This is a genomic window from Mycobacterium appelbergii, from assembly GCF_032883035.1.
Lineage (GTDB): Bacteria > Actinomycetota > Actinomycetes > Mycobacteriales > Mycobacteriaceae > Mycobacterium > Mycobacterium appelbergii.
The window spans coordinates 400,735-449,757 of record NZ_JAMQTH010000005.1 but is presented as its reverse complement, the minus strand read 5'-3'; the positions used below and the strand labels follow the sequence as shown (position 1 = coordinate 449,757).

Annotated in this window: 19 protein-coding genes and 2 pseudogenes (1 of these 21 only partly in view); 13 read left to right on the top strand and 8 right to left on the bottom strand. The window is 65.7% G+C overall.

The window, feature by feature from the left end; genetic code table 11:
• Positions 1–82 (top strand): annotated as a pseudogene (locus tag M1247_RS14420) (class I SAM-dependent methyltransferase); the annotation flags it as partial.
• Here the strand turns inward: M1247_RS14420 and M1247_RS14415 are convergent.
• Positions 83–1,306: a methyltransferase domain-containing protein gene (locus M1247_RS14415; RefSeq protein ID WP_317157025.1), complete on the bottom strand. Its 1,224-nt coding sequence runs from the start codon at positions 1,304–1,306 to the stop codon at positions 83–85.
• 277 nt (positions 1,307–1,583) lie between these two features.
• Positions 1,584–2,831, bottom strand: coding sequence for a glycosyltransferase (locus M1247_RS14410; RefSeq protein ID WP_317157024.1), 1,248 nt, complete (start codon positions 2,829–2,831; stop codon positions 1,584–1,586).
• Positions 2,832–2,970: 139 nt separating this feature from the next.
• On the opposite strand from M1247_RS14410, the gene mtf2 reads away from it, so the two are divergent.
• The 6 genes from mtf2 (at position 2,971) to M1247_RS14380 (ending at position 24,166) form a co-directional block, all read left to right on the top strand.
• Positions 2,971–3,792, top strand: a complete 822-nt coding sequence (mtf2, locus tag M1247_RS14405; RefSeq protein WP_317157038.1) for a fatty-acid O-methyltransferase Mtf2 — start codon at positions 2,971–2,973, stop codon at positions 3,790–3,792.
• 81 nt (positions 3,793–3,873) lie between these two features.
• Positions 3,874–4,116 carry a hypothetical protein gene (locus M1247_RS14400; RefSeq protein WP_317157023.1) on the top strand — a complete coding sequence of 81 codons (243 nt, stop codon included), beginning with the start codon at positions 3,874–3,876 and terminating at the stop codon, positions 4,114–4,116.
• A gap of 921 nt (positions 4,117–5,037) precedes the next feature.
• On the top strand, positions 5,038–5,268 hold the full coding sequence (locus M1247_RS14395; RefSeq protein WP_317157022.1) for an MbtH family protein: 231 nt from the start codon (positions 5,038–5,040) through the stop codon (positions 5,266–5,268).
• 26 nt (positions 5,269–5,294) lie between these two features.
• Complete coding sequence (locus M1247_RS14390) at positions 5,295–15,599, top strand: non-ribosomal peptide synthetase (RefSeq protein ID WP_317157021.1); 10,305 nt, start codon at positions 5,295–5,297, stop codon at positions 15,597–15,599.
• On the top strand, positions 15,596–23,314 hold the full coding sequence (locus M1247_RS14385) for a non-ribosomal peptide synthetase (protein WP_317157020.1): 7,719 nt from the start codon (positions 15,596–15,598) through the stop codon (positions 23,312–23,314). Before M1247_RS14390 ends, M1247_RS14385 begins: the two co-directional genes overlap by 4 nt.
• Positions 23,315–23,365: 51 nt before the next feature.
• Positions 23,366–24,166 carry a GAP family protein gene (locus M1247_RS14380; protein ID WP_317157019.1) on the top strand — a complete coding sequence of 267 codons (801 nt, stop codon included), beginning with the start codon at positions 23,366–23,368 and terminating at the stop codon, positions 24,164–24,166.
• On the opposite strand, the pseudogene M1247_RS14375 reads toward M1247_RS14380, so the two are convergent.
• Together M1247_RS14375 and M1247_RS14370 are read right to left on the bottom strand one after the other, a co-directional pair.
• Positions 24,159–24,918, bottom strand: a pseudogene (locus tag M1247_RS14375) (APC family permease). The gene M1247_RS14380 and the pseudogene M1247_RS14375 overlap by 8 nt on opposite strands.
• 77 nt (positions 24,919–24,995) lie before the next feature.
• Positions 24,996–26,861, bottom strand: a complete 1,866-nt coding sequence (locus M1247_RS14370; RefSeq protein WP_317157018.1) for an acyl-CoA dehydrogenase — start codon at positions 26,859–26,861, stop codon at positions 24,996–24,998.
• A gap of 237 nt (positions 26,862–27,098) precedes the next feature.
• On the opposite strand from M1247_RS14370, the gene M1247_RS14365 reads away from it, so the two are divergent.
• A complete protein-coding gene (locus M1247_RS14365; protein WP_317157017.1) occupies positions 27,099–28,178 on the top strand; it encodes an NAD(P)H-dependent amine dehydrogenase family protein in 1,080 nt (359 codons plus the stop codon).
• Between the two features lie 18 nt (positions 28,179–28,196).
• On the opposite strand, the gene M1247_RS14360 is transcribed toward M1247_RS14365, so the two are convergent.
• Positions 28,197–39,209: a type I polyketide synthase gene (locus M1247_RS14360; protein ID WP_317157016.1), complete on the bottom strand. Its 11,013-nt coding sequence runs from the start codon at positions 39,207–39,209 to the stop codon at positions 28,197–28,199.
• A 226-nt stretch (positions 39,210–39,435) separates the two neighbouring features.
• Here M1247_RS14360 and M1247_RS14355 point away from each other — a divergent pair, with 226 nt between their 5' ends.
• The 4 genes from M1247_RS14355 to M1247_RS14340 are packed head-to-tail and all read left to right on the top strand — an operon-like array spanning position 39,436 to position 46,889.
• Positions 39,436–40,857 carry a condensation domain-containing protein gene (locus M1247_RS14355; RefSeq protein ID WP_317157015.1) on the top strand — a complete coding sequence of 474 codons (1,422 nt, stop codon included), beginning with the start codon at positions 39,436–39,438 and terminating at the stop codon, positions 40,855–40,857.
• A 46-nt stretch (positions 40,858–40,903) separates the two neighbouring features.
• Positions 40,904–43,909 carry an MMPL/RND family transporter gene (locus M1247_RS14350; protein WP_317157014.1) on the top strand — a complete coding sequence of 1,002 codons (3,006 nt, stop codon included), beginning with the start codon at positions 40,904–40,906 and terminating at the stop codon, positions 43,907–43,909.
• 57 nt (positions 43,910–43,966) lie between these two features.
• On the top strand, positions 43,967–45,103 hold the full coding sequence (gene pe, locus M1247_RS14345; protein WP_317157013.1) for an acyltransferase PE: 1,137 nt from the start codon (positions 43,967–43,969) through the stop codon (positions 45,101–45,103).
• A 34-nt stretch (positions 45,104–45,137) separates the two neighbouring features.
• Complete coding sequence (locus M1247_RS14340) at positions 45,138–46,889, top strand: AMP-binding protein (RefSeq protein ID WP_317157012.1); 1,752 nt, start codon at positions 45,138–45,140, stop codon at positions 46,887–46,889.
• Position 46,890: 1 nt separating this feature from the next.
• On the opposite strand, the gene M1247_RS14335 is transcribed toward M1247_RS14340, so the two are convergent.
• Positions 46,891–47,562, bottom strand: coding sequence for a GAP family protein (locus M1247_RS14335; RefSeq protein ID WP_317157011.1), 672 nt, complete (start codon positions 47,560–47,562; stop codon positions 46,891–46,893).
• 133 nt (positions 47,563–47,695) lie between these two features.
• On the opposite strand from M1247_RS14335, the gene M1247_RS14330 reads away from it, so the two are divergent.
• On the top strand, positions 47,696–48,181 hold the full coding sequence (locus tag M1247_RS14330; protein WP_317157010.1) for a flavin reductase family protein: 486 nt from the start codon (positions 47,696–47,698) through the stop codon (positions 48,179–48,181).
• Positions 48,182–48,189: 8 nt separating this feature from the next.
• Here M1247_RS14330 and M1247_RS14325 read toward each other — a convergent pair whose 3' ends face one another.
• Together M1247_RS14325 and M1247_RS14320 are read right to left on the bottom strand one after the other, a co-directional pair.
• Positions 48,190–48,351 carry a hypothetical protein gene (locus M1247_RS14325; protein ID WP_317157009.1) on the bottom strand — a complete coding sequence of 54 codons (162 nt, stop codon included), beginning with the start codon at positions 48,349–48,351 and terminating at the stop codon, positions 48,190–48,192.
• 116 nt (positions 48,352–48,467) lie between these two features.
• Positions 48,468–49,023, bottom strand: the 3' portion of a protein-coding gene (locus tag M1247_RS14320; protein WP_317157008.1) for a succinate dehydrogenase/fumarate reductase iron-sulfur subunit. Its footprint extends 194 nt past the window's final position; the window shows 556 of its 750 coding nt (coding positions 195–750); the start codon falls outside the window, past its right edge — the gene reads right to left on this strand; it ends in the stop codon at positions 48,468–48,470.

Here is a 49,023-nt window from a genome sequence, read left to right as displayed (position 1 = left end):
GGATGAGTTGGCTCGGGAATTGGGTGTGCCGATCTGTACGTTGCCCACCGGCCAGGGACTGCTCATCAAACCGGCACTGTGATCAGACGGTATGTACCTCTGGCACGTACACGATCCATCGTCCGCCCTTTTCCTGGTACAGATGCTCCTTGGCCATGATCTCTTCGGCGTGGTTCCACGCGAACAACAGCGCATAGTCGGGGTAGGGATGCGAGAACGCTTCAGACGGGCACACCGGGATCTTGGTGCCCGGTGTGACGCGGCCCTGCTTCTCCGGTGTCGAATCACATACCATCGGAAGGAGATCCGGGCCGATACCGAAATAGTTGAGCACGGTCGCGCTCCTCGATGTGGCGCCATACCCGACAACGCATCGCCCCTCGGACCGTAGTTCCTGGAGTAGCGAGACAAGGTCGATCTTGATCCGGTTGATCTCCCCGGTGAAACGTGTGTACGTATCGTCCTCGGCGAGCCCGTCGTCCTTCTCCTGGGCGAGAAATTCGTCGACGGCGGGGGTTGGCACCCGGGTGCCCAGGCGGGCGACGGTGTAGCGGATGGAGCCTCCGTGCAGCGGCAGGTGTTCGGCATCAACCAGCTCAAAGCCGAAGTGGGCTGCCATGGCTTTTACCGAACTCACCGAGAACAGATAGATGTGCTCGTCATAAATCTGGTCAAAGTAGTTGTGCCTGAGGATGTCGGCGAGGGAGCGGTCCTCGAACACGAACAGTCCGTCGGGCGTGAGCAGCGAGTCGACCCCGCGGAAGATGGACTCGAGATCCGAGATGTGACTGAATGTGTTGGCCGAGAAGATCAGGTTCGCAGGCCCGTACTCGGCGTGGATGTCCGCCGCGGTCGAAGCGTTGAAGAAGTCCGTGCGGACGTTGACGCCGTGTGAGCGGGCGACCTCACCCGCCCCGGCAGCCGGGTCGACCCCGAGATGCCGCATCCCCGCCGCGCTGAGTGTCTTCAGCATGACGCCGTCGTTACTGCCGATCTCGACGACGAACCCGTCGCGGCCGCCAGGGCACGTCTCCATGATGTGTCGCGCCACCTCCTCGAAATGCTTGCGGATCATCAAGGAGCCGGAGGCACGGTAGGGATAATCTGCCCGGTACATGTCGCTCGGAGGCACGGTGTCGAGTTGCTGGACCATTGAGCACCCCGAGCAGACACCTACGGCAAGCCGAAAAACCGGAACGGTATCCGCCACCTCACGTCTGACGAATGCGTTCGAGACGGGCTGCCGACCGAGGTCGAGGACTTCGCGGAGGACACCGCCGCAAATACGACATGTATGGTCGGTCATGGTGGCCCCCTGTTTTGCAAGGTGCGCCCACAAGTTGGTCGCTTTGCTGAGCGTAGACCTTCATTCGTGCTGAAAATTGGTTTCGCTGACGGCATTTGATAACTGTGCCGGCCGATGATGAGGAAATGTGCGGGATCGTTCGATTACCGCAAATCAGTACTGCGCAGGGGAAGTGGTGAATTCCTGGCAAAACTTCTGCAGTAAGCGGACAGAGCAATCACGCCAAGCTTGCAATGTCCAGTTATCAACGCAGAGGTCAATTTTCGCCGATATCGGCCTATGCGCGGCGGGCGGCAGCCTCGAAGAGGTCTGCGGCCCTGGTCACGCTGTCGGCGGGGGCCGTCATCCTGGTGGCGACTGCGCGGGCCCGCGCGGCGTATCCGGGTGTCAGGATCCGGCGTAGGTCGGCTGTCAGGGACTCCTCGGTGGTCTTCGAAATACGTCGTGCCGTCCCGACTTTCAGCCGCTTGAGTTGATTACCCCAGTACGGCTGATCGGCTGAACTCCACAGGATCAGCGTCGGAATTCCTGCGCGCAGGCTTGCGGCCGTGGTGCCCGAGCCGCCATGGTGCACGACCGCACGGCTCGCGGCGAACACCGTCGCATAATTGACCACCCCGACCACCTTCACGTGATCGGACACCGCGACCCCGCTGAAGTCGGTCCCGCCGGCACACACCAGAGCCCGCTCGCCCAACCGCGCGCACGCTGCGCTGATCATTTCCAGTGTCTCTGCCGGGGACTCAACGGGAATGCTGCCTGTGGCGAAGCAGATCGGCGGTGACCCCGCGGCGATCCACGACGTCACCTCGTCGTCGGCTTCGGTGGTCAGGTCCATCGTCAACGCGCCCACGAAGGGCCGCCGGTCTCCCCACTTTGCCCACTCCGCGGCCAGCCCCGGCACGCTCACCTCGTCGTAGGCCTGAATCTCCAGCGACCCTCTTCCCGCGATCCGACGCGGCGAAGGGCAGTTGGCGGCAGGCAAACCCAGACTCCGTCGCTGTGCGTCCTCGACGTCCTTCGTTGAGCGCCAGAGTAGCCACTCGGACGCTGCACCGCCGGACCGGACCAGTGGCGAGGGCAGCGCGGGAACCAGTTGCCCGTTGGGTCGCATGGGGAAGTGATGCAGCGAGATCAGCGGGATATCGTAGTACTCAGCGACATTGGCAGCGGGTTGTTCGTAGTTGAGCCCGGTCGAGAGCAGATCGGCCCCGTCGGCCAGCGAAGTGAGCGTGGTGCTGGTGTCTCCCCAGTACTGCGCGATCGGTTGCCATAGTTCACGCAGCGAACCGACAGGATTGCGAAAAAGCTGCGCCCAGAAGTTGCGAAGGAAGTCTTCTCGCAAGAAGGCCTGTAGCTCAGGCCCGTACGCCACGGTGGTGAGTCCGGCGGCCTCGGCGAAAGCCGCCAGGTCGGGAGGAACGGCCAGACAAACATCGTGACCTCTGCGCTGCAGCTCGCGCCCGACGCTGACGGACGGCTCGACATCGCCGCGAGTTCCATAACATGCCAGCGCAAACCTCACGTATTCCTGGCCTTTCAGCTGTCGTGCTCGGCGGCGATGTCCGAGTGTTCGCTCATTATCTCGGGTTTTCCAACTGCCGCAAAGCCGTTCGGTGTCGATTAATCTGACCCATCGCTCCGGTCTCTGCCATACTTTCCCCATGGCTCTCAGAAACCAGGTGCTGGAGTCGCGAAACCGCCTCGTCTTCAAGTTGAACGAGCAGTTTACGCAGCATGTCCAACGGTTCATCTACCGATATGCGGCCCGCAGACTTGATGGTGAAGACGTCGTGTTCCTCAACTACGGCTATGAGGAGGAACCGGCGATGGGCGTGCCGCTGTCCGCCTCTGACGAACCCAACCGGTATCCGATTCAGCTTTACCACAGCACGGTCAACCAGGTTGAGCTCGAGGGCAAGCAGGTGTTGGAGGTTGGTTGCGGCCACGGTGGTGGGGCCGCATATCTCATGCAGGCCTTGCGCCCAGCTTCCTATACCGGCATGGATTTGAACCCTGACGGTATCGACTATTGCCGGAAGAGGCACAAAGTCGATGGCCTCGATTTCAGGCAAGGCGACGCACAGGATCTGCCATTCGCCGACGAATCTTTCGATGCGGTGGTCAATATCGAATCCTCACATCTTTACCCCCGGTTTCCACAATTTCTCACCGAGGTTGCGCGCGTGCTGCGCCCGGGCGGGCATTTCCTGTACGCCGACGCCAGAAGCTCCTACGACATACCTGGTTGGGACGAGGCGCTGGCGGCCGCGCCCCTGCAGATGATTTCGGAGCGGGACATCAACACCGAGGTCAGGCGGGGCATGGAGAAGACCCTTGAGCGCTGGCAGTACGTGATCGACCGCGTGACCCCGATGTTCCTTCGCGGACTTGTCCGAAAATTCGCGCCGGCGAAGCGGGCCTACGACGAACTGGGCAGTGGAGGTTCCGTGGAGTATCGGATGTACTGTTTCGTCAAAGCTTAGGTGGGCCGTCCGAAATAGCGTCTACTGCACAAGAGTTCGTACGTCGGTACCGCTCATTTCCGGCACAGGTACAGTGATTGCATGAACCTCGTCGAGTCGATCGAACGTGGCCTGGATTGGCTCGCGGCGCCCAAGCGCTTGCCGGGGCGACTCGAGATGGAGACTCAGCGCGGCAAGCGCCTGGAACTGGAGGTCGTGTCCTTCGCGATTCGAGTACCGGTCGCCGGTGGTGCGCTACTGCGTATTCCGGTGTTTTTCATGGTCATGCCATCGGGAAGTTCGCCGATCGAAGGATCGCACGCCCGCTCTGAGGACAAGGACTAGTAGGGCCTCGTCTCAGCTCGACCGGCACGGATCTTAGTGCCGTGCGGGGTCTTTGAATTCAAAAACAGCAGTACGGCGCTGTCTGTCTGTTTCGCCCGTGCGTGCCGCGCTCCCCGAGGCGAATTGTCTTGTGATACAAGTGTCTTAATGCCCTGGCCATCGACTTCTCGCCGCCTGGCGGGCCCGCGCGCCGACCGGTTCCACTCGGCGCAGCCGGCGGGCCGGTGGCACCCAGTGCAAGGGCACGGAGTCGGTTCGCTGGATCGGCGTTCCTTGCTGGGTTGCGCTGCCGTGACCACGGTTTCCCAGTGGCTTCCCTGGCTCAGGGTGCCCACCGGAGGGCCCAGGCCATGATTGCGCGTTCAACAATCGCTGCGCGATTCGTTGCCACATCTGCGGCAGGGGTGCAGTTCGCCTTCGCGCTGGGCGCCCGTTGCGATGTGCGCGGCTCGTCGGGCACCCGCAGCCGTTACATCTCGCAATGTTCAGCGATGCCGTTGGCTGCGGCCTTACCTCTCGAAACGGCGCAGTCAAGCCGGAATAGCTATCTCGTTTCGCGAGGTAACGAGTTGTGGATGGGGTAACTCGCATGCAGGAACGTTGATACGGGAATAGATTCAGCAGTTTGCTAAATCTGTCCGGTCAGGTCGATTTCCGGGCTGAAGACGGTGGAAAGGTGCGCAATTCCACAGAACAATCACAACCTGGCAGGATGCGCAATAGCGTAACGGCTCCGTCAATTCGCTCGGGCCTCGGAAAAATCCTTGATCATGAAACTTCAGCTAATACTCGACGCTAACTAACTAAGGCCTTTCAAGTGCGCTAACCTCGGGATCTTCGGGAAAACCGCCAGCCCGGCGGTGCGGCCTCCCGTATGTTTGCGATATCTTTGCGACGTCCGCTTCAAGATCCTGGAGAAACGTGAGCATCAACCCGTTCGACGACGACAATGGCAGCTTTTTCGTCTTGGTCAATGACGAGGAGCAGCACAGCTTGTGGCCGGCCTTTGCTGACGTGCCAGCGGGCTGGCGGGTTGCTTACGGCGAAGCGGACCGTGCTGCATGTCTTGAATTCATTGAGCAAGGCTGGACTGACATACGGCCGAAGAGCCTGCGCGAGAGGTTGGCGCAGGGCGGGGCTCTTGGCGGCTGAACCGTATTTAGTGGGGAAGTCGAAAAATGAAATCTGATGACGGGCTACCGCTTTCCCGTGCGCAGCTGGATATCTGGCTTTCGCACGAAAGCGGGCTAGCCGGCACAGAGTGGCAACTGGGCCTTTTGGGGAGGATTGACGGCACGGTAGACCACGCTCTGTTGGAACAGGCCGTTCGCCGGGCCATGACCGAGGCGGAACCGGCCCGGGCGTCGTTCTTTGAAGTGGACGGCCAGGTTTTTCAGAAACCGCTCGACTACTCGGATCTAGAGCTGCCCTTTTATGACGTTCGCGACGCGGAGGATCCCGTGCAGCGGGTCCGGGAAATGGCGTCGGAAATCCAACACACGCCATTGCCGCTCGATGGACGGCTGGTGAAATTCGCGCTGTTTCGAACACAGTCCGCGGAATACTACTTATTCGGTTTGGGTCACCACATTTCAGTAGACGGAATGGGTATGGCTCTGGTGAGCCGTCGAATCGCCACTATTTACTCGGCATTGGTGACCGAAGAACCTGTTCCAGCGGCATACTTCGGATCGCTGCAGGACTTGGTCGACGCTGAGGAGGAATACCGGGCCTCCGACGATTACCAGGAAGATCTTGCCTACTGGAGCAATAACCTTCCTCCGGAAGATCTCCGTGAACAGTCGACGGCGCAGGTGGGCAATGCCCGCGACGCCTATACCCCGTCCGCATCGGTCGAAGTGGATCAGGCGGTTGTCGGCGATATAAAACAGCTGTCCAAGAGTTTGCGGATCCGGCGATATTCGGTCACCACCGCGGCATGTGCGCTTTTGGCGCGGACGTGGACCGCACACGGCTCGGAGGTCACGCTCGATTTCCCCGTCAGCAGGCGGGTCGCTTCCGAGACGAAGACGCTGCCAGGAATGCTCGCCGGCGTTGCGCCACTCGTATTGCAGACGCCGCCGGATTGGACGGTGGGCGAATTCTGCCGTCACGTCGACACCCGTATCCGGGAACTGCTGCAACATCAGCGGTTCCCGGTACACCTGCTCGAGGCCGAACAGGGGCTTCGCGGCCGCGGCCAAGGCTCGAATCGGTTGGCCATCAACTTCATTCCGGCCCGGCTGACTCTGGAGATGGCCGGTGCCCAGGTTTCGGTGTCGTATACCAACCACGGGCCCACCGGGTCCTTCGGGCTGTTCTTCATCGGATCCAGTGACCAACTCTTCCTCAGTACGGCCGGCGCCGGGGCGCCCTACGTCGATTTCGGTGTCGGCGGGTTGGCGGAGCACATCCAGCGGGCGGTCACCGCGATGGCAGCAGATCCGGACCGGAAGCTGTCGTCGCTGGATCTGCTGGGCACCGACGAGCGCGCCGAACTGGCCGACATCGGCAATCAGGGTGTGCTGACCGAGCCGGTGCCTGCCGAGGCGTCGATTCCCGAGTTGTTCGGCACACACGTCAGCAGTGCACCCGGGGCACCGGCGCTGACCTTCGAAGACCGCACATTGACCTACCGCGAGCTGGATGAGGCCGCCAACCGGTTGGCGCACGTTTTGGTCGCCAGGGGCGTCGGTCCCGGCGAGCGGGTGGCGCTGTTGTCGGAGCGGTCGGCCAACGCCGTCATCGCGTTTCTCGCGGTGCTCAAGACGGGAGCGGCGTATGTGCCGATCGACCCCGTCGTGCCGGCGTCGCGGCTGGAGTTCATCCTCACCGACGCCAAGCCGATCGCCGTGGTCACCACCGCCGGATTGCGGCCGCGCCTGGACGGATACGACGTCGCCCTCATCGATCTCGACGACTGCGCGGTGGACGGTCAACCCGGCACCGCCGTGTCGGCGTCGATGCCTGATGACATCGCTTACATCATCTACACCTCGGGTACCACCGGCACCCCCAAGGGTGTCGCGGTCACCCATCGCAATCTGACTCAGCTGATGACCTCGCTGGATGCCAGCCTCCCGCCGGGGGGAGTGTGGGCGCTCTGCCATTCCCTCGGCTTCGACGCCTCGGTGTGGGAAATAGGGCATGCGCTGCTGCGTGGCGGGCGTCTGGTGGTGGTGTCGGAGTCGGTGGCCGGCTCACCCGAGGACTTCCACTCGCTGCTGGTACGCGAGAAGGTCAGCGTGCTCACCCAGACGCCCTCGGCGGTCGCGATGCTGTCCCCGGAGGGCCTGGAGTCGACGACGCTGGTGGTGGCAGGTGAGGCCTGTCCGGCCGAAGTGGTGGATCGCTGGGCCCGCGATCCACGAGTGATGCTCGACGCCTACGGACCGACTGAGACCACCATCTGCGCGGCGATCAGTGCACCGCTGAAAGCCGGTGCGGCTGACGCGGTGCCCATCGGCTCCCCGGTACCCGGGGCGGCCCTATTCGTGTTGGACACCTGGATGCAGCCGGTGCCCGCGGGGGTGGTCGGCGAGCTGTACGTGGCGGGCGCGGGTGTGGCGTCCGGCTATGTGGGCCGTTCGGATCTGACGGCATCCCGGTTTGTGGCCTGCCCGTTCGGGGAACCGGGTGAGCGCATGTATCGCACCGGAGACCTGGTGTGCTGGGGCGACGACGGCCAGCTGCGGTATCTGGGCCGCGCTGACGAGCAGGTCAAGATCCGCGGGTACCGCATCGAACTCGGGGAGGTGCGTAACGCGCTGACCCGGCTGGACGGGGTGGACCAGGCCGCGGTGATCGCCCGCGAGGACCGCCCCGGCGACAAGCGCCTGGTCGGCTACATCACCGGGACCGCTGATCCCGTCGAGGCGCGGGCTCAACTGGCTGACCGGTTGCCGCCGTATCTGGTTCCGACCGCAGTCGTGGTGCTCGACGCGTTGCCGCTGACGCCGAACAACAAGCTGGACACCCGCGCTCTGCCTGCGCCGGAATACCGTGGCATCGGCAGTGATTACCGGGCGCCTGCGACCCCGGTCGAGGAAGTTCTGGCAGGCATCTACGCCGAGGTGCTCGGACAGGAGCGGGTCGGGGTCGACGATCCGTTCTTCGATCTCGGCGGAGACAGCATCCTGTCGATGCAGGTGGTGGCTCGTGCCCGGGCCGCCGGTGTGTTCTGCCGGCCGCGTGACATCTTCGTCGAGCAGACAGTGGCCCGGTTGGCTTCGGTGGTCAAGGTCACCGGCGGCGAGGCCGCCGTTGTCGACGAGGGCATCGGTAGGGTGGCGGCCACCCCGATCATGCGCTGGCTGCGCAGCGTTGACGGCCCGGTCGACCAGTTCAACCAGACGCTGGTGATCCAGGCCCCGGAGCGGGTGACCCAGGCTGACGTCGAGATCGTCCTGCAGGCCTTGCTGGATCGGCATGGCACCCTACGGATGGGCGGCACGGACGACGCTGACGGCTGGTCGCTGTCGGTGCCCGAGAAGGGCACGGTGAACGCGACCGACTGCCTGCAATCGGTGGACGCGTTGTCCGACGAGGCGTTGGTGGCTGCGCGGGCGCGGTTGAACCCGGCGGCCGGGGCGATGGTCAGTGCCCTGTGGGTGCCCGATGACGGCCGGCTCGCACTGGTCATCCATCACCTTGCAGTCGACGGGGTGTCGTGGCGAATCCTGTTGGAAGACCTGAACATCGCGTGGGCACAGCATCACGGCGGGCAGCCGATCGAGTTGCCGACCGGCGGTACGTCCTATGCGCGGTGGTCGGAACTGCTCGACGAGCATGCCCGCAGCGCAGACGTGGTCGGCCAAGCCGACGCGTGGCGCGAGGTCCTGACGACTCCCGCCGCACTTCCTGCGGTGCAACCCGGTGTGGATACCTTCGCCAATGCCGGTCGTCTGTCGGTGTCGCTGGATGCCGAGACCACGCGTGCGTTGCTCGGTGCGGCGCCTGCGGCGTTTCACGCCGGCGTGCAGGACATTCTGCTGATTGCGTTCGGGTTGGCCTGGGCGGAATTCCTCGGCACCGGTAAGGCGCCGATCGGTATCGACGTCGAAGGCCACGGCCGCGCCGAAGAACTCGCGGACGATGTCGACCTGTCCCGCACGGTCGGCTGGTTCACCACCAAGTACCCGGTGGCGTTGGCTGTCGGCGGACTGTCGTGGGCACAGGTGACAGCCGGCGGGGCCGCGCTCGGCCCGATCATCAAGGCCGCCAAGGAACAACTCCGCGCACTGCCCGACGGGCTGGGCTACGGTCTGCTGCGTTATCTGAATCCCGACGTCGAACTCGGCGGCGTGGAACCGACCATCGGGTTCAACTATCTCGGTCGCCTCGGCGCCGGGGCAGGTGATCTCTCCGACGAACTATGGCGGATCAGCGACGACAGCTTGTCGATGACGGATGTGGCTGCAGCAGTGCCCATGTCGTTGCCGCACACCGTTGAGCTCAACGCGGGCACGCTGGACAGCGCCGAAGGACCGCGGCTGCAGGCGGCCTGGACGTGGGCGCCCTCGGCGCTCGGACACGCCCAGGCCGACCGGCTGAGCCAGTTGTGGTTCGAGGCCCTGGCCGGGATCTGCGCGCATGTGCGGCACGGTGGCGGCGGATTGACCCCGTCGGACCTTTCGCCTGCCCAGCTCAGCCAGGAGCAGATCGACCAGCTGCAGCGGCAATTCGGCATTGCCGACGTGCTTCCGTTGACCCCGTTGCAGCAGGGCCTGTTGTTCCAGGCCAGCTTCCTCGACGGATCGGAGGACTCTGGCGATCCCGCGGATGCGGTGTACGCAGTGCAACTCGGCATCACGATGACCGGCACCCTCGACCCACACCGGCTGCGCGATGCGGTGCAGACCGTGGTCAACCGGCATCCCAACCTCGCGGCCCGATTCTGCGAGGATTTCGGTGAGCCGGTGCAGATCATTCCCGCCGAACCGGTAATCGCCTGGCAGTACGTCGAATTGGCGGGTGCGGTCGAGGACCAGATCGACCAGCTGTGCGCCGCCGAACGTGCCGCGGTCTGCGAACTCGCCGACCAACCTCTCTTCCGGGCCGCGCTGTTGCGTGTTTCGGACAACCGGTTCCGGCTGGTCATGACCGTTCATCACATCGTGATCGACGGCTGGTCTCTGCCCATCCTGCTGCAGGAGATCTTCGCCACCTACTACGGGCAACGGCTGCCTGCCCCCACCGCGTATCGCAACTTCGTCAGTTGGCTCGCGGGCCAGGATCGCGATGTGGCACAAGCGACATGGCGGGAGGTGTTCGACGGATTCGAGACTCCCACCCTGGTGGGACCCCCGGCACAGGCCGGCCGGCGTGGGGTCGAATCTTTCACCGTGTCCGAGCGCACCACCTCGGCGCTGACCGAGCTCGCACGCGCGCATCGCACCACGGTCAACACGGTCCTGCAGGCCGCTTGGGCGCAGCTGCTGACCTGGCTGACCGGTCAGCATGATGTGGCCTTCGGCACTGCGGTCTCAGGACGGCCTGCCGATCTGCCCGGCGCGGAAACGATTGTGGGTCTGCTGATCAACACCGTGCCGGTCCGGGCGACGATCAATTCGGGAACCACCGTCGCGGACGTGCTCGATCAGTTGCAGCACGTGCACAACGACACCGTCGAGCACGAGCATCTGTCGCTCGCCGAGATCCATCGCGTCACCGGTCACGACCGACTGTTCGACACCCTGTTCGTCTACGAGAACTACCCGATCGACACCGGCGCGCTGTTGGGCGTGCAGGATCTGGCCGTCACCGACTTCACCAGCCGCGAGTACAACCACTACCCGCTGTCAGTGGTCGCCATGCCGGGTCGCGAGCTGGGCCTGCGTGTCGAATTCGACACCGACGTGTTCGACGAGGCCGCCGTCGAGACCCTGGCCAATCGGCTGCAGCAGGTTTTGGCGGCCATGGCCGACGATCCCGCACGGCGGTTGTCGTCCATTGATTTGCTCGAGGCCGGCGAGCACAGCCGACTGGACGAATGGGGCAACCGGGCGGTGTTGGCCAGGTCCGAGACCAGCGAGGTGTCGATTCCGTCGCTGTTCGCCGCGCAGGTGCTTCGCGGCCCGGACGCGGTGGCGCTCAGCTGCGGTGACCGGTCATGGACGTATCGGGAACTCGAGGAATCCGCGAACCGGCTGGCGCATCTGCTGGCAGGCCGCGGTGCGGGTCCGGGTGAACGGGTGGCGCTGCTCCTGCCCCGCACGGGGGAGGCGGTCGCGGCGATTCTGGCGGTGCTCAAGACCGGCGCCGCCTACCTGCCGATCGACCCCGCGCATCCCGACGCCCGGATCGGTTTCATGCTCAAGGATTCCGCGCCGATCGCCGTGGTCACCACCGCGGATCTGCGGCCCAGGGTGTCGGGACCTGATGTGCCGACGGTGCCCGTCATCGACATCGACGATCCCGCCGTTGCCACCCAGCCCAGCGCCGCGTTGCCCATCCCGGCTGCGGACAACATCGCCTACATCATCTACACCTCGGGCACTACCGGCGCGCCCAAGGGCGTGGCGGTCACCCACCGCAACGTGACCCGGTTGCTCGAATCCCTCGACGTGGAACTAGAACTCGGCCAGGTCTGGACCCAATGTCATTCGCTGGCCTTCGACTATTCAGTCTGGGAGATCTGGGGCGCGCTGCTCTACGGCGGCAGGCTGCTGATCGTCCCGGATGCCGTGGTGCGGTCGCCCGAAGACTTCCATGCCCTGCTGGTGACCGAGCAGGTCACCGTCCTGAGCCAGACCCCTTCGGCGTTCTACGCGCTGCAGACCGCCGATGCGCTGCAGCCTGAGCTGGGACAGCAGCTGAAGCTGCAAACGGTCGTGTTCGGTGGCGAAGCTCTTGAACCGCATCGACTTTCGGGCTGGCTTCGCAGCCACCCGGGCCTGCCGCGCATGATCAACATGTACGGCATCACCGAGACGACGGTGCATGCCTCGTTCCGCGAGATCAGCGGCGCTGACCTCGACAGCAGTGTCAGCCCGATCGGCGTGCCGTTGGAGCACCTGGCCTTCTTCGTCCTGGACGGCTGGTTACGTCAGGTGCCGGTCGGCGTCGTCGGCGAGTTGTACGTGGCCGGCGCGGGCCTCGCGAGCGGTTATGTCGGCCGGCCGGATCTGAGCGCCACCCGTTTCGTGGCGTGCCCGTTCGGTGGGCACGGTGCGCGCATGTACCGCACCGGCGATCTGGTGCGGTGGGGTGCCGACGGACAACTGCGGTATGTGGGGCGTGCCGACAAGCAGGTGAAGATACGCGGTTACCGCATCGAACTGGGTGAGGTGCACGCTGCGCTGGCCGGTTTGGACGGAGTGGACCAGGCGGCGGTGATCGCCCGTGAGGACCGGCCCGGTGACAAGCGGTTGGTGGGTTATGTCACTGAATCTGCCAGCGGCTCCGTTGATCTCGACAAGGCGCGCGTCACGCTCGCCGATCGCCTTCCGACCTACATGGTTCCGGCTGCGGTGGTGGTGCTCGATACGCTGCCGCTGACGGTCAACGGCAAGCTCGACACCCGCGCGCTGCCCGCCCCCGAGTATCAGGACGCCGAGCGGTACCGCGCGCCGGTCAACGCGGTCGAGGAGATCCTGACCGGCATCTATGCCCAGGTACTCGGAGTCGAGCGGGTCGGGGTCGACGATTCGTTCTTCGACCTTGGCGGAGACAGCATCTCGTCGATGCAGGTGGTGTCGCGCGCCCGCGCGGCAGGCCTCGTCTGTCGGCCGCGTGACATCTTCGTCGAGCAGACCGTGTCCCGGTTGGCCCAGGTCGCGGTGTTCGCGAACACCGAGTCCGGTGTGGTCGACGAAGGCATCGGTCCGGTGGTGGCCACGCCGATCATGCGCTGGCTGCACCACGCGGACGGCCCGACCGATCAGTTCAACCAGACCGTGGTGGTGCAGGCGCCGGACGGCGTCACCGAGGCCGACGTGGTGGTGCTGTTGCAGGCCTTGCTGGATCGGCATGCGATGCTGCGACTGCGCGCACCTGCCGACGAGTCGGGCGACTGGTCGCTCACCGTGCCCGAGGTGGGATCGGTAGCCGCCGACTCGTGCCTACAGGTCGTCGACGCATTGTCCGATGAGGCATTGGCGGCCGCGCGGTCGCGGTTGAACCCGGCCACCGGTGCGATGCTGAGCGCCCTCTGGGTCCCCGACACCGGTGCGTTGGCGTTGATGATCCACCACCTGTCCGTGGATGCGGTGTCGTGGCGAATTCTGTTGGAAGACTTGAATATCGCCTGGGCGCAGCATCACGGTGGACAACCCGTGGAGTTGCCGACGGGCGGCACCTCGTTCGCCCGGTGGGCGTCGGTGCTGAACGAATACGCCCGCACGGAGGCCGTGGCGAGTCTGGCCGAGGACTGGCGGCGGGTGGCCGAGCTACCGGCCGCATTGCCTGCGGTGCAACCCGAGCGGGATACCTATGCCACCGCGGGGCAGGTGTCGATGTCACTGGACACCGAGACCACCCGGATGTTGCTGGGTGAGGTTCCGGCGGCGTTCCACGCCGGCGTGCAGGACATCCTGCTGATCGCGTTCGGATTGGCGGCGGCGGAGTTCTCCGGTGCAGGCGAGGCGCCGATCACCATCGACGTGGAGGGCCACGGTCGCCAGGAAGAGCTCGATCGAGATATCGATCTGTCGCGCACGGTGGGCTGGTTCACCACCAAGTACCCGGTGGCGCTGACGGCCGGTGAGCTGTCCTGGGAGCAGGTCACTGCCGGTGATGCGGTCCTGGGCCCGGTCATCAAAACCGTCAAGGAACAACTTCGGGAGTTGCCTGACGGGCTGACCTACGGTGTGCTGCGCTACCTGAATCCCGATGTGGCCCTGGCTGGTCCGGATCCGGCCCTGGGTTTCAACTATCTGGGACGGCTCGGTGCGGGCACGGCCGACCTCGCCGACGGCCTCTGGCAGATCGATCAGGACGCAGTATCGGTCACCGCCGCGGCCACCGCGGTTCCCACGCCGCTGGGGCACACTGTGGAACTCAACGCGGGCACCTTGGAAACAGACTCGGGGCCGCAGTTGCACGCGACGTGGACGTGGGCGCTGTCGGCGCTGAATTCCGACCAGGTCGGCCGGCTCGGTCGGCTGTGGTTCGACGCCCTGGCCGGGATCTGCGCGCATGTGCGATCCGGCGGCGGCGGACTGACTCCGTCTGACATCGCTCCGGCTCGGCTGAACCAGCTGCAGATCGATGAATTGGCAGCGCAATACCCGATCGCCGACGTGCTGCCGCTGACCCCGTTGCAGCAGGGGTTGCTGTTCCACACCGGTACCGCGCAAGGCAGCGAAGACCTGTATGCGGTGCAGCTGGACATCGACGTGTCCGGCCCGCTCGATGCCGACCGGCTGCGCAATGCGGTGCACACCGTGCTCAAGCGTCGCCCGAACGTGGCGGCCGACTTCTACGAAGAGTTCGGCGTTCCGGTGCAGATCCTTTCGGCGGATCCCTCGTTGGCCTGGCAGTACGTCGAGCTCACCGGGGGCGCCGATACCGAGGAACAGATTCAGCAGCTCTCGGCCGCCGAACGCGCCGCGGTGTGCGACCTGGTCGACCAACCGGCCTTCCGTGCCGCTCTGATCCGCACCGCGCCGGACCGGCACCGGTTCGTGCTCACCAATCACCACATCGTGCTCGACGGCTGGTCGAAACCGATCCTGCTGCAAGAGATCTTTGCCAGTTACTTCGGCGAGCGGCTGCCCGCGCCGGTTCCGTACCGCAGATTTGTCACCTGGCTGGCCACCCAGGACAACGACAGCGCCAGGGCGGCATGGGGCAGCGTGTTCGACGGGTTCGACACGCCGGCCCTCGTCGGTCCGCCGGGTCGGCTGGCGCTGGGACCGCGGGGCGTCGAATCGTTCCAGATGTCCGCTGAGATCACCGAGGCGCTGGGTGCTCTGGCGCGGTCGTGCCACACCACGGTCAGCACGGTGCTACAGGCCGCGTGGGCGCAGATCCTCATGTGGCTCACCGGCCAGAACGACGTTGCCTTCGGCACCGCGGTTTCAGGCAGGCCGACCGATCTGGTCGGCGCGGAATCGATGGTGGGACTGCTGATCAACACCGTGCCGGTACGGGCGACGATCACTCCGTCCACCACCATCGCGACCCTGTTGCACCAGCTGCAGAACGCTTCGAACGACACGTTGGATCATCAGCATCTGGCCCTGGCCGAGATCCACCGCGTCGCCGGTCACGACCAATTGTTCGACACGATGTTCGTCTACGAGAACTACCCGATCGACGCGGCGGCGTTGTCGAGTGTGGGCGAGTTGGCCATCACGGGCTTCACCAACCGCGAGTACAACCACTATCCGCTGTCGGTACAAGCAGTTCCGGGCCATGAACTCGGCCTGCGCGTGGAATTTGACACTGACGTCTTCACCACTGCGCGCATTCAGAAGTTGGTCGAGCGGTTCCGGCGGGTACTAGTAGCCATGACCGCAGATACGAGGGAGCAGTCATGAGCATTGATTCGAGTCGGACGTTGTTGTCGTTCGACCTGCTCGATGACACCGAGCATGATCAGCTCGACGAGTGGGGCAACCGCGCGGTGTTGACCGGGCCCGGGCCCACTCCGGTGTCGATCCCGGAGTTGTTCACCGCACAGGTCCGCCGGGCACCGGAGGCCGTGGCACTGGTGTGCGGGGAAAAGTCGTTCACCTACCGCGAGCTGGACGAGGCTGCGAATCGGTTGGCGCATGCGCTCTCCGGCCACGGAGCCCGACCCGGCCGGAGCGTGGCGCTGCTGGTTCCGCGTTCTGCCGAGGCGATCGTGGGCATTCTCGCGGTGCTCAAGACGGGCGCGGCGTATCTGCCGATCGACGCCGCGCATCCCGATGCGCGTATCGAATTCATGATGTCCGATGCCGCGCCGGTGGCCGCGCTCACCACGGCCGACCTGCGCTCGCGGCTGGAACGGTCCGCTGTGCCGGTGATCGACGTCGACGCTCCCGTGCTCGACGGCCAACCGGACACCGCGTTGCCGATGCCCGCGCCCGATGACCTCGCGTACATGACCTACACGTCGGGCACCACCGGTGTCCCGAAAGCGGTTGCGGTCACCCACCACAACGTGACCCAGCTGGCAGATGCCCTGCACGCCGATCTGCCCGCGGGGCCGGGACAGGTCTGGTCGCAGTGGCATTCCCTGGTCTTCGACGTTTCGGTGTGGGAGATCTGGGGTGCCTTGCTGCACGGCGGCCGCCTGGTGGTCGTGCCCGAGTCGGTGGCCAGCTCACCGGACGACCTGCACAATCTGCTGGTCACCGAGAAGGTCAGCGTGCTGTGCCAGACCCCTTCGGCGGCAGGAATGTTGTCGCCGGAGCAGTTGGAGTCGACGACGTTGGTGGTGGCCGGTGAGGCCTGCCCGCCCGAACTCGTGGACCGGTGGGCGACAGGCGGGCGGGTGATGATCAACGCCTACGGTCCTACCGAGGCAACGATCTACGCCGCGATGAGTAAGCCGCTGGCGGCGGGATCGCCGGGCTCAGTCGTGTCGATCGGTTCGCCGGTGCCGGGGGCGGCGTTGTTCGTGCTGGACAAGTGGCTTCGCCCGGCGCCGGAAGGCGTGGTCGGCGAGCTGTATGTGGCCGGTGCCGGTGTGGCGACCGGCTATGTGGGCCGGCCAGGGCTGACCGCTTCGCGGTTCGTGGCATGCCCGTTCGGGCAGCCTGGCACGCGCATGTACCGCACCGGGGACCTGGTGCGATGGGACGACGACGGGCAGCTGCAGTACCTGGGTCGCGCCGATGAGCAGGTCAAGATCCGTGGCTACCGCATCGAACTCGGCGAAGTGCAGGCCGCGCTGGCCCGGGTCGACGGGGTGGACCAGGCGGTGGTGATCGCCCGCGAAGACCGCCCTGGCGACAAGCGCCTGGTCGGTTACATCACCGGAACGGCAGATCCGGCGGCCACCCGCACCGTGATGGCCGAGCGCCTGCCCGCCTACATGGTGCCGGTCGCGGTCGTGGTGCTGGACGCCCTGCCGCTGACGGTCAACGGAAAACTGGACAAGCGGGCGTTGCCTGCACCGGAGTACCGCACCAACGGTGGCGACTACCGCGCGCCCGCAGGCCCGGTCGAGGACATTCTGGCCGGCATCTACGCCGAGGTGCTCGGCGTGGAGCGGGTCGGGGTCGATGATTCGTTCTTCGATCTGGGTGGGGACAGCATCCTGTCGATGCAGGTGGTGGCGCGTGCTCGCGCCGCCGGTGTGTCGTGCCGCCCGCGCGACATCTTCGTCGAGCAGACCGTGGCCCGGCTGGCCCGGGTGGCCGGCTTCGCCGACGGTGAATCCGCCGAGGTTGACGAGGGTATCGGCCCGGTGGTGCCGACCCCGATCATGCGGTGGCTGCGCACCGTCGACGGTCCTGTCGACCAGTTCAACCAGACCCTGGTGCTGCAGGCTCCGGCCGGCGTCAACCAGGGCGATGTCGAGATCGTGCTGCAGGCACTGCTGGATCGCCATGCCACGCTGCGGTTGCGCGCCGACGACACGGACGGATCCGTGCTGGTGCCCGAGGTGGGCTCGGTGAATGCCGCCGATTGCCTGCATATCGTCGATGTATTGTCCGATGAGGCGTTGGTGGCGGCGCGGTCGCGGCTGAACCCTGCGCAGGGGGCAATGCTGAGCGCGCTGTGGGTCGGCGCCACCAGCCAGTTGGTGTTGATGATCCACCACCTGGCTGTCGATGGCGTGTCGTGGCGAATTCTGTTGGAAGACTTGAACATCGCCTGGGCCCAGCACCACAGCGGGCAGCCCGTGGAATTGCCGACCGGCGGAATGTCGTTCGCCCGCTGGTCGGAGCGCCTCGACGAGCATGCGCGCAGCGCCGCGGTGGTCGAGCTGGCCGATTCGTGGCGCCGGGTGGCTGCCACGCCCGCAGCGCTGCCTGCGGTCGATCCGACCGTGGACACCTATGCGACGGCCAAACAGTTGTCGGTGTCGTTGGACGCTGAAACCACGCGCCTGCTGCTGGGCGAGGTGCCCGCGGCGTTCCATGCCGGGGTGCAGGACATCCTGCTGATCGCATTCGGATTGGCGTGGACGTCGTTCCTGGACAACGGGGGCGCGCCGATCGGCATCGACGTCGAGGGCCACGGCCGCGTCGAAGATCTGAGTGGAACTGGCGATCGCGACATCGACTTGTCGCGCACGGTGGGCTGGTTCACCACCAAGTACCCCGTGGCGCTGGCTGTGGGAGAACTGGACTGGGCGCAGGTGACCGCCGGTGAAGCGGCGCTGGGTGCGCTCGTCAAGGACGCAAAAGAGCAGCTTCGCGGCGTGCCCGACGGTTTGACCTACGGGCTACTGCGCTATTCGAACCCCGACGTCGATCTCGGCGGGACCGAGCCGGTCATCGGGTTCAACTACCTCGGGCGGCTCGGGGCGGGGGCGAACGAACTCTCCGACGATCTCTGGCGGATCGATCAGGACGCGTTGTCGGCGACCGGTGCGGCTTCGGCCGTGCCCATGCCGTTGATGCACACGGTGGAACTCAACGCAGGCACGATGGATTCCGAGACCGGCCCGCGCCTGCAGGCCGGCTGGACCTGGGCGCCGTCGGCGGTCGATGAGGATCAGATCAACCGGCTGAGCCAGTTGTGGTTCGATGCCCTGGCCGGGATCTGCGCTCATGTGCGGTCCGGTGGCGGCGGGCTGACCCCGTCGGACATCGAACCCGCGCGGCTCACCCAGCGCCAGATCGATGAGCTGGCAGCACAACACGACATCACCGACGTCCTCCCGCTGACCCCGGTACAGCAGGGCCTGCTCTTTCATTCCACCTTCGCGCGGGACGCCGGCGACAGCGGTGTCAACGATGTGTATGCGGTGCAGCTGGATATCACCGTGACCGGTGTTCTCGATCAGCACCGCCTGCGCGACGCGGTACACACCGTCGTCGCCCGCCATCCCAACCTCGCGGCCCGCTTCTGTGAAGAGTTCGGCGAGCCCGTGCAGGTGATCCTCGCGAATCCGGTGATCGCGTGGCGGTATCTGGATCTTCGCGGCGACGATCTGACGCCGGACGAGGAGATCGAACACCTCTGCGCCGCAGAGCGTGCCGCGGTCTGTGACCTCATCGAACGGCCGACCTTCCGGGCCGCACTGATCCGCACCGCAGGGAATCAGCACCGGTTTGTGTTGACGTTCCACCACATCGTGATCGACGGTTGGTCGCTGCCGATCCTGCTGCAGGAGATCTTCGCCGGCTACTTCGGGCAGCGACTGCCCGCGGCTTCGCAGTACCGCGACTTCGTCGGCTGGCTGGCCGACCAGGATTCGGAGGCAGCCCGGGCGGCCTGGGGCGAAGTGCTGGAGGGGTTCGCCACACCCACACTGGTCGCAGGCCCGGCCCAGGCCGGGCCGCGAGGCGTCGAGTCCTATCGGTTGTCCGCCGAGGCCACGAAAGCCCTTGGCGAACTGGCGCGTTCCTGCCACACCACGGTCAACACGGTGCTGCAGGCCGCCTGGGCGCAGCTGTTGATGGCGTTGACCGGGCAGCGTGACGTGGCGTTCGGCACCGCGGTTTCCGGGCGGCCGGCCGAGTTGGCAGGTTCCGAGTCCATCGTGGGCCTGCTGATCAACACGGTCCCGGTGCGGGCACGCACCACCGCGAGCACCACCGTCGCCGACCTGCTCGACCAGCTGCAGCATCACCACAACGACACCCTCGAGCATGAGCACTTGGCGCTCAACGAGATTCACCATGTCGCCGGTCACGAGCAGCTGTTCGACACGCTCTTCCTGTACGAGAGCTACCCGATCGACACGAGTGCGTTCATGGGCGTGCAAGAGCTGGCGATCACCGAGTTCAACAACCGTGAGTACAACCATTACCCGTTGTCGGTGATGGCGCTTCCCGGTCATGAACTCGGCCTGCGTGTCGAGTTCGACACCGACGCTTTCGATGTGGCCGCCATCGAAGCGTTGATCGAGCGGTTCCAGCGGGTGCTGGACAACATGACCGCCGATCCCACGCGCCGCCTGTCGTCGATGGACATGCTGGATGCCGGTGAGCGCGGGCTGATCGACGAGTGGGGCAACCGGGCTGTGTTGAGCCGGCCGGTCACCGCGCAACTGTCGATTCCGGAGATGTTCGCCCGGCAGGTGGACGCCACCCCGGAGGCGATTGCGCTGACGTTCGAGGGACGTTCACTGTCCTACGGCGAACTCGACGAGGCAGCGAACCGGTTGGCGAATCTGCTCGCCGTCTACGGCGCCGGTCCGGGTGAATCCGTGGCGCTGCTGGTACCTCGTTCCGATGAGGCGATCGTGGCGATGCTGGCCGTGCTGAAAACGGGGGCGGGGTATCTGCCGATCGATCCGGCGGTGCCGCCGAGCCGGTTGGAGTTCATGCTCGCCGATGCCGCGCCGATTGCGGCGATCACGACCACGGATCTACGTGGCCGGTTGGACGGGTTCGATCTGGTGATCGTCGAAGTCGACGAACCGGATGACCCCGCCGCGGCGATCTACCCCAGCACGACGCTGCTGACGCCGGCTCCCGACGACATCGCGTACACGATCTACACCTCGGGCACGACCGGTATGCCCAAGGGTGTGGCGATCACCCACGGCAACGTCACGCAGGTGCTGGAGAAGCTGCACACCGATATGCCTGCCGGAGAAGGCCAGGTGTGGTCGCAGTGGCATTCACTGGTTTTCGATGTCTCGGTGTGGGAGATCTGGGGCGCCCTGCTGCATGGTGCGCGGCTGGTGATCGTGCCGGAGTGGGCCGCGGGCTCGCCGGATGATCTGCACAAGTTGCTGGTGGCCGAAGGGGTCACGGTGCTGTACCAGACTCCGTCGGCGGTGGGCATGTTGTCCCCGGTGGGGCTGGAGAACACCACCTTGGTGGTGGCCGGTGAGGCCTGCCCGACCGAGGTCGTGGATCGCTGGGCTCCGGGCCGGGTGATGCTCAACGCCTACGGCCCGACCGAGGCGACGATCTACGCGGCGATCAGTGCGCCGTTGAAAAAAGCTGGGGCAGAAGGCTCCTCGGGCGGTGTCCCGATCGGTTCGCCCGTGCCGGGCGGCGCGACGTTCGTCCTCGACGAATGGTTGCGTCCGGTGCCGGTCGGCGTGGTCGGTGAGCTGTACCTGGCGGGCCGGGGCTTGGGCGTCGGCTACGTCAACCGGCCGGGATTGTCGGCGTCGCGGTTCGTGGCGTGCCCGTTCGGGGAGTCCGGTGCCCGGATGTACCGCACGGGTGATCTGGTGTGCTGGGGTGCCGACGGGCAGTTGCAGTACCTGGGTCGTGCCGATGAGCAGGTCAAGATCCGTGGCTATCGCATCGAACTCGGGGAGATCCAGGCCGCGCTCGCCGAGTTGGACGGGGTGGATCAGGCGGCGGTGATCGCCCGTGAGGACCGTCCCGGTGACAAGCGTCTGGTCGGTTACGTCGCAGGCAGCGCCGAGCCGGCGGACCTGCGTGCCGCGCTGGCGAATCGCCTGCCGGCGTACATGGTTCCGGTCGCGATCGTGGTGGTTCCGGCGTTGCCGTTGACCGTCAACGGCAAGCTCGACCGGCGCGCGTTGCCGGCTCCGGAGTACCGGAGCGCCGGCGTCACCTACCGGGCGCCGTCGACCGCGACCGAGGAGACCATCGTGGGGATCTATGCCCACGTGCTCGGCGTCGACCGGGTCGGCGTCGACGATTCGTTCTTCGAACTGGGCGGCGACTCGATCTCGGCGATGCGGGTGGTGGCCGCGGTCAACACGGCCCTCGATGCCCAACTCGCGGTGCGGACGCTGTTCGAGACGCCGTCGGTGCGGGCCTTGAGCCAGCAGTTGGAGGGCGATGCGGGATCCGATGCGGAACTGGGGAGTGTCAGCTTCGCGTCCGTGCATGGCCGCGATGCCGGCGAGGTCCACGCGAGTGATCTCACGCTCGACAAGTTCATCGATGCTGGTGTGCTGCGGGCGGCTCCGAGTCTGCCGCGCCCGGACGGGCAGGTGCAGACCGTTCTGCTGACCGGGGCGACCGGGTTCCTCGGACGCTATCTGCTGCTGGATTGGCTCCAACGGATGCGGCGGGTCGATGACACCGTGATCTGCCTGGTGCGCGCCGCTTCCGACGAAGACGCCCGCCGGCGCCTGGAAGCGACCTTCGACACCGACCCGGTGCTGCGCAAGCACTTCAAGGAACTGGCCTCGGAACGATTGCGGGTCATCGCCGGCGACAAAGGCGAACACAACCTGGGCCTCGACGAACAGACCTGGCAGCAACTGGCCGACAGCGTCGATCTGATCGTGGACTCGGCGGCCTTCGTCAACAGTGTGCTGCCCTACTGGGAACTGTTCGGACCCAACGTGATCGGCACCGCCGAACTGATCCGGTTCGCCCTGACCGCCAAACTCAAGCCCTACACCTTCGTCTCGACCTCCGATGTCGGCCGCCAGATCGAACCGGCAATGTTCACCGAAGACGCCGACATCCGGACCATCAGCGCCACCCGCACCGTCGACGCCGGCTACGCCAACGGCTACGGCAACAGCAAGTGGGCCGGCGAGGTCCTGCTGCGCGAGGCCCACGACCTGTGCGGACTACCGGTGGCGGTGTTCCGGTCGGGCATGATCATGGTCGAGCCCACCTTCGCCGGCCAGCTCAACGTCTCCGACACCGTCACCCGGATGGTGCTCAGCATCGTGGCCACCGGGGTCGCACCCGCGTCGTTCTACCAACTCGACGCCGACGGCAACCGCCAGCGGGCCCACTTCGACGGGCTGCCGGTGGACTTCGTCGCCGAGGCCATCACCCGGCTGGGCTGGCAGGTGGCACGTTCGGACACCCCGAGCTTCCAGACCTATCACGTGATGAACCCCCACGATGATGGCATCGGGATCGACACCTACCTCGACTGGCTCATCGAAGCCGGCTACCCGATCGAACGCATCACCGACTTCGGACAATGGCTGCAACGCTTCGAAACTGGGCTACGAGCCCTGCCCGAACAGCAACGGCAGAACTCGGTACTGCAGATGCTGACCGTGCTCAAGCAGAGCCAACCAGAACTGCAACCGCCGGCACCCACCAACGGGTCCTACGCACCGGCCGACCGGTTCCGCGCCGCCGTCCAAGAGGCCAAAATCGGCCCCAGCCACGACATTCCACACGTCTCGAAACCGGTCCTGGTCAAATACGTCACGGATCTGCAGGTGCTCGGACTGCTCTGATCCGACGCGTTCAAAAACTTCAGTTGACAGCAATCAGACAGGGTTACGGGTATGTGGAGCGAGGTATTGGGGCTGGCATTTCTGGTGTCGCTCAATCCGATGCTTCTCGGCTTCACCTTATTGGTGATCTCCCGGCCGCGGCCGGTGCAGAATCTCCTCGTCTTCTGGGTCGGCGCGCTGGTGGTCAACGTGCCCTCCTTCGTGGGTGCGCTGATGGTGATGCACTGGGTGCCGTCATTCACCTCGTTCGCCCAGGATCTCGCGACCCCGGACGAGGGCTCCAGCATCAAGCCGTTTCAGCTCGGTACGGGAGTCTTCGCGCTCGTGATCGCCGTCCTCATGGCGGTGCGACTCTGGGTGCGTCAGCGGGCACCAGAACCCGCACCGGTCGGCGCGCGGGGCGATTCGTCGCTCCTGGTTGAGGACCCGAAGCCCCAGGTCGACGACTCGCCGCCGAGCTGGACCAGAAATGCGATGGCAAAGATCCGGTCGATATTCGGCAGGCTGCTTCGCCGTGCCCACGAAGAGTGGGACAACGGAGCTCTGTGGGTCGCGTTGGTGTTCGGCATGGCCTACATGCCGCCACCTCCGCTGGTGCTGCTGGTCGACACCCTCATCGTGGGTTCGGGGCTCGCTATCGGCACGCAGATCATCGCCTCCATCGCGTTCGTCTTCGCGATGCTGGCGGTCTTCGAGATCGTGCTCTTCAGCTATGTCGTCGCGCCGGCGAAAACTCAAGCCGTACTACGGCCGGTGCACGACTGGTCGCTGGCACACCGCGCACACATCCTGCTCGTGCTGTTCGCAGTCGTCGGGCTCTGGGAACTGCTCATCGGCTTCGGCATCATGTGAGATGCCGGGTGGTCGCGCGGGCGACGAGAAACAGCACCGCGCCGACGGCCAGCAGGACACATGAGGCCAGCCCGAGCACCGGCACGGCCGTCCATACCCGAAAGTGGTTGTGCTCGACGGTGTCACGGCGTAGGACCAGCACGGCGGCGTTGGTCGAGATGAACACGAACAGCAGGAGCAGCACCACGGCCTCGGCGACGTTTGCCGAAGTCTCGAATCCGACGAACGAGTAGTAAGAGATGATCGCCCCGGCCAGGATCGCCAGTGCGGGCGACGATCACGATGAGCAGACCACTCAATTCGATGACGGTCATCACGACATTGCTTTTCACCGACTCACTGATGCCGCGGGCGTTGAGCGCGGCGACCAGGCAGAGGAAGACAATGGCCGCCGGGATGGCAGGGATGTCGACGAACGTAGCGAGGTAATCGCCCGCGAAGGCCAGCGCCAGTCCGGCCGCACTGGTGACCCCGGCGGCCAGCATGCAGAACCCGACAAGGAACGACACCAGCGGTTGCCGAAAGGCACGCTCGGCGAACACCACAGCACCACCGGCCCGCGGATACTTTGTGACGAGCTCGGCGTAGGAACCTGCCGTCAGGAGTGCGAGCAGCGGTGCCCACAGCACTCCTCCGACCTTGCCGGACAGCACGCCCATCAGTGCATAGATGCCCGCCCCGAGCACGTCACCGAGAATGAACAGGAACAGCAGCGGCCCGGTGATCTGGCGTTTGAGTTTGCTGTCCGTCATCTACCCCGCCGAACGTTGGCTTGTGTGCGCTGTTTCAGCGAAGAATGGCACACAAGCCAACGTTCGATGCCAAAACTTTAGAACGCCGCCTCGTCGAGTTCCATCACCTCGTTGTCGATGGTCTCGATGACCTGGCGGGTGCTGGTGAGCAGCGGCAGGAAGTTCTTCGCGAAGAACGAGGCCGCCGCGATCTTGCCTTCGAGGTAGGCACGGTCGTCGCCGGAAGCGCCCTGGCCGGATGTCGCCGGCAGCCCGGCTCCGGCGTCGAGCTTCTCGATCGCCACCGCGGCCTGGCGGGCCAGCAGCCAGCCGAGCAGCAGGTCGCCGACCGACAGCAGGAAGCGGACCGAACCGAGGCCGACCTTGTAGATGCTGGCCTGATCCTCCTGAGCAGCCATCAGGTACCCGGTCAGCGAGGCCGCCATGCCCTGCACGTCCTCCAGCGCGGTGGACAGCAGTGCACGCTCGGTCTTGAGCCGCCCGTTGCCCGACTCGTTCTTGATGAACTGCTCGATCTCACCGGCCACGAACGCCAGCGCCTGACCCTTGTCGCGGATGATCTTGCGGAAGAAGAAGTCCTGCGCCTGGATGGCGGTGGTGCCCTCGTACAGCGAATCGATCTTGGCGTCGCGGATGTACTGCTCGACCGGGTAGTCCTGCAGGAAGCCCGAACCGCCGAAGGTCTGGAGGCTCTCGGTCAGCTTGGCGTAGGCCTGCTCGGAACCGAAGCCCTTGACCACGGGCAGCAGCAGGTCGTTGACCTTGTGGGCCAGCTCGCCCTCGATGCCGTGCACCGCTGTGGCGACGTCCTTGTCCTGGAAGGTCGCGGTGTACAGGTACAGCGCGCGCATGCCCTCGGCGTAGGACTTCTGGGTCATCAGGCTGCGACGGACATCAGGGTGATGGGTGATGGTGACGCGCGGTGCGGTCTTGTCCATCATCTGGCTCAGGTCGGCACCCTGGACGCGCTCCTTGGCGTACTCGAGCGCGTTGAGGTAACCGGTCGACAGGGTGGCAATAGCCTTGGTGCCCACCAGCATCCGGGCCATCTCGATGACGTCGAACATCTGCGCGATGCCGTCGTGCACCTCGCCGACCAGCCAGCCCTTGGCGGGTACGCCGTGCTGACCGAAGGTCAGCTCACAGGTGGTCGAGACCTTCAGGCCCATCTTGTGCTCGACGTTGGTGACGAAGGCGCCGTTGCGCTCGCCCGGTTCGCCGGTCTCGGGATCGAAGTGGAACTTGGGCACGAAGAACAGCGACAGCCCCTTGGTGCCGGGACCCGCGCCCTCGGGACGGGCGAGCACCAGGTGGAAGATGTTCTCGAACATGTCATCGGAGTCGCCGGACGTGATGAACCGCTTCACGCCGTCGATGTGCCAGGAGCCGTCCTCCTGCTTGACCGCCTTGGTGCGGCCCGCGCCGACGTCAGAACCCGCGTCGGGTTCGGTGAGCACCATGGTGGCGCCCCACCCGCGCTCGGCGGCCAGGATGGCCCACTTCTTCTGCTCTTCGGTGGCCAGCTTGTAGAAGATGCTGGCGAAGCCTGCACCGCCGCCGTACATCCAGACCGCGGGGTTGGCGCCGAGCACATGCTCGGCCAGTGCCCAGACGATCGCGCGGGGCACCGGCGTCCCGCCGAGCTCCTCCTCGATACCGACCTTGTCCCAGCCGGCCTCGGTCACCGCGGCGACGGACTTCTTGAACGCCTCGGGAAGCTTCACGGAGTGGGTCTCGGGATCGAATACGGGCGGGTTGCGGTCGCCTTCGGTGAACGACTCGGCGACTGGCCCCTCGGCCAGGCGGGCCATCTCGCCGAGCATCTCGCGGACCGTATCGGCGTCCAGATCGCTGTACTCGCCTGTACCAAGGGCCTTGTCCAGGCCGAAGACGTCAAACAGGTTGAAGACCTGGTCACGGACGTTGCTCTTGTAGTGGCTCACGTTTCCTCCTCGGTGAGAATGCCACCTAGTGGTTGGGTACTTCGGATAAGTTACCCACCAGTAACTGCGGCTAACTATACCGTTCAGTAACTTCAACGCAAAGCGATCGCGAGCAATTTCCGGTACCTAACTAACCCAGTGGTTGATCGGGCCGCGACACGACTCTGAAAGCCCGTTGTGAGCAGGCACTTCGTCAACCTGTGACGATTGTCACGAATGTGCCGATAAGGTGGCCCGATGCGACGTGTGGTGGTGTGGGGAACAGGCAATATGGGCGCAACGGCGATCCGGTCGACGGTGGCGTTCCCAGGTCTAGAGCTCGTGGGTGTCATCACGTCGTCACCGGACAAAGCTGGCAAAGAAGCGGCATCGTTCACGTCTCTGCGCGAGGCCACCGGGATCACCGTCACCACCGACGTCGACGCGGCGCTGGCAGAGTGCGATGCCGTGGCCTACATGGCCTCCGGTGACACTCGCCCCATCGAGGCGATCGCCGACATCGAGCGGTGCCTACGGGCGGGCAAGCAGGTGGTGACGCCGTCGCTGTACTCGCTGTACGACCCGCGTTCCGCACCGCCGGAGTGGGTGGACCAACTCACCGGGGCCGCCGTCGAGGGCAACGCTTCGCTACTGGTCAGCGGCGTCGACCCGGGGTGGGGCAACGATGCGCTCGCGGTGATCGCGGCCGGGTTGTGCACCCGGATCCGCACCATCCGCTGTCAGGAGATCTTCGACTACTCGACCTACAACCAGCCGCATTCGGTGAAGGTGCTGTGTGGTTTCGGCGGCTCCATGGCCGAGACACCGATGATGCTGTTGCCGTCCATCCCGACCATGGTGTGGGGCGGCAACATCCGCCTCGTCGCCCGAGGGCTGGGCCTGGAGATCGACGAGATCACCGAAGACGTCCAGCGCCGCCCGCTGGAGAAGCCGGTCGAGAACGTCATGGGACGGTTCGAACAGGGCACCCAGGGCGCGTTCTATCTCAAGGTCATCGGCTGGGCCGGCGGTCGGGAACGGATCGTCATCGAGCACATCACGCGCATCGACCCGTCGTGTGCGCCGGACTGGCCGCAACCCGATGAGGGCGTCGGCGACCACCGTGTGATCATCGACGGCGATCCGGAGCTGACGATCCTGGTGCGCGCCGATGTGCCCGGCGGTACCCGCGCCGACGGCGGCAACACCACCGCGACCAACCGGCTTCTGGGGGCCATCGACTGGCTGGCCACCCAGAAGCCCGGCATCTACGACGGTCTCGACGTTCCCCTGCAATCGAGCCTGCCCGCCGACCTGCAAGCGACGCGCTGGGCCTGATTTTCTCCTGCTCGCGGGTCAGGCCTCCGCCGGCTCGGGAGTTGCCTGCGGCGAATCCGCGTCGGGCAGCTGACCCACGAGGTACTCGGCGAGCCCCCCGATGGTCGGATAGTCGAACACCGCGGTCGCGTTGATGGTGAATGCGCCGCCGAACTGACTGTGCAACCGGTTGCGGAGTTCGATCGCCATCAGAGAATCCGTGCCGAGGTCCAGGAACCGACTGCTCGCGGCGGGCGGTTGCGCCAGACGCAGGAAGTTCTGCACCTCACGCTGAAGGAATTCGGTGACGAATCCCGCGCGCTGTGGCACCGGGATCTCCTGCAGCTGCCGCAGCAGTTCACTGTCACCGGTCACCTCACCTGCGGCACTCGGCAACACGAGGTCGAGGATCGGCGGCCGCGAACTGCCCAGCACCTTCGCCGCCCGCTGCCAGTTGGCCTTGATGACGGTTGCCTGACCGGTTCCGTTGGCGACGACCTCGGACAGCGCAGCCAACGCCGCCGAGGGATCCAGCGGGGTGAGGCCCTGTGCACTGATATTGGCGGTCGCGGCCTCCGAGGAGGCCATGCCGCCCTGGGCCCAGGGGCCGAAGTTGACCCCGGTGGCGGGCAGGCCCTGCGCCCTCCTTCGCGCGACCAGGCCGTCGAGCAGTGCGTTGGCGGTCGCGTAGTTGGACTGGCCCGGTGAACCGAACAGGCTGGACACCGAGGAGGACACGATGAAGAAGTCCAGCTCGTCGTCCTTGGTCAACCGATCCAGATAGAAGGCGCCGTATGCCTTGGGCACCAAGGTGGTTCGGAACCGGTCCAGGCTCTGCTGGGACAGCAGCGCGTCGTCGAGCACACCGGCCAGATGTGCCACACCGGCCAACGGCGGCAACTCTGCGCGGATGCGCTCCAGCAACTCCGCGACCTCGGATTCGTCGCCGACATCGGCGGCGAAGACGTGGATGCGGGTCTTGTAGCGCTCGGTGATCTCCTCGATCGCCTTCTGCGTATCCGCGTCCGGTGCGCGTCGGCTGGTCAACACGATGTCGCCGGCGCCGAGTTGGGCCAGGTACGACGCCGTGTGCAGCCCGATCGCGCCGAGTCCGCCGGTGATCAGGTAGCTCCGGTCGGGTCGCGGCTGCAGCGGGTTCGGTATCTGCACCACGATCTTCCCGATGTGCCGGGCTTGCTGCATGCGACGGAACGCGGCCCTCGCCTCGGTCAGCGGGTAGATCTCGGCGGGCAATGGTCGCCACTCTTCATTGACCAGACCCTGCGACACCTCAGTGAGCAAGTCGCGGATGCGTTCTGGCTCCTCGAACATCACCGTGTCCAATGCGACGATCTCGTAGGCGATATCGGGTCGGGCCTCGGCCATCTGCTCCGGTGTCCAGATGTCGCGCTTGGCGATCTCGGCGAAGCGGCCGTTCTTGGCGGTGGCCTTCAGCGTGGCCTCGATGAAGCCTTCGCTCGTCAGGCTGTTGAGCACCACGTCCACCCCCTGGCCGTCGGTGTCCGCCAGGATCTGTTCGGCGAAATCCGTTGTCCGCGAGTCATAGACGTACTTCACACCAAGTTTGCGCAGTGTCGCCCGCTTGTACGTGCTTGCCGTGGCGAAGACCGTGGCACCGCACTGCTGTGCCATCTGGACGGCCGCCAGGCCGACACCGCCGCTGGCAGCGTGGATGAGCACCTTGTCGCCCGGCTTCAGTTGCGCCCAGTCGAACGACAGCCGCACCGTGAGTGCCGCAGCGGGAATCGTCGCGGCTTCCACCGCGCTGACCCCGTCGGGGATCTGCGCGAGGAACTGGGACGGCACATTGAACCGGCTGGCGAACGCGCCCTGCATGGAGCCGTAGACGCGCTGGCCGACCTCGAGTCCGGTGACGTCGCTGCCCAATTGGGTGACGACGCCGGCGAAGTCGCCGCCGATCGGTCCGGGATCGCCGGGGTAGAGGCCGAGGACGTTGAGCACGTCCCGGAAGTTGAGGCCGGCGGCCTCGACCCGGACCTGCACGTAGCCCGCTTGCGGTGGCGCCACGTCGGTCTCGGTCACCCGCAGGTTGTCGATCGCGCCACGTTCGGTGGGCGCGAGGACGTAGTCGCCGCCGCGTGGCACCGTGAGATGCCCGCTGCGCGCCCATGGCAGCAACCGGGAAGCCAGCAGCTTCCCTTGCCGCAGTGCGAGCTCCGGTTCGTCGACGGGGTTGGCCAACAGCGCGGTCAGTGCCTGCACCGCTTCCGGTGATCCATCGCAGTCGACGAGCTTGCAGCGCAGCCCCGGCTCTTCGTTGATCGTGGTGCGCCCGAATCCCCACAGCGCCGCCTGCACCGGATCGACCGGCTCGCCGGATTCGGTGGCCACGGCGCCCTCGGTGGCGATCCACAGTCCGTTCGGAAGTTTCACGCCGCCGTCTTGTGAACCGCGTTGCACGGTGTGCACGGCGCCGAGCAGGTTGGCGATCTCGGTCTCGAGTCGCGCCTGGGCGTCGGCATCCGACTCCGCTGCGCCGGGCGCGCTGCTCCGCCAGACGACACCGGAGAACGGCACGCCGCGCTCGGCGGCCTGGACCAGAACCTGTCCCAACGGCTCCGGATCGGTGTTCGGGTCGAACGGGATGCAGCCCGGCACCTTGGCGGCGAGTTCGTCGAAGCCGGCGATCAACCAGGTGCCGTTCGCCGTCCCGGCGTCCTCATCGGCAGCCGGTGCCGACAGTTCATGCCAGCCAAGGGTGTAGAGCAGCCGGGTGGCATCGCCGCCGAGTCCGCGCAGTAACGCTTCTCGGGGCGCGCGTTTGACCGTGAACTCACGAATCCCGCCCAGGCGGTGGCCGTCCCGGTCGACGAAGTCGAGATCGAACACCTGGGTCTCGCTGTCGAGCGCGCTGGTATGCCAGCGTGCGCGGCAGTAGAACCGCCGAGGCATCTTCTCTTTCAGCATGACCTGCCCGTACCGCAAGGGCAGGAACAGGTCGTGTACGCCCTGTTCGGCCGCCAGAAGTGCCGGGAACGCGGGGAAGGCGACACCGGTGCACAGGTCCATCAGCACCGGGTGCATCGGCTCGGTGCCGAGTTGTTCGGCGAGTTCTTCGCCGACGAAGATGTCGCCGATCGCCTCGCCCTCGCCGAGCCACAACGACTTCAGCGACCCGGACCAGGTCGGCCCCCAGGCCAACTCCATGTCGGAGAAGGTTTCGAACAACTCCTGCGGGCGCATGCGGTTGCACCGTTCGATGGCCTCATCGACCGGATCCGACGGTCCGTCCTCCGGCTCGTCAGTGAGGTCGAAGGCGCCACTCACCACGGTGCCGTCGGCGTTCAACGACCATTCGGCGCCGCGCTCGCCGTACGGGCGGCTGTGTACCTGGAAACTCCACTCGTTCTCGCCCCCAAGAGGATGCAGCGTCAGCTGCACCTCCCGAGACGCCTTCTCGGGCAGAATGATCGGTTCGTAGAAGAAGACGTCCTTCACCCGCCCGGGCGGGCCGACCGCGGCCAGCGCCATCGCCGCATAGGTCGCCCCCGGGACGACGACGGTGCCGTAGATGACGTGGTCGGACAGCCACGGCTGCGACTTGACGGACAACCTGCTGGTGTAGACGGTGTCGCCGGAAGCGAGATCCTTTGCACTACCGAGTATTCCGGATACCGCAGGACCATCGACCGAGATGCTGGACGTCTTCGGCCAGAAGCGGCGGTGCTGGAATGGATAGGTGGGCAGTTCGAGCCTGCGATGGGGCCCGCTGTGCAGCGTCGCAAAATCGGGCCGATGACCGCCGACGTAGGCCGCGGCCAACGCGTCGGCGAGCTGGCGCCGGTCGCCGACGCCCTTACGCAGTGAGGCGATCGCCCGCGGCGCCGCCAGGTGTTCCGGCCAGACCTGCACCGCAGCCCCGGTCAGCACCGGTTGTGGACCGATCTCCATCAGTACCGAGCAGCCCAGTGCCGCGACCGTTCGCACACTCTCGGCGAATTGCACCGGCTGACGGGAATGCCGCCGCCAGTAGCCGGCGTCGAGTGGGGTCTGGGCCGTGAGCACGGCGCCGGTGCGGTTGCAGACCAACGGCAACGTCGGCGTGGCGTAGTGCAATTGCGCTGCGTACGCCTCGAACTCATCGAGCACCGGGTCCAGGAGTTCCGAGTGGAACGCGTGGCTCGTGTCCAGCCACGTGCAGCGGATCGCCTCGTCACTGAACCGGGCGACGATCTGTTCCAGATCCTCGCCCGGGCCAGACAGGACGGTGTTGGGTCCGTTGTAGGCACCGACCGACACCCGCGGGAACTCTCCGGTGATCGCTTCGACGTGCTTGGCGTCGGCGAATACCGCCACCATCCGCCCGCCTTCGGGCAGGCTGCCGAACATCCGGCCGCGTTCGGCCATCAGCCGTGCGCCGTCCTCGATGCTGAATACTCCGGCCACACACGCTGCCGCGTACTGACCCACGCTGTGCCCGAGTACCACATCAGGCTCGATGCCCCACGACTGCCACAGCCGTGCCAGCCCCATCTCGACGGCGAAAATCGCCGGTTGCGCATATGACGTGTGCCGCAGTCTTTCTCCGGCCGCGCCCGCGGTTTCACGATCGGTGGCGAACATCACCTCCAACAACGGCTCCGGCAGCATGTCCTTCACCGCGTCGGCGCACCGGGTCACGGTCTCGGCGAAAACCGGCTCGGCGTCGAACAACTCACGCGCCATCCCCGCATACTGGCTGCCCTGCCCGGTGAACAACCACGCTGTGGTCGGCTGGCGGGTGTGCTCGCCCCGCACCACGCCGGGTCGCACGCGGTTCTCGGCCAGATCGGTCAGGGCCTCGCGCGCACCCGTGACCGAATCCACGACCAGCGCTGCGCGATGCTCGAAATGCGAACGTCCGGTGCCTGCGGTGCGGCACACGTCGTCGAGATCGACGTCAGGGTGTGCGCTCAGCCAGGTTTCGTAACGCTGTGCCAGCGCTGCGAGTGCTTCCGGTGACCGCGCCGACAGCGGAAGGACATGGACGCCGGGCTTCTCAGAAGGAGTTTCCGGTTCGGAATCGGCCGGTGCCGCAGCCCGGGGCGGGGCCTCCTCGAGCAGCACGTGCGCGTTCGTGCCGGTAAACCCGAAGGAGCTCACGCCGGCGCGGCGGGGCCTGCCGTTGGCGTGCCAGGGCATGGCCTTGTCGACCACGCGAACCGGCAGCGAGTCCCACGGGATGTGCGGCGACGGATTGTCGAAGTGCAGGCTCGCGGGGAGTTCGTTGTGCTGAAGCGACAACACGACTTTGATCAGACCGGCGGCGCCAGAGGCGGACTCGAGGTGACCGATGTTGGTCTTCACCGATCCCATCAGCAGCGGTCGGTCCGCATCACGCGAGCCGCCGTAGGCGGCTGCCGCCGCCTGCACCTCGATCGGATCCCCCAGCGGGGTGCCCGTACCGTGCGCCTCGAGGTAGTCGACATCCCCGCCCGTCAGCCCTGCCCTGGTCAGTGCGGTGCCGATGAGCCGTTGCTGTGCGCCACCATTGGGTACCGTCAAACCACTGGAAGCGCCGTCCTGGTTGACCGCACTGCTGGGAATGACCGCACAGATCCGATCGCCGTCACGCTCGGCGTCACTCAGCCGCTTGAGCACCAGGATTCCGCAGCCCTCGCTACGCACGTAGCCGTCCGCGGAGGCGTCGAAGGTCTTGCATCGACCGACGGGGGACAGCATCCGTGCGCGAGATGCCGCGACGACGGTCACGGGACTGAGGAGGACGTTGACACCGCCTGCCAGTACCAGATCGCAGTCACCGGAACGCAATGCCTGGCAGGCCTGATGCACGGCCACCAACGCCGAGCTGCACGCGGTGTCGATCGCCACCGCGGGTCCTTCGAGTCCCAGCGCGAACGCGACCCGACCGGAAATGGCGTTGAGCGCATTGCCGGTGATGAAGTGGGGTTCGATCTTTTCGATCGACTCCGACGACAGCAGGTGGGCGTACTCGTTGGCGGCCACACCGACGAAGATGCCGGTTCGGCTGCCGCGCAATCCGGCAGGCGCGTACCCGGCCCGTTCGAGACCCTCCCACACCATTTCGAGCATCAGCCGCTGCTGCGGCTCGATCCAGACGGCCTCGCGTGGGGAGATACCGAAGAACTCGGGATCGAATCCGTCGATGCCGTCCAGGAATCCGCCGAAGCGCGTGTAGGTCTTGCCCGGAGCATCCGGATCCGGATCGTAGAACTCATCGATGTCGAACCGGTCCTCGGGGACTTCCCGGATCGCGTCGACACCGCCGGACAGCACACTCCAGAAGGCTTCCGGGTCGGGCGCGCCGGGAAAACGGCACGATACCGCGACGACCGCGATCGGCTCGTCCGCGCGCGTCGACATCACCGACGCTGGCGCAGCCGCAGGCGCGGTCTGCTCGCTGAGCCCGAGTACCTCGCCGAGCAGGTAGTCGGCCACGTCGGACAGGCGGGGGTGATCCATCACCAGGGTGATCGGAATCTCGCTGCCCACACCTTGTTCGATGCGCCGCCGCAGCTCGACGGCCATCAACGAATCCATGCCGAGGTCGAAGAATCCTGCATCATCGCGGATCTCGACGGCATCCACGCGGGTCACCTCTGCGACCGCGTTGCGCAGGTAGTCGGTCAGAAGTTTCTTGCGTTGCTGCACCGGGGCACCGGAGAGCTGCTCGACCAACTGAGTCTTCCCTGAGGTGGTCACCGACGGCGTGGTGATCTCGGCAGGCACCTCCCGTGCCAACTCCGCCAGGAATGCCCGCCTACCCGCTTGCTGGTAGAGCGGCAGGAAACGCGCCCAGTCGATCCGAGCCACCACCCCTTGGGCCGACGATGCCCCGACGACATCGGCCATGCCCGCAAGGGCATCTGCCGGTGACAACGTCCGCACGCCGCGCTGATCGAGCCGCGCACGAGATTCGGCATCGGCCATGCCCGCCGACCAGGGACCGAAGTTGACGCTGGTGCCGGCGATGCCCTGCTCCCGCAGGTGCCAGGAGAGTCCGTCGAGGAATGCGTTCGCCGCGCCGTAGGCGGTCTGACCGTATCCGCCCCACACCGAGGCGATCGAGGAGGTGCTGATGAAGAAGTCGAGTTTGTCCTTGGCCGCGGCTTGGCTCAAATGCCATGCACCCCAGACCTTACCGGCGAAAACGCGATCCACTTCGGCGTCGTCCAGGTTGCTTAGGGCCGTGGTGCCGAGCTCGCCGGCAGCATGGACGATCCCGGCCAGCGGTGGTAGCTCGGCGTGCACGCCGGCCAACAGCCGTGCCACATCGTGCGCGTCGGCGACGTCGGCGGCGACCACCCGGATCTCACAGCTGTGTTGCTCGCCCAGTGCGGCGATGCGTTGTTGGGCGGCCTCGTTGGGTGGGCGTCTGCTGGTCAGCACCAGATGCTGGGCGCCGTTTGCGGCCAGGTACCCGGCGATCTCCAGCCCGATCGATCCGAGTCCCCCGGTCACCAGATACGTCGCGTCCGAGCGCAGCGTGAGCGGGATGCCGGTCGGCTCGTCGGTGCGCCGAACCAGCCGGGGGACGTAGACACCCTGATCGCGCAGCGCGATCTGGTCTTCGGTGACCCCCGAATCGCGTGGTGCCGCGACCTGATCGACGAACCGGACCCATTCGGCAGCGCCGTCTCCCGGCAGATCGGCCAGTCCGCCCCACACTTGGGGAAGTTCCAGTGACGCGGCACGACCGAAGCCCCACAGGCAACTCTGATCCGGGGCCACGGTGTCGGTGTCGGTGACGCGCTGTGCGCCACGGGTCACGACCCAGATGGGTGCGCGCAGTTCAGCGGCCACCGCGGCGCGGAAAAGTCGCCGGGTTCCGCCGAGGATCCGGTGCTGCATCCGCAACAGTGACTGCATCGAGGGCGCGCCACCGGTGGTGTGGGCGTCCAGCGCGCCGACATGCACGATGCGCAGCGTTGAATCGTCCACTGCCGCAGCACGTAATGCGTCGGCGAGCTTTTCCTCGTCGGCGTCGGACACCGGCAACTCAAGCATGCGGTGCCGGTAGCCGCGTGCGGTCAGCACCTCGACCAACGGTTGAACTGCCGAGGAATCTTCCCCGACGAGGAGCCAGGTGGCTGCCGCCTCGGGTTGCCCGACGGGTGTGGCGGTCGCCTTCTCCCAGCGGATTTCGTAGCGGTCTTCTGCCGTTGCCTGGGAGTTGCGTTGTCGGTTGTGCTGCGCCGCAAGCTTGTTCAGCACGCTCAAGGTCTGTTGATCCTCGCCCGTGCCATCGAGCAGGGTTGCGAGCTCCTCAAGCCGCCCCTCCTCAAGAAGCCGGACGGCCTTACTGGAGGCATGGTGTGGTTGTTGAACGGTGCTGCTCCGCGTGTCAGCCCAGTTGTCCGAGTACCAGTACTGGCGGTGTTCGAACGGATAGGTGGGCAGATCGAGCTTTCGCGCAGGAGTCTGCCGCAGGGCCGCGAAGTCGGGCAGATGGCCCAAGACGTACGCGTCGGCAACGGCTTCGGTGATCTGCCGGTGGTCGGCGGTCGTCCGGCGCATCGAGGTGATCACGCGCGGTGCGGTGGCCGCGTCGGGCCATGTTCCCAGGGCCGTGGCGGTCAGCACCGGCCGGGGACCGATCTCGAGCAGGACTTTGCAGTTCAGGTCGGCGAGAGTGCGCACGCTCTTGGCGAACTCCACCGGCTGGCGGGCGTGCCTGCGCCAGTAGGCGCCGTCGAGCTTGACGCTCCTGCCGAGTGCGGCGCCGGTGCGGTTGTCGATCAGAATTCGTTGTGGCGGATGGAAAGTGAATCGTTGCGCATACGACTCGAACTCGTCGAGGATCGGGTCCAGCAGCGCTGAGTGGAATGCGTGGCTGGTGTCGAGCCAGTCACAGCGGACACCGGCGGCGACAAGTCCGGCCACCGCCTTCTCCAGATCCTGCCCGGGTCCGGACAGCACGGTGTTGGCGCCGTTGTAGGCGGCGACCGACAGCGTCGGGAACTCGTCGGTGAGGCTCTCGACGCGTTCGGCGGCGGTGAACGCCGCGACCATCCGGCCGCCCTCGGGCAAACTGCCGAAGAGGCGGCCGCGTTCGGCCATCAACAGTGCGCCGTCGGTGAGGCTGAAGACCCCCGCGACGCAGGCCGCCGAGTACTGGCCGACGCTGTGGCCCAGCACCACGTCCGGCTCGAGGCCCCACGACTGCCAGAGGTGGGCGAGACCCATTTCCAGCGCGAACAGGGCGGGCTGCGCGTAGGAGGTCTGCCGCAGCGTCTCTTCGCACTCCGGGCTGTCCAAGTCGAAAACAACGTCCAGCAGAGGCTTCTCGAGGACGTCGGCGACAGCAGCCGCGCAACGGTTCAGCGTCTCGGCGAAAACCGGCTCGGTGTCGTACAACTCCCGGGCCATGCCGGGGTACTGGCTGCCCTGGCCGGTGAACAGCCACGCGGTCTTCGGTGCGTCCTGGGATTCTCCGCGGACCAGGCCAGGTGCGGGGCGGTCGTCGGCGAGGGCGCCCAGCAGTTCGATGGCGGATTCTCTCGAATTGACCACCAACGCGGCCCGGTGTTCGAGGTGGGCCCGACCCGCCCCTGCTGTGAAGCACACGTCCGCCAGTCCCGCGTCCGGCTGCGCGTTCAACCAGTTGCGGTACTGGCCGGCGAGTTGCACCAGGGCGGTCGGTGTCCGCGCCGAGAGCGGAAGGACGCTGAACCGTCCATCCCCGGTCTGTTCGTCGATCCTGGGTGCCGTACCGGGTACCTGAGGCGCGACCGGTGCTTCTTCGAGAATGACGTGGGCATTCGTTCCGGCGAACCCGAACGAGCTGATACCCGCGATGCGGGCCCGGTCATTGCGCTCCCAAGCGGTGGCTTCTTTGACGACCTGCACCGCAAGCCGGTCCCACGGAATGTGTGGCGACGGATTCTGGAAATGCAGGTGCGGCGGCAGCAACTCGTGCTCAAGCGAGAGGATCACCTTGATGACACCCGCGATACCCGCGGCCGCTTCGAGGTGCCCGATGTTCGTCTTGGCCGAGCCCATCAACAGCGGCCGGTTCGCCTCGCGTCCGATACCGAACGCCGCACCGGCGGCCTGGGCTTCGATCGGGTCGCCCAGCGATGTTCCCGTGCCGTGCGCCTCCAGATATCCGACGTCACCGGGTGCGACGCCGGCGCGCTTGAGCGCGTCGGCGATAACCCGTTGCTGGGCAACGCCGTTCGGCACCGTCAAGCCGCCCGACGCGCCGTCCTGGTTGATTGCGCTGCCGCGGATCACGGCCCGGATCCGGTCACCGTCGGCGATTGCGTCCTCGAGGCGCTTGATCACGATGACACCGCAACCCTCGCCGCGCACGTAGCCGTCGGCGGCCGCGTCGAACGTCTTGCACCGGCCGTCGGGTGCGAGCATGTGCGCATGGGAGAACGTGATCATGGTGGCGGGAGTGAGCAGCACGTTCGCGCCGCCTGCCAGCGCGAGGTCACACTCTCCCAGGCGGAGCGCCTGGCACGCCTGATGGATTGCCACCAACGACGAGCTGCAGGCCGTGTCCACGGCCACCGAGGGGCCCTGCAGGCCCAGCCGGTAGCTGATCCGCCCCGCCGCCGCGGCGTTCGACGTCCCGATGGCCATGTAGGCCTCGATTTCGGGATAAGTCAGCTCGTCGGACGCCATGCCCAGGTAGTCGTGGGTGGCCAGGCCCACGAACACGCCGGTGTTGGAGTTGGCCAGGTCCGAGGGTGCTGTGCCCGAGTGTTCCACCGCGCGCCACGCCGTTTCCAGCAAAAGCCGATGCTGCGGGTCCATCAGCCTGACCTCGCGCGTCGACATGCCGAAGAACGGCGCGTCGAACCCGGTCACGTCATCGACGAAGCCGGCGCGACGGGTCACGACCTTGCCGGGCACACCGGGCTCCGGGTCGAAGAAGTCGTCGGCATCCCAGCGGTCCTTCGGCACGTCCGAAATCGCGTCGCGGCCCTCGCTCAGAACGTCCCAGAACCCGTCGGCGTCCGGGGCGCCCGGAAAACGGGCCGCATAGCCGACGATGGCAAAACGGGCCGGTGGCTCAAGCGTACGTTCGGTGGATGCCATGCGGTTATCCTCCTTGTATCGGCGGTCAGAATGACACTCTGCGCGACGTCTGCAGCGACAGGTAACCGACCCCCCGTCGCACACTATTGCACGCGCAGGTGTGGTATGCAGCAGTTCGCTGTCGCTGCGCGTTCCTGTGCGGGTAGAACCTTGGGTATGTTGGGCCGCGGGGAGTTCCGCCGGATCTGGAGCCTGTCGGAGCCGGAGTATTTGAGAGGGAAAAGTTTTGCGCATCGGGAAGATAACGGTTGGCGCACTTGATGAATGGTCGTTGAGTCCTGGATCGGTCACTTCGTGGCACCCGACGGCAACGGCTGCCGAGAGGGCGAAAAGAGCTCCGGTCAGTTCGGTCCCGGTGAGTTACATGCAAAGCCAACACCTTCGTAACTACAGCGAACGCACAGCGGCGGGATTGAACTTCTCCCGCCAGATCATCGCCAGCTGTGAAGTCGCCGGACAGTGCGATATCCCGGCTATGGATCATGCCGTAAATGCCTACCTACGCCGGCACGACACTTTCCGAAGTTGGTTCGAACAATCCGATGACGGAAAGTTCGTCCGTCATGCCATCGATGATCCGGCTGACATCGAATTCGCACCTGTCGATCAGGGTGTCATGACCGTCGAGGAAATTCGCGCGCACGTCACCGACATACCTAATCCACTGGAGTGGGGTTGCTTCACTTTCGGGGTAATCCAGAACGAGGATCACTTCACTTTCTTTGCCGCCATGGATCACGTCCACGGAGACGCGACGTTGATCGGCACCACGATGATGGAAGCAAACGGAATGTATTCGGCGATGAGCGGCAGCGGTCAGGCTCTGACGCTGCCCGATGCCGGTAGTTTCGACGACTTCTGTGTCCGCGAGCGGGAGTACACGTCGGAATTGACGTTGGATTCGCCGGGAGTGCGGGCCTGGATCGACTTCGCCGAGAACAATGGTGACGGTTTCCCGGAATTCCCGCTGCCGCTGGGTAATCCGGATGAGTCGACCAGCAGCGCCTGGTCCTCCGAAGTCCTGATGGATCCCGCGCAGACAGAGCGCTTCGAATCAGCCTGCGCGGGTGCGGGCGCGCGCTTCGTCGGTGGCTTGTTCGCCTGTCTGGGCCTGGTGGAGCACGAGTTCACCGGTGCACTCACCTATCACGGCCTGACCCCGAGGGATTCGCGCACAGCCGGCGACAATTTCATGACACAGGGTTGGTTCACCGGCCTGATTCCGATCACGGTCCCGGTTGCGGCGACCTCTTTCAACGACGCCGCGTGGGCCGCCCAGGCGTCTTTCGATTCGGGCCTGGACATGGCGAGAGTGCCGTATTACCGGGTAATGGAGTTGGCGCCGTGGTTGAACTGGCCACAGCCGAACTTTCCGGTATCGAACTTTCTGCACGGTGGCGCTGCTCCGCTCAACGCCATCCTCGCCGCAGGTGACATGGGCCTTGCGAACAATATCGGAATGTATCCGGACGATCGTTTCTCGTATCAATTGACGATCTACATATTCCGGTACGGGGAAGGCACGGTCATGGCGATCATGCATCCTGACAACCCGGTCGCCGCGAAATCGGTCACCCGCTATCTGGAGGCGATGAAGTCCGTATCGGCACGGGTCGCGGACAGCGGGCACTGGGGACGCGTCGCGTAGCTTTGGGCTCACGTGATGAGGCGGCAGGTGAAGGTATGAGGGCGAAATGCGACGGTTAGCCGATCTCGTGGCGCGGTGGCCCTGGGCGGTGATCGGGGTCTGGATCGCGGTCCTGATCGCCCTGCCGCTGGCTGCCCCGTCGATCGCTGACATGGCCGAGAAACATCCGCTCGCCATCCTGCCCAGCGATGCACCGTCCAGCGTCACCGCTCAGAAGATGACCGAGGCTTTCCAGGAATCGGGCAACGATGACCTGCTTCTGGTGGCGTTGATCAACGAGAAGGGGCTGGGCCCCGCCGACGAGGCGGCCTACCGCAAGCTGGTCGACGCGCTGCGCGACAACATGGCAGATGTCGTGTCGGTGCAGGACTTCATCAGCACGCCACAATTACGCGAGTTCCTGACCAGCGAGGACAAGACGACCTGGGTACTGCCGGTCAGTCTCGAGGGTGAGTTGGGCACGCCTCGGGCGTTCGAGTCGTTCAACCGGGTTTCCGGCATCGTCGAACGCAGCACCGCGGGCAGCCCGCTGACCGTGCATCTCACCGGCCCCGCGGCCACCGCCGCCGACCTCACTGTCGCAGGTGAACGGGATCGCCTGCCGATCGAGATCGCGATCGCCGTCCTGGTCCTCGGGGTGCTGTTATTGGTGTACCGCAATGCGGTCACGATGCTGCTGCCGTTGGTGACGATCGGGTCGTCCCTGCTGATCGCCCAGGCTCTGGTGGCGGCCTATTCCGAGCTGACCGGTTCAGGGGTCTCGAACCAGTCCATCATCTTCCTGAGTGCGATCATGGCCGGCGCCGGAACGGATTACGCGGTCTTTCTCATCAGCCGCTATCACGACTATTTGAGAATGGGCGCGGATTCCGATCTGGCGGTCAAGAAGGCGATGATCTCGATCGGGAAGGTGATCGCGGCATCCGCCTCCATGGTGGGTATCACTTTCCTGCTTTTGAGCTTCACGAAAATGGGAGTGTTCCGGACGGTCGGTGTGGCGTCGGCGATCGGGATCGGTGTCGCATTCCTGGCCGGGGTGACGCTGCTTCCCGCGATTCTGGTACTCGCCGGGCCGCGCGGCTGGGTCAAGCCGAGACGCGAACTGACTGCGCGTTTCTGGCGGCGTTCGGGTATCCGGATCGTCCGCCGACCGGTGGCACATCTGATCGCCAGTGCACTGGTCCTGGCCATATTGGCCGGCTTCGCGATCTTTGCGAAATACAATTACGACGATCGTAAAGTCGTGGCGGCGTCGGCGCCGAGTTCAGTCGGATATGCGGCGTTGGAACGTCATTTCCCGATCAACCAGTCCATCCCCGAATACATCCTCATCCAGTCACCGCATGACCTGCGCACCCCGCGGGCTCTCGCCGATCTGGAGCAGTTGGCCTCGCGCGTCGCGCAGTTGCCGGATGTCGGGCTGGTCAGCGGCATCACCCGGCCCCTCGGCGAAGTCCCGCCCGAGTTCAGGGCCACCTATCAGTCGGGCCTGGTCGGTTCGCGGCTGGCGGACGGCTCCGCCCAGATCGGCCAGCGCACCGGTGACTTGAATCGACTGGCGTCCGGGGCCAACACATTGGCCGACAGCCTGGCCGATGTCCGCGCCCAGATCAACCAGATTGCGCCCAGCATCCAAAGCCTGGTCACCACGTTCACTTCGATGCGAGCCGAATACGGTGGCGACAAGTTGGTGCGGGACGTCGACGCCGCCGCCAAGCTCATCGACAGCGTCAACGCGCTCGGCAATGCCATGGGCGTGAACTTCACCGCGGCCAAGAACTTGTTCGCCTGGATAGGCCCAGTTCTCATGGCGCTGGACGGCAACGCGGTGTGCGACGCCAATCCGTCCTGCAGCGATACCCGCGCGCAGTTCCGGAAGCTGACCGACCCGCGTAACGAGGGAAACCTCAACCAGATCAACGATCTCGCGCACCAGCTCAGCGTCGATGACACCCAGACGCTCAACGCCACAGTGAAGAAGCTGAACGGTGTGTTGGCAAACGTCGCCAAGACGGTCGACGCGATGGGGCTGAACAAGCCCGGCGGTCCGCAGTCGGGCATGACCCAGCTGCAGCAGGGCGCCAACCGCCTGGCCGGCGGTAGCCGGGAAGTGGCAGGCGGAGTCGACGAAGTCGTCCAACAGGTGAAGGTGATCGCCGCCGGGCTCAACGAGGCGTCTGCCTTCCTGCTGTCGATGCGCACCAACGCTGCGGACCCGTCGCAGGCGGGGTTCAACATCCCGGCCGAAGTGCTGGGCCTGCCGGACTTCAAGAAGGCCGCCAAGGCGTTCATCTCGCCGGACGGTCGCTCGGTGCGGTACCTGGTGCAGACCAAACTCAATCCGTTCAGCCCCGAGGCGATGGATCAGGTCACGGAGATCAACAACGTCGCCCGCGACGCCCAGCCGAACACCGCCCTGGCGGACGCTTCGATATCGATGGGCGGGTTCCCCGCCGCACTGCGGGATACCCGCGACTATTACCAGCAGGACATCCGGTACATCATCGCCGCGACGCTCATCGTCGTGCTGCTGACCCTGATGTTGCTGTTACGTGCGGTGGTCGCGCCCCTGTATCTCGTCGGTTCCGTGGTGATCTCGTACTTCGCGGCCATCGGGATCGGTGTCCTGGTATTTCAGTACATACTGGGCCAGCCGTTGCATTGGAGCGTGCCGCCGCTGGCCTTCGTGGTGCTGGTCGCGGTGGGCGCCGACTACAACATGCTTCTGGTATCGCGAATGCGGGACGAGTCTCTGCACAGCACGCGTTACGGCGTTATCCGCACGCTGGGTTCGACGGGCGGTGTGATCACCGCGGCGGGTCTCATCTTCGCCGCCTCGATGGCCGGTCTCATGTTTTCCAGTATCGGCATCGCGGTGCAGAGCGGTTTCATCATCGGTGTCGGAATTCTGCTGGATACCTTTGTGGTGCGCACCATTACGGTGCCTGCCATCGCGGCCCTGGTGGGGCGGGCGAACTGGTGGCCGTCACGACCGGGTGCGCGGCGCTTGACATCGCAAGCGCCGCCCGAACCGGCCGGACAGCCGGGTTAGCACGGGCACGGGATGTATGTGAAACTACGACGCGAAGCGCAGCGGTCAGGAGTAGGGATGAAAAGACTCCTTGCAGGACTTGTAGTCCTGGTGACGGTCAGCGGCTCAGGATCCTTCGGTGTCTCCGGGAGTGCGCGGGCCGATGAGTTGCCTGCGCCCGCGCCGCCCGCGCCCGCACCGGCCCCGTGGGGACCGGATCCGGGTACGGCGTACGCGCTGGGTGGCGCCCATGTTCTGGGCATTCCGTACGACGAGTACATCCGGCGCACCGGCGCCGACTGGTTCCCGGGGATGAAGCGGGTGAAGGTCGACTATCCGGCCGGGCAGGTTCAGGGCCACGTCCTGGAACGCATGTTTCCCGGCATCGGCCGGGTGGGCGAGGAGATTTACCCGGGCATCGGGCTCGACGGTCCCAGCATCGGGGAGTCGGTCGACGAGGGCGAGGGCAATCTCGAAACGGCGATCCGCAACGGTGGCCCCGGCAGGGCGATGGGGCTGTCCGAGGGAGCGCTGGTGCTCAACGCGGTGAAGGCGCGGCTGGCGAATGATCCGACCGCGCCGCCGCCGGATCAACTGACCTTCGCGACGTTCGGCGACCCGATCGCGAAGCACCCGTTCGGCGAGAGCTTCCTGACCCAGATGTTCCCGGTCGGCAGCGTCGTGCCTGCGATGGACTACCGGATCCCGGCCCCGGTCGAGAGCCAGTATCACACCGACCAGTTCGTCTCGGCCTACGACAGCATCGCCGACTTTCCCGACCGGCCGGACAACGTGTTCGCTCTCGCCAACTCGATCGCCGGCCTGGCCACCGGTCACACCGCGATTGCGTTCACCAACCCGAGCAACGTCCCGCCGCAGAACATCAGAACGACGGTCAACTCGAAGGGTGCGACGACGACGACGTACCTGGTTCCCGAGCAGCACCTGCCCCTGGTGCTGGGCGCCAAGTACCTCGGGTACGACGAGAACACGCTGAATCAACTGGACGCGATTCTGATGCCGCGGGTGAATGCGGGCTATTCACGGAACGACGATCCGGCCACCGCCCCGGTGCAGGTGGATCCGGTGCACGGCTTCGACCCACTGGAGGTCACCGAACCCGCCAACGAGGCGACGTTCGGGGGCGGCGGCGATCCCATGTCAGAACTCGTCAACGGTGCGTTGTCTGTGCTGAACGCCCCCGGCGCAGGCTGAGCCGACGGATTCGACGAGTTACGGACGTGATGTGATGTCTACCCAATCCTCCATTCTCTCGATGCTGCACGGACGTGCCAGTCTGCGTCCCGACGAGGTGGCGTTCACGTTCACCGATTACGTCCACGACGCGCCCGACGTTGCCGAGACCTTGACGTGGTCGCAGCTGTCCCGCCGGACCGTCAATGTCGCGCGGGCGATCCGTCTGCACGGGTCGGTCGGCGACCGGGCGGTGATCCTGGCCCCCCAAGGCCTGGAATACATCCTGGCCTTTCTCGGAGCCATGCAGGCCGGGCTCGTCGCGGTACCGCTCCCGCTGCCCCATCGCGGTTCGAGTCACGACCGGGTGAGTTCGGTTTTCGCCGATACCCTGCCCTCGGTTGTTCTCACCACCTCCGCGGTCGCCGCGGACGTCGGCGATTACGTCGCCCACGCAGGCCTGGACACCGCGCCGAAGATCATCGAGATCGACTCGCTGAATCTGGACGCCGAGGCGGACGGCGGACCGAGCCTCGAGGCGGCGGAACTGCCCAGCACCGCGTATCTGCAGTACAGCTCCGGTTCGACCCGGGTGCCCACCGGCGTCATGGTCTCGCACCGCAACCTCCAGGTGAATTTCGAGCAGCTGATGCGGGGCTTGTTCGCGGGCGCGAATGTCAAAACCTCGTCCGATATGACGATCGTGTCGTGGTTGCCCTTCTACCACGACATGGGTTTGGTGCTGGGCGTGTGCGCACCCATCCTGGGCGGCTTTCCCGCCACGCTGATGAGCCCCGTGGCGTTCTTGGAGCGGCCGGCCAGATGGATACGTGCGCTGGCCGAGAATCCTCATGCTTTTTCGGCGGCGCCGAACTTCGCTTTTGACCTGGCCGCCACTAAAACCAAGGACGCGGACCTCGACGGACTCGACCTCGGCGGGGTGCTCGGCATCATCAACGGCGCCGAACGTGTCGAGCGGGCCACCTTGGAACGCTTTGCAGATCGGTTCGCCCACTTCAATTTTCGGGACCATATGCTGCGTCCCTCGTACGGACTGGCCGAGGCAACCGTCTTCGTGACATCCGGTACCTGGAGTGAATCCGCCGAGGCCGTCCGCTTCGATGTCGACGAATTGTCGGCGGGCCGCGCGCGGCGGTGCGCACGCGGCGAGGCCGGTTCATCGCTCGTGCGATACAGACTGCCGCAATCGCCCGTGCTACGGATCGTCGACGTCGACACCAGCCGGGAGTGCGCGCAGGACGTGGTCGGCGAGATCTGGGTGCACGGCGACAATGTCGCGGCAGGCTACTGGAGCAGGCCACCGGAGGAACAGCGGTGCTTCGGCGCCACGGTCGCCGACCCGACGCCGGGCACCCCCGCCGGACCGTGGCTGCGGACCGGGGATCTGGGCTTCGTCTCCGAAGGCGAGCTGTTCATCGTCGGCCGCATCAAGGATCTGCTGATCATCCGGGGGCGTAATCACTATCCCGAGGACATCGAGGCGACGGTCCAGCAGATCACCGGTGGGCGGGTCGCGGCGATCTCGGTTTCGACGAACAGCACCGAGAAGCTGGTCACGGTCATCGAGGTCAAGAAGCGGGAGAAGTCCACGCTGGAGGCCGTGCACTGGCTCAGCGGGGTCAAGAGCGACGTCACCTCCGCGGTGTCCAACGCACACGGTTTGAACGTGGGGGATCTCGTGCTGGTGCCACCCGGCTCGATCCCCATCACGACGAGCGGCAAGATCCGGCGCGCCGCCTGCGTGGAGCAGTACCGGCAGGATGAATTCGTCCGGTTGGACGCCTGAGCTACAGACCGATCAATCCCGCGGCGAGCAGCACGCATCCGACCGCGGCCAACAGCACCGCCACATGGCGGCGGCGCCGCGACCGCAACCAGTCGTGCAGTGCCGACAGCGCCGCGCGGGTACGTTCCGGGGCTACCAGGTAGGAGATCAGCGGGATCTCCACAAGCCCGAACGCCACCACGTTGAACAGCAGTAAGGCACCGACCTGGGTGCCTGCCGCAGCGCCTGAGGCGACGATGAGCGCCAGCGCGGCGAGGTAGTCGACCGACGGCAGCGCGATGCCCAGGCCCGCGGCGCCTGCCGTCCACAGCGAATGGCCGCTGAGCAACTGCCGGACGCGCAGCATGAGCTGACGGGGTTTCCCGTCGGCTGGGCCTGCCGACCACCCGGGTCGCGGCCGCACCAGGCCCATGGCCACCGCCGCCGCGACGGCCAGCGTCATCGCCCCCACCACCAGCTGCACCCTGGGCAGGGTGAAATGGGCTGATCCCAGGGCCGGCCGGAGGATGAACAGCACGATCACCCCTACCGTGGCGCCCATCGCGAACCCGCCGGCAAGGAAGGCGAGCAGCTGCAACAGCGGCCGGGGCCGGTTGAGCATCAGGACGGTCATCCCGATCCGGAACGGCTCCAGGCTGACGGCAGCGGCCATCACCAGGAGCGTGATCCACATGACGGGTCAGGTTACCGTCCGGGCGGAGGCGGGTTCTGTTCAGCACGATTTTGACGCCGCACGCATGGCAGGACGGGTCGAGGCACCCCTGACCTGTCCGCCGCGCTCGACGACGTGTCAAGATGGATTTCTTATGAGCGCAACAGATCTGAGCCCGACGTCGCTGCGTGAAGCGTTCGGTCACTTCCCGTCCGGCGTCATCGCGATCGCGGCGCAGGTCGAGGGCACGCTGATCGGTCTGGCCGCCAGCACCTTTGTACCGGTGTCGCTGGATCCGCCGCTGGTGTCGTTCTGTGTGCAGAACGACTCGACCACCTGGCCCAAGCTCAAGGACCTGGCGTTCCTGGGTATCAGCGTGCTGGGGGAGTCGCACGACGGCGCGGCGCGGACACTGGCCGCCAAAACCGGCGACCGATTCGCCGGCCTGAAGACAGAGTCACGCGAGAGCGGTGCGGTGTTCATCCACGGCACCAGCGTCTGGTTGGAGAGCGCCATCGAACAGTTGGTGCCTGCCGGGGACCACACGATCGTGGTGCTACGGGTGCACGACATCACTGTGCACGACGATGTGGCTCCGATCGTTTTCCACCGCAGCGCTTTTCGCAAACTGGGCGGTTGACGCGGCGATCAGGGGCGTTGGGCGAGCTCTTCGCGATATCTCGCGACGCGCTGCTCGAGCTCGGTGGCATCCGCCGGGCGCCCCTCCTTGCGGGCCAGATCGGCGCGGGCAGACAGTTCGCGGATTGCGGTCCGAATATCGTTGACGCTCTGGGTATGTCCCATGCTCATCGGGCTGCCTTTCGACGGTGATTGGCTGCTTACGACGAGCGTACCCGCCAACGTGAAACGGCTGCGAGAATCGCGGCGGATTCTCGCAGCCAGTTCACGGTCGGCGCTGAGGACGACTACTTGCGGAAAAGCTTGTTACCCAGCCACACAATGGGGTCGTACTTGCGGTCGGCCACGCGTTCCTTCATCGGAATCAGCGCATTGTCGGTGATCTTGATGTGTTCCGGGCAAACCTCGGTACAGCACTTGGTGATGTTGCAGAAGCCGAGGCCGTTCTCTTCCTGCGCCATGTCACGCCGGTCCAGCGTGTCCAGCGGATGCATCGACAGCTCAGCCTGTCGCATCAGGTACCGCGGGCCTGCGAACGCCTCCTTGTTTTCTTCGTGATCACGCACCACATGGCACACGTTCTGGCACAGGAAGCACTCGATGCACTTGCGGAACTCCTGGCTGCGGTTCACGTCCTCCTGCTGCATGCGGTAATCGCCGGGTTGCAGGTCCTTGGGCGGGGTGAATGACGGGATCTCGCGCGCCTTGGTGTAGTTGAAGGACACGTCGGTCACCAGGTCGCGCATCACCGGGAAGGTCCGCAGCGGCGTCACCGTGACCGTCTCCGACGGGTCGAATGTCGACATGCGCGTCATGCACATCAGCTTCGGGCGGCCGTTGATC

What these genes read in the sequence shown, in the direction of transcription:
- M1247_RS14340 (WP_317157012.1), top strand. Translation starts at nt 45,138, where the DNA reads ATGTCTACCCAATCCTCCATTCTCTCGATGCTGCACGGACGTGCCAGT.
- mtf2 (WP_317157038.1), top strand. Translation starts at nt 2,971, where the DNA reads ATGGCTCTCAGAAACCAGGTGCTGGAGTCGCGAAACCGCCTCGTCTTC.
- M1247_RS14390 (WP_317157021.1), top strand. Translation starts at nt 5,295, where the DNA reads ATGAAATCTGATGACGGGCTACCGCTTTCCCGTGCGCAGCTGGATATC.
- M1247_RS14415 (WP_317157025.1), bottom strand. Translation starts at nt 1,306, where the DNA reads ATGACCGACCATACATGTCGTATTTGCGGCGGTGTCCTCCGCGAAGTC.
- M1247_RS14325 (WP_317157009.1), bottom strand. Translation starts at nt 48,351, where the DNA reads ATGAGCATGGGACATACCCAGAGCGTCAACGATATTCGGACCGCAATC.
- M1247_RS14385 (WP_317157020.1), top strand. Translation starts at nt 15,596, where the DNA reads ATGAGCATTGATTCGAGTCGGACGTTGTTGTCGTTCGACCTGCTCGAT.
- M1247_RS14330 (WP_317157010.1), top strand. Translation starts at nt 47,696, where the DNA reads ATGAGCGCAACAGATCTGAGCCCGACGTCGCTGCGTGAAGCGTTCGGT.
- M1247_RS14380 (WP_317157019.1), top strand. Translation starts at nt 23,366, where the DNA reads ATGTGGAGCGAGGTATTGGGGCTGGCATTTCTGGTGTCGCTCAATCCG.
- M1247_RS14360 (WP_317157016.1), bottom strand. Translation starts at nt 39,209, where the DNA reads ATGGCATCCACCGAACGTACGCTTGAGCCACCGGCCCGTTTTGCCATC.
- M1247_RS14335 (WP_317157011.1), bottom strand. Translation starts at nt 47,562, where the DNA reads ATGTGGATCACGCTCCTGGTGATGGCCGCTGCCGTCAGCCTGGAGCCG.
- M1247_RS14400 (WP_317157023.1), top strand. Translation starts at nt 3,874, where the DNA reads ATGAACCTCGTCGAGTCGATCGAACGTGGCCTGGATTGGCTCGCGGCG.
- M1247_RS14365 (WP_317157017.1), top strand. Translation starts at nt 27,099, where the DNA reads ATGCGACGTGTGGTGGTGTGGGGAACAGGCAATATGGGCGCAACGGCG.
- M1247_RS14350 (WP_317157014.1), top strand. Translation starts at nt 40,904, where the DNA reads ATGCGACGGTTAGCCGATCTCGTGGCGCGGTGGCCCTGGGCGGTGATC.
- pe (WP_317157013.1), top strand. Translation starts at nt 43,967, where the DNA reads ATGAAAAGACTCCTTGCAGGACTTGTAGTCCTGGTGACGGTCAGCGGC.